The organism is Bacteroides sp. B1-V-101 (assembly GCF_023656585.1).
Lineage (GTDB): Bacteria > Bacteroidota > Bacteroidia > Bacteroidales > Bacteroidaceae > Bacteroides > Bacteroides thetaiotaomicron.
In genome coordinates, this window is sequence record NZ_JAMOKH010000047.1 from 1 (window position 1) to 46,727 (window position 46,727).

Consider the following 46,727-nt stretch of genomic DNA (forward strand, 5'->3'; position numbering starts at 1 on the left):
CGCAGGCTTCCTTCAGATTCCACCTCACGATGGACACCCTTGCCGTTGGCTATATACTTCCCGTTGTCAGGGCGCTTTAGGGACTTACACCCGTTAGAATATGTTCGTGCTGGGCGAACTAAAGAAAGGGAATTCCCTATTTCAGAGAATCCCCTTTCCTATTTTTTTATTATCTACTACTCGATTAGAAATTGTAGTGGAAACCAATAGACAGATCTTCGCTAGTCAACATCAGACCGAAAGAATCTCCGGAAGTGTTCACATTCTTACGATATCCCAAGAAACCATACTTGGCGATAAAAGAGAAATGATCGTTCAGTTTAACAGCGATACCCGGTCTCAAACCGATCTGACCTGCTTTAGTGGTATCACCATCTTTGATTTTCACGAAACCAATAGCAGCAGTTCCGTCCAGGAACAGACGTACAGCATCATTCTGATAGTAAGACCAACGGATGTACGGAGCAACAGTAACTGTATTTGCAGTCACTTGTTTCACATATTCGTGTGAATAGTTCAGTTCAGCACCCAATGCCCATGTTTCATTAAAATTGTAGCCGATTTCCGGAGCAACTTTAAAAGAAGTAGTGTTGCCTGTGCTGTTACGCCATACGTTCAATGATCCGCCTACGTAAATGTCCTGTGCTTTTACAGCGATAGTTGCTAACATTACAACTACCAATAATAAACCCTTTTTCATCTTCTTTCTTTTTAAGTTATAAAATAAAAACATGTTTTGTTTTCGGGGGCAAAATTAAGCTACTTCTTCATCTTAAACAAATATTTAGTTAGTTTTTTATAATAATCACCAAACAAATCATTATTAATGGCTGATTATCAGGGCTGAACAAATACAATTAAAAATAACATCATCCAACAAAAAAGGCTGTAATCATTCTCTCACGAGACGATTACAGCCCAATTATCAGAAAGTTAACTTTCTAACCAGTTTATCTTTCTATCCTTCAATTGCTGCCTGCGCCGCTGCTAATCTTGCGATAGGTACCCGGAACGGAGAGCAACTAACGTAATTCAAACCTACTCTATGGCAGAACTTCACTGAAGACGGTTCACCACCATGTTCGCCACAGATACCGCATTTCAAATCCGGACGGATAGCACGGCCCTTTTCTGTAGCCATACGTACCAACTGACCTACACCGTTCTGATCGAGCACCTGGAACGGGTCTACTTTCAGAATCTTCTTTTCCAGATAGACCGGAAGGAAGGAAGCGATATCGTCACGAGAATATCCGAAGGTCATCTGAGTCAAGTCATTCGTACCGAATGAGAAGAATTCAGCAGATGAAGCGATACGATCAGCAGTCAGAGCTGCACGAGGAATTTCAATCATAGTACCTACTTTGAAATCAATGCTGTCGCCCACTTCTTCAAACAACTTGGCAGCCTCTTCACGAATCACCTTCTCTTGTTCCTTGAATTCATATAAAATACCGGTCAACGGAACCATGATTTCAGGATGAGTCTCTACTCCTTCTTTCTTCAGTTCAAGAGCAGCACCCAAGATAGCGCGTGTCTGCATCTGAGTGATTTCAGGATATGTATTTCCCAGACGGCAACCGCGGTGACCCAACATCGGATTGTGTTCACACAGCGATTCTACACGTTGCTGGATATATTGCAGGCTTACACCCATCGTATCAGCCATTTCCTGCTGTCCCTTCGTATCATGAGGAACAAACTCATGCAAAGGAGGATCGAGCAGACGAACAGTCACCGGACAACCGGCCATTGCTTTAAAAATACCCTTAAAGTCGGCTTGCTGATACGGAAGAATCTTAGCGAGTGCTTTACGACGTCCTTCTGCATTTTCTGCCAGAATCATTTCACGCATTGCCTTGATCTTTTCACCTTCGAAGAACATATGTTCCGTACGGCAAAGACCGATACCTACTGCACCAAAGTTACGTGCTACTTCCGCATCGTGAGGAGTATCCGCATTGGTACGTACTTGCAGACGGGTATATTTATCTGAGAGTTTCATCAAATCGGCAAAGTCTCCGGAAAGTTCGGCAGCCTGAGTTTCTACCTTACCATTATATACTTCGCCTGTACTACCGTTCAAAGAAATATAATCGCCTTCTTTCAAAACAATGCCGTCAATTTCTACTGTACGAGTCTTATAGTCGATATTCAATGCTCCTGCACCGGATACACAGCATTTACCCATACCACGAGCTACCACAGCAGCATGAGAAGTCATACCACCACGAGCTGTCAGGATACCTTCGGCAACTGCCATACCGGCCAAGTCTTCCGGAGAAGTCTCGATACGTACCATTACCACTTTCTTTCCGGCAGCATGCCATTCGGCAGCATCATCAGCGAAGAATACAATCTGACCGGTTGCAGCACCCGGAGAAGCCGGAAGACCGCGAGTCAGCACTTTCGCCTGTTTCAAAGCAGATTTATCGAATACCGGGTGAAGAAGTTCATCCAGTTTGTTAGGTTCTACACGCATCAAAGCAGTCTTTTCATCAATCATGCCCTGACGGAGCAAGTCCATTGCGATTTTCACCATAGCCGCACCGGTACGTTTACCGTTACGAGTCTGCAGGAACCATAACTTACCTTCCTGCACGGTGAATTCCATGTCTTGCATATCTTTATAGTGGTTCTCCAATTTAGTCTGCAATGCATCCAGTTCCTTATAGATTTCCGGCATAGCTTCTTCCATTGAAGGGAATTTCGCAGCACGAATATCTTCAGTTACACCTGCCAGTACAGCCCAGCGCTGAGAACCAACCTTCGTAATCTGTTGTGGAGTACGGATACCGGCTACCACATCTTCACCTTGTGCGTTGATCAGGTATTCACCGTTGAAAAGGTCTTCACCTGTACCGGCATCACGAGAGAAACAAACACCCGTTGCAGAAGTGTCACCCATATTACCGAATACCATAGCCTGTACGTTTACAGCTGTTCCCCATTCATCGGGTATACCTTCCATCTTACGATAAAGGATAGCACGTTCGTTCATCCATGAATCAAATACGGCACAGATAGCTCCCCAAAGTTGTTCGTAAGCACAAGTCGGGAAATCTTTTCCGGTCTGTTCTTTCACAGCGGCCTTGAACTTCTTCACAAGTTCTTGCAGGTCTGCTACCTCCAGTTCGTTATCAAGCTTTACTCCTTTTGATTCTTTTACTTCTTCAATGATTGCTTCGAACGGATCGATATCTTCCTTGTTCGTCGGCTTCATGCCCAGAACAACGTCACCGTACATCTGTACAAAACGACGATAAGAGTCCCATGCAAAACGGGCATTACCAGTCTTGCGGATGATACCTTCCACCACCTCGTCATTCAGACCCAGGTTCAGAATAGTATCCATCATACCCGGCATAGACGCACGGGCACCTGAACGTACAGAAACCAACAATGGATTTTCGATATCACCGAATTTAGATTTCATCAATTCTTCTACACGGGCAATGGCCTTTACTACTTCATCTTTCAGCAACTCAACCACTTTATCACGTCCCAACGTATTATACTCCGTACAAACTTCTGTAGTTATTGTGAATCCGGGAGGAACGGGAATTCCAATTAAATTCATCTCGGCAAGATTGGCACCTTTACCACCTAACAAATTCTTCATGTCGGCCTTTCCTTCTGCCTGACCATTTCCAAAGGTATAAACTCTTTTTTTATCCATAATATTGTGTTTAAAGTTACATTATGATTTTTTTCTGTTCGCAAATCTAAGTATATTTCGCAAACCAGAAAACTTTTTGAGAAAAAACTTTCTATTAAAATGCAATTTCGACATTACAATCTGGAATATTTTCATAGACACGAAAGTTTTCCAAAAAAAATACCTACTTTTGCATCATAATTATTAGATTGGTGTAAAAGTGGCAAGAAAGAGAAAAGAACTTCCCCTGCTGGAGAAGGTAACAATAACGGATGTGGCTGCCGAAGGAAAAGCCATCGCAAAAGTAAACGACCTGGTGATTTTTGTTCCTTATGTAGTGCCAGGTGATGTTGTAGACCTGCAGATCAAGCGCAAAAAGAACAAATACGCCGAAGCCGAAGCTGTGAAATTCCACGAGCTGTCGCCCGTACGTGCCGTTCCTTTCTGCCAACACTACGGCGTATGCGGCGGTTGCAAATGGCAGGTACTCCCCTATTCGGAACAAATCAGGTATAAGCAGAAACAAGTAGAAGACAATCTGAGACGCATCGGAAAGATCGAACTTCCGGAAATTTCACCGATTCTGGGTTCTGCCAAAACAGAGTTCTACCGGAATAAACTGGAGTTCACTTTTTCGAACAAACGCTGGCTCACGAACGATGAAGTTCGGCAGGATGTGAAGTATGATCAGATGAATGCTGTAGGTTTTCATATTCCCGGAGCTTTCGACAAAGTGCTGGCTATTGAAAAATGCTGGTTACAGGACGACATCTCCAATCGTATTCGTAATGCTGTACGCGATTATGCTTACGAGCATGATTACTCCTTCATCAATCTGCGTACTCAGGAAGGTATGTTACGGAATATGATTATCCGCACTTCATCAACAGGAGAGCTGATGGTCATTGTCATCTGCAAGATTACGGAAGACCATGAAATGGAACTATTCAAGCAACTGCTGCAGTTCATTGCCGATTCATTCCCCGAAATCACTTCTCTCCTATACATTATTAATAATAAGTGCAACGATACGATCAATGATCTGGATGTACATGTATTCAAGGGAAAAGACCATATGTTTGAAGAAATGGAAGGACTGCGTTTCAAAGTCGGTCCGAAATCATTCTATCAGACCAACTCCGAACAGGCATACAATTTATATAAGATAGCCCGCGAATTTGCCGGGCTGACCGGAAAGGAACTGGTATACGACCTATATACCGGAACGGGAACCATTGCCAATTTTGTATCCCGCCAGGCCCGTCAGGTGATTGGTATCGAGTATGTACCGGAAGCTATCGAAGACGCAAAGGTAAATGCCGAGATTAATGAGATTAAGAATGCCTTGTTCTATGCCGGAGATATGAAAGATATGCTGACTCAGGAATTTATCAATCAGCATGGACGTCCGGATGTGATTATCACCGACCCCCCACGTGCAGGTATGCATCAGGATGTGGTTGATGTTATTCTGTTTGCCGAACCGAAGCGGATTGTGTATGTAAGCTGCAACCCGGCTACGCAAGCACGCGACTTACAACTGCTTGACGGCAAATATAAAGTGAAAGCTGTGCAACCTGTAGATATGTTCCCGCATACGCATCATGTGGAAAATGTAGTGTTGCTGGAGCTTCGATAATACGTTAGTTGAATTGTTCGCAAAAGAAAAAAGAAATGGAAAAAAGACCGAGAAGAACTCCTGCAGAAAAAGCACGTGCCCAATATACGAACTATGCAGTCAAAGAGCCCATGGAACTAATGGAGTTTCTGGCTGCCAAAATGCCGGACGCAAGCCGCACGAAACTGAAGTCATTACTGAGCAAACGGGTGGTATTGGTAGATAACGTAATCACCACTCAGTTCAACTTTCCGCTGCAACCCGGAATGAAAGTACAAATCAGCAAGGAAAAAGGAAAGAAGGAATTTCATAACAGACTGCTGAAAATTGTATATGAGGACGCTTATATCATTGTAGTGGAAAAAATGCAAGGACTCTTATCTGTCAATACCGAGCGACAAAAAGAGCGCACCGCTTATACGATTCTGAATGAATATGTACAGCGCTCGGGCAGACAGCACCGTGTGTTTATCGTACATCGTCTGGACAGGGATACATCAGGATTAATGATGTTCGCAAAAGACGAAAAAACACAACGGACATTACGTGACAACTGGCATGAAATAGTGACTGACCGCCGTTATGTAGCTGTTGTTGAGGGAACAATGGAGAAGGATTATGACACTGTGGTTTCCTGGCTGACGGATAAAACTCTTTATGTAAGCTCCAGCGATTATGATGATGGTGGTTCAAAATCCATCACACACTACAAGACAATCAAACGTGCTAACGGTTATTCACTGTTAGAACTTGATCTGGAAACAGGACGTAAGAATCAGATCCGTGTACATATGCAGAATTTAGGACATCCTATTATAGGTGACGGAAGATATGGAGGCGAAGAATCGCTTAACCCAATCGGAAGACTGGCACTCCACGCCTTCAAACTTTGTTTCTATCATCCGGTGACGGGAGATTTAATGGAGTTTGAGACACCTTATCCGGGAGAGTTTAAGAAGTTGTTCCTGAAGAAATAAAAAAGGATATATAATAAAGGAGAGGTTGATTAGCTCAACCTCTCCTTTATTATATCGTCTCCTCTTATCTGTTTATTCCCTTCTTCAAAGAAAGACTCAATACATCAATCGTTATTGCATATATAATTCCACATCTCCAAAGTAGAATCCATCAATATATAAAGTTCCCGTCATACGTCCATGACTAACATATACATTACGTAATTCGCGTGGAGCAGCAACATTACCATAATCAATATAAAGAGCTCCGTTTCCCACCCTCCATTGTAGTCTTAATGGTTTTCCATAATAATCTCCATTATCATAGTAGCATAGCTGATCCTCTCCAAATCCATCAGCGCCTAAGTAGATGCCACTTTCCAAAGGATCATGAAAACGATCATCAGATTCAAATCCTAAATCACCAACCCACGTACGTCCAACGATTCTATCAAATATAGTTTCATCATCTTCGCACGAAGTAAAGCCGACCAATAAAGTCAGCAACATAAGAACACCTACGTATTTTTCAAATTCTTCATAATTTTCTAGTTTATTGCGTTTATTATTGCAAAATTAGCGTTTTTATTTTACTATACGCCTTAAGACGCAAGTTTTTTGTACCTTTGCCCCACTAACAGTAAAATTTACACATGAAACTTCTTTGGCTTGATTTAAATAGCTCCTATGCGCACTCATCGCTGGCATTGCCTGCATTACATGCTCAAATAGCAGATGACACTACCATTGAGTGGTGTACAGTATCGGCAACCATCAACGAAAATACCGGAATGGTAGTCAACCAAATCTATCACCATCAACCGGATATTATTGCTGCTACCAACTGGCTATTTAATCACGAGCAACTGTTGCATATTGTTTCACGTGCCAAAGCTTTGCTACCTCATTGCTGCATCGTACTCGGCGGTCCGGAGTTTTTAGGAAATAACGAAGCCTTCTTAAGAAAGAACAAATTTGTCAACGGAGTGTTTCGGGGAGAAGGCGAAGAAGTATTCCCTATTTGGTTAAAAGTATGGAATCACCCTGTGAATGAGTGGAATCAGATATCCGGATTATGCTATCTGGACGAATCAGACCAATATAAAGACAACGGTATTGCCCGTGTCATGAACTTCTCTCAACTTGTCTCACCGGAGAAAAGTCGTTTTTTTAATTGGAGCAAGCCTTTCGTACAACTGGAAACTACCCGAGGATGTTTCAACACATGCGCTTTCTGCGTCAGCGGAGGTGAAAAACCGGTTCGCACCATTTCATTGGAGGCAATCCGCGAACGATTGAATGTTATCCATCAGCATGGCATCAAAAATGTGCGTGTACTCGACCGCACTTTCAACTATAATAATAAGCGAGCCAAAGAACTTCTTCACCTCTTCCGTGAATATGCCTCGGACATCTGTTTCCATTTGGAAATTCATCCGGCACTTCTCTCCGAAGAATTAAAAGAAGAACTCGCTATTTTACCTAATGGTTTGCTACACCTCGAAGCAGGTATTCAAAGCCTTCGTGAACCCGTATTAGAGAAAAGCCGACGTATCGGAAAATTATCTGATGCCCTTCAAGGTCTGAAATATCTTTGTTCCCTTAAGAACATGGAGACACACGCAGACTTGATAGCCGGTCTTCCTCTCTATCATCTATCCGAAATATTTGAAGACGTTCGTACACTTGCCGAATATGGTGCAGGGGAAATACAACTGGAATCATTAAAATTACTTCCCGGCACGGAAATGCGAAGAAGGGCGGAAGAGTTAGGCATTCAATACTCTCCTCTCCCTCCCTACGAAGTTTTGCAAACTAAAGAAATTTCCGTAGAAGAATTGCAGACCGCCCACTATCTGTCCCGTCTTTTAGACGGATTCTATAATACACCTACATGGCGAAGCCTGACTCGTACCCTCATTTTGGAAAATCCGCATTTTCTGCATGAGTTACTTGACCATTTAGTACAGACTGATGTCATCGACACTCCTTTGAGCCTAGAAAAAAGAGGACTTATCCTCTATAATTTCTGCAAGAATCATTATCCCGATTACATGACACAAGTCAGTATTGCATGGATAGAAGCCGGTATGTCGTTAAAGAAAATCCCCGCTGAAAAAGTAAAGACAAAACGCCAAGTTCCTCCTGATAATTGGGAAATTATATATGGTTCATATCGTGAGAACCTACGGTTATGTTTTCTTCCTATTGATGAAGAAGGACATGGCTATTGGTTCGGATTTGAATCGGAGATTCAGAAGATAGAACCGGTATTCAAAGCAAAACGATTATCTTAAATACAAACATCACAGAATGATAACAAGAACTATGAGTCCTGGAATGCTCAGAAAAGAAGTGCAAACAAATATATTCGAAGACATTGTCCCCTATCTCAAAAGAAATTATGATAACAAAATACGGAGATATTATCAGCCGTCAAGAACGTATATACATATTTAAGACATTTGTCTCTATAGACTTATTAAGAAAAGATCAAGTTTTTGCAAAATTGTATAGTGATATGAAAGAAAAAAAACTTCTGAATTATATTGTGTGCCTGAATGATCCGGAATCATATTTGCTCAAGCTATGCGGTTCTCTTTTAACCTCAAAATTATAAATACACCTATACAAAAAAAGAAAAGTATTCTCATATTATGTAAAATAGCCATTATTTATTCATTACACAAAGCAGCATTTTCACTTTTTCACCGTCCATAGAATAAACTATACTAGCACACTATATGGACGTTTACAAATATCAGTTAGGTACTCTTTGTCTATTATTACTCCCTTTATCCGTAGCAGGACAAGAGTGGAGCAAACAAGATTCATTGAGGCTACAGCAAACATTAAATTCTGAGCAAGAAATCAGAATCAATAAAGAATTCGTAAAGAAGACAGAACAGAACATGCTATATCATACAAAATCCTTTGTTGACTTTGATCCAACATTACCGACTCTTAAATCAACAATCATATCTCTGAAATTACCTTTTCACACTCATAACATCTTTCGACAGACTAATTCTACCTTCTTACCCACTTATTCACGGCTCAAAATAAACAAAAATTTCACTCTGCATAGTAAAAGTAACTTTAGTGAAAGTTCAAACCATTTTCATATCCAAACTCAAATGGATTATAAGCTCTCTAAAAAATGGTTTCTTAACATATATGGTGAACAAAATCTGGACACCCGAAGATATCGCGGACTTTCTTCTGAAGCAATACCAACCACACTAGGCAGCGACATTGTTTTAAAAGTAGGTAAAGGCTGGAAATTGAAAACCGGCGTACAATATCAATATAACACCATACAAAAGAGATGGGAATGGGTGCCTCAGATCAGTATTTCTTATGAATGGTAAAAAAGGAATCACATGATAAACGATTTCATTTTCCATTTATTCTCGTACCTTTGTAGTACGATTAAAAAACATCCTATAATAATGAAGAACTTTATCAAGGGATTCCGGTTTACTCCCTCCAATTACCCGGCTGAAGTAGAAGCGAAAATACAGAAATACAGAAAACAAGGTTACAAACTCCCACCGCGCAAAGTACTGCGTACTCCCGAACAACTGGAAGGAATCCGTGAGAGTGCCAAAATCAACACTGCCCTGTTGGATTATATTTCGGAGCATATCCGTGAAGGGATCTCTACCGAAGAAATCGACGTCATGGTATATGACTTCACTACAAAACACGGTGCCATCCCCGCTCCTCTCAACTACGAAGGATTTCCTAAAAGTGTCTGCACCAGTATCAATGATGTGGTATGCCACGGTATTCCCAGCAAAACAGAGATACTGCAAAGCGGAGATATCATCAATGTAGATGTTTCTACCATTTACAAAGGATATTTCTCCGACGCATCCCGTATGTTTATGATCGGTGATGTAAGTCCCGAAATGCACAAACTGGTTCAAGTGACTAAAGAGTGTATGGAAATAGGTATAGCCGCCGCACAGCCTTGGAAACAATTGGGAGATGTAGGCGCCGCCATTCAGGAACACGCAGAAAAGAACGGATTCAGCGTGGTTCGCGATCTTTGCGGACATGGTGTAGGAATGCAGTTTCACGAAGCACCGGATGTGGAACATTTCGGACGTCGGGGAACGGGAATGATGATCGTTCCGGGCATGACCTTTACCATTGAACCGATGATAAATATGGGTACTTATGAAGTATTCGTTGACGAAGCTGACGGATGGACGGTATGCACAGATGACGGACTGCCTTCTGCCCAATGGGAGAATATGATTCTGATTACTGAAACCGGAAACGAAATTCTGACTTATTGATGGAGCTGATTCTACTCATTGTTATTGCCGCATTAGCAGTAATCTCGATTGTACTATCACTGGCAAAAGGAAATAATCATGCGCAAGCGGAACAATTGCAGACAGTCTTGCGCCAGCAAATGCAAGAGAACCGTGAAGAACTAAACCGCAGTATCCGGGAACTTCGTATGGAAATGACCCAAACGCTAAATCAGAATATGCAGCAACTACAAGACGTACTGCATAAGAACATGATGACGAACGGAGAACTGCAACGCCAGAAGTTCGACACGATGGCACGCCAGCAAGAGGTCTTGATAAAATCGACCGAGAAGCGACTGGATGATATGCGACTAATGGTGGAAGAGAAATTGCAGAAGACACTGAATGAACGCATTGGTCAGTCCTTTGAAATCGTCCGCTCACAACTGGAAAATGTACAGAAGGGACTGGGAGAAATGAAATCTCTCGCACAAGACGTCGGCGGACTGAAAAAAGTATTGAGTAACGTAAAAATGCGCGGTACATTCGGTGAAGTTCAGTTAGGAGCATTGCTGGAACAGATGATGAGTCCGGAACAATATGACGCCAATGTAAAAACCAAGAAAAGCGGAACTGAATTTGTGGAATTTGCCATTAAGTTACCGGGTAAGGATGATGCGAACAGCACTGTATACCTGCCTATCGATGCTAAATTCCCGAAAGATGTATATGAACAATATTACGATGCTTTCGAAGCAGGAGATACTGCATTGATGGAATCATCCGGCAAGCAGCTGGAAACGACTATCAAGAAAATGGCGAAAGATATTCACGATAAATATGTAGACCCGCCTTTCACCACAGACTTTGCCATTATGTTCCTGCCTTTTGAAAGTATTTACGCAGAGGTAATCCGAAGAACAAGCTTGGTAGAGACGCTACAAAAAGAATATAAGATTGTTGTGACGGGACCGACTACCCTTGGTGCTATATTGAACAGCCTTCAGATGGGATTCCGCACGCTGGCTATTCAAAAACGTACCGGAGAAGTGTGGACCGTTTTGGGAGCAGTTAAAACCGAATTCAGCAAATTCGGAGGACTACTCGAAAAGGTACAGAAGAACCTGCAAAGTGCCGGTGACCAACTGGAAGAAGTGATGGGGAAAAGAACCCGCGCTATTGAACGGAAACTACGCCAAGTAGAACAATTGCCCCATGAGGAAAGTCAGAGAATTCTGCCGATAACAGATGACGGGGATGATGAATAAAATAAAAATTATAGACCTTTTAAGATGGTGTCGCTATCCGGTTGGGATAGTGTCACCATGTTGATTGGATGGTGTCACTATGCTGATTGGATAGTGTCACTATGCTGGCTATATAGTGACACTATTTATAAACTAATTAGTTATCAGTTGAATAATTAATCTTCAATGCACTACATTCCCTCAGCACCTGCTTGGTATCCGTCACGTATCCCATCTTACACCCTTTCTCTATCTTGAGGCCAATAACCAAACTTTCCGGATCAGCTTGCTTTGCACGTGCAGCAGTGACTTTCTGTTTCAATTCCGTTAAAGTAAAATCTTTCATTACTTCCTTCCCTTCCGAAGTGTGAATTGTTACCACAATCCCACTGATTTTCTCCTCCATTGACAGCTCTTTCAATCCATAATTTCTCGCAGCACCTTCCGACAGTAGAACAGGAAACAATCGGTCCAACGCTTCTTCACTTTTATCTGTCGATGTAATAGACAAATCAGCACGAATTTGCTCAAATGCTCCTTTTACTTCTTTGAGTATAGTAGTGAGTGCAGCAATTTCACTTCCGCGATCAACCTGAAAAGAAATAACTTGGTATTCTTTCCTCTTACTTTCTTCCCAGGATTTCATCAAATTCTTCACAATAGTAGACTTCAACTCATCCACTGAACATACATCATTATCGAACATCACCCTATTTTGTTTATTAACAAAAAGGGAGTGAACCTGTCTTGCTTTAATCTTAGAGGGTGGATACGCTCCATTAACCAGCTTGCTGTATCTCTCTCCCCCTTCTTTGAAAAAAAACATCAAAGATGAATAATCATCCGCTTCTTTCTGCTGAAGTTCAGACTGAATCTGTCGCGGAACTTCTTTCACTTCCGGCTGTGCAAACACATAAAGCGCTCCAGCCATCACAGGCACGGCAAGCAACAGCTTTAATCGTGCCCAACGATTGGTTCTTTCTTTTAACATCATAGTGATACGTTTTTTAAGTTTAGAGTGATTAAAGCCATTAGCCATAGAGTAGAGCCTTGTACCAACAGCTTTTTTCACCAGTAATAATTGATATTTAGTTGCATCGATGCCTGTATTAATTACGCCATTATCGGCTTCAAATTCATGTACTTCCTGCAACTCCCGTTTTAGTAGCCAAACGACAGGATTAAACCAATAAACAAGCAGGAATATCTGCATAAACAATAAGTCCAAAGTATGATGATTTCGTAAATGCATCGTTTCGTGGAGGAGTATTTCTTCGGACTGTTGAGAGTAGTCAGCTGCTGAAATAACAATATATTTACCCCAGCTAAATGAAGCAGTTGGCTGCTGAGGAATCACTAATACATAGTTTCCAAACTGTTTTTTCTCTGACGTACGAATCAACTGAATCAAACGACAAGTGGACAAAGACAACCAGATCAGTGTCACCAAAGCCCCCACTCCATATATAAAAGCTAAAGTCACAGGAATCCAATTCAAAGAGTTTATTTCCGGATTCTTTTCAGATATAAGAATAGGATCTTCCATCTGTTCCGGATTTAGAATGACAGACTCCGTACTTTGCAATATCTCGTGAATGGCATACAACGGAGTATGCAAAAAAGTCTCCTCGGTAGTTGTCAGCTCTATAAGTGGAAGCAAAGTACATCCTAACAACCCAACCAACAAAGTGATGCGGTTGAAACGGAAAAAAGTACTCCGGCTCATCAGCAGCTTAAAGAAAATATAAAAGACCACTAAGCAACATCCGGATTTCAGCAGATAGAATAAAAAAGCTCCCATTGTGTTTTCAGATTAAAAGTTGTTTGTCCATAGAATAAAAATCGTATCTGTCCGATAGACCAGAGAGAGATTACTTCTTCTTTTTACTTTGCTCTATATACTCTATCAGCGATTTTAGTTCATCAACAGACATCCCTTCTTCTTCAATAAAAGAAGACACTACATTGATATAGGAATTATTATAATACTGAGAAACCACCTCTTTGAGTGCCGAACTCTTATACTCCTTTTCCGAAACAAGAGCATAATATTGATAAGTATTTCCGTAGGCTTTATACCCCACAAAACCTTTCTCCTCCAGCCCTCGAACAAGGGTAGAAACTGTGTTATAATGCGGTTTTGGTTCATCATAGAATGATAGAAGTTCACGAACAAACATAGGTCCATGTTCCCAAAATATACGCATAATTTCTTCCTCTTTGACGGTCAATCGTCTCATCTGTTTCATAGTCTACATATTTATTGTTCTTCCAATGGCACAAATATAATACTATTTTTCAAACAAACAACTAACACTATTAGTTAATCTACTAAATAAAACAGTTGTTTAACTAATATTATTAGTAGATATCATTTTCACCTTATATTATATATACAATAAAAAGGCATATCGCCTGATGAATATCCGATATGCCTGAACGACTGATCTCTAATTATTATTTCCGCTTTCGGACAGGTAATACTATCCTGAGTACAATGTATCCTAATAATCCGGAAAGAATAGTCCCCGATAGCACTCCGAACTTAGCCTGATTCAACAGAACAGGATAATTTGCACCAAAAGAAAGATTGGCAATGAAAAGCGACACCGTAAAACCGATCCCTCCCAACAGAGCTATACCGGAAAGATTCTTCCAAGTCATACCCGGCGGCATTGGAGTAAGTCTTATCTTTATAGCCAACCAGGTAAAGAAATAAATTCCCGCAAATTTACCAAACAGCAACCCTGCTGCCACTGCCATCCCTACACTTCCTACCAGCTCACCGCCACCACTAAAGACAACGCCTGCATTGACAAAGGCAAACAACGGAAGAATCAGATAATTGACAGCTCCATGCAAATTATCCTCCAAAGACTGCAGAGGACTGATAACACGGTCGGAAGCAGATTCGACCTCTTTCAGTTTGGCAATCTGCTCATTAGTCAATACGATACTTCCCGATTCCACCACCGGGAAACCTGCAATTGTATGACGAATATGCTCGATATATTTTCCAACATCCAGACGGGGTTTCGCCGGAATAACAAACGCCAGAATAACTCCCGAAATGGTACTATGAATACCGGATTGCAAAAATAAATACCATATAACGACACCGATCACTAAAAAGAAAATCTTATTGGTAGTCCCACGCTTTCCTATAAAATAAAGTAAAACGTAAAGCAATGCGGCTATCAGAATATACCCATACGACACATGCGAACTATAAAAAAGAGCAATTACAAGGATACCTCCGATATCATCAACTACCGCAAAAGCCGTCAGAAATATCTTCAGGCTCAACGGCACACGGCTTCCCAACAGACTTAATACCCCTAACGAAAAAGCAATATCCGTTGCCATTGGAATGGCCAATCCCTGACTTCCCGCACTGCCCGGAGGACAGATTGACATATAAACAATCACCGGAAACAGCATACCGCCACAGGCAGCAATAAAGGGAAGCGCCGCCTTGCGGAAGGAAGAAAGCTCACCAACCAACAACTCCCGTTTGATCTCCAATCCTACCAGCAAGAAAAAGATGGTCATCAACCCGTCATTGATGAACTCGATCATCCGCAGATTCTCTCCGCCATGCGAAAGCAGATTAAAATTACCGATCTGCAAATGAAGTTCATGCAAAAGGAACTCCTGATAAACCGGAGCAACCGGAGAATTGGCTATGATAGCAGCCGCTATTGCCGCTACAAACAAAAGGATACTCGCCGCAATATTCATTGACGAGAAATTTCGCATTGTACGCAAAATTGTCATAATGAAAGGTGTTTATAGTATTTGATCCGCAATATATGGATTTTTTTAATCATTATAGCTCCTTAAAGCCAAGTTTTTCACCCAAAGGACAAATATTCCTGTCAGAATAAGATTCAACACCAATGTAAGTACGGAAATGACCAGTGCCGGACCGCCGAGATTATAACCCAATGCAATAAATATAATTCCGGCACCTACCTCACCGCGGGTAAACATACCAATGGAAAGTGCCAGTCGCTCACTCAACTTCCGGTCACGATAGAAGAACATCGGACAAAGTTTGCCTATATTCGATAAGAAAGAGACTATGACAACATGGAACAAAATCATTCCCCAGGACATCATCTCCTGCGAACCTGTCACCGAATGCGTTCCTGTATGAGTTTCCGCAAAGTTAACTCCGATAAAATGAGGCATACTCATACCTACCAAGAACATAAACAGGAAGGAGATTCCAGTAGAGACTTTTCGTTCTACAGGAGTATCATGCTCTTTATGCTTCATGATCATACCCAATACAAATGCCGGCAACAGGACTTCGATATGGATACTTCCTTCTTCTCCGTACAGTTCTTTACTGCCGAGATAAAGTATCTGCGTAGCCAGAAATATGATAACGGAATAGAAGAGAATAGCTTTCCAATCCTGCCGCCAGTTATACTTATTCAGTTGTTTCCATCCAATGGACAATAGCATAAATACGATAACCACCACAATAATCAGCTGCCAACGCAAACCAATCATCATGATCTGAAGAGGGATCATCAAAAGAATGGTATCCAAGTCATCAAAAATAGCCAGGACCTGAATCTTCTTATATATCCAACTGGACTTTAGCCCGATAGCCGCCAACATCGTAAACAAGATACCGGCCGACGTAGGTGCGGCAAAACGACTTAGCAGCAGATTCTCTTTCCAAGCCTCCCAACTGTTCCAGTAATCAGGCGGAAGAAGCACGAATACATAATAGATAGCAATCATGAACCAAGGCAGGGCAGCTGTAGCCATCGCTATAAAATAATCCTCGGCATAACTTTTCCAGCGGACTTTGTCGAGCACAAACTCCCGACCCACATTAATCATTATAAAACTAAGACATACATAAAGTAGTATATTCGACAGGACCTTAACAGCTCCATATCCTTCTCCCGCTATCATCGGGAGGAATTGTGAAATGACGAGCCCCAACATCAGGAAGCCCGAAAAAGACAGAACTTTTCTCATATTTATAGTTGTTTGTTTCAAAAAAGGTGATTGCCAAGGAAAGCTCTGCAGACAGAAGACAATCACCTGGTGTATTAAAAAACTAACCGCAAGCCGATTTGTTCAGAATAACTCTCTGAAAAATCGCTTGCGGTTCATTTTTTAGTCCAGCTTCAGTACGGCGAGGAAGGCTTTCTGCGGCACTTCCACATTACCGATTTGTTTCATTCGTTTTTTACCTTTTTTCTGCTTTTCAAGCAGTTTACGTTTACGGCTTACGTCACCACCATAACACTTCGCAGTTACATCCTTGCGAACTGCCTTAATAGTTTCACGAGCTATAATCTTAGCCCCGATAGCTGCCTGAATAGCGATTTCAAACTGCTGGCGAGGGATTAATTCTTTCAGTTTCTCACACATCCGGCGTCCCATATCATACGCGTTATCGAAGTGAATCAGCGTAGAAAGCGCATCGACCGGCTCACCGTTCAACATGATGTCCAGTTTCACCAACTTGGAAGGACGGAAACCATTGGGATGATAGTCGAACGACGCATATCCTTTCGAAATACTCTTCAGCCGATCATAGAAGTCGATCACGATTTCTCCCAAAGGCATGTTATAATATATTTCCACACGATTACCGGAAATATACTCTTGTTTCAAGAGTTCTCCACGTTTCCCCAGACAGAGGGTCATAATCGGGCCGATATAATCGGTAGTCGTAATAATAGACGCTTTGATATAAGGTTCTTCAATATGGTCGATCAACGTCGGATCAGGCATACCACCAGGGTTATGCACTTCTTTCATATTACCTTGTTTATCATATATATTATAAGATACGTTAGGCACGGTAGTAATCACATTCATGTCGAATTCACGATCCAGACGTTCCTGTACAATCTCCATGTGAAGCAATCCGAGGAAACCGCAACGGAAACCGAAGCCCAGTGCCAATGAAGATTCCGGCTGGAAAGTCAGCGAAGCGTCATTCAACTGCAATTTTTCCAGAGAAGCACGCAGATCCTCAAAATCTTCCGCCTCAATCGGATAGACTCCGGCAAAAACCATTGGCTTCACTTCTTCAAAACCCGCAATCGCTTTATCGCACGGACGGGCAACGTGAGTAATGGTATCTCCCACTTTCACCTCTTTCGAGGTCTTGATACCCGATATAATGTAACCTACATCGCCCGTACGAAGTTCGTTACGTGGAACCAGTTCCATTTTCAGTACACCTACTTCATCGGCATCATATTCTTTTCCAGTATTAAAGAACTTTACTTTATCTCCTTTGCGGATCACTCCGTTTTCGATCTTAAAGTAAGCGATAATGCCACGGAAGGAGTTGAATACAGAGTCAAAAATCAATGCCTGCAACGGAGCTTCCTCATCACCTTCGGGGTGTGGAATGCGTTCGATAACAGCTGCGAGGATTTCCTCCACGCCCATTCCGGTCTTACCGGAGGCACGGATAATCTCATCACGCTTGCAGCCCAGCAGTTCTACGATTTCGTCCTCTACCTCTTCGGGCATGGCACTTGCCATATCACATTTATTGATAATGGGGATAATTTCGAGATCATGTTCGATAGCCATATACAGATTGGAGATGGTCTGTGCCTGCACTCCCTGCGATGCGTCTACGATAAGCAGTGCGCCTTCGCAAGCAGCAATGGAACGGGATACCTCATACGAAAAGTCCACGTGTCCCGGAGTGTCAATCAGGTTAAGGGTATACTTTTCACCCTTGTAGTTGTACTCCATCTGGATAGCATGGCTCTTGATGGTGATACCTCTCTCCTTCTCCAAATCCATATCATCAAGCATCTGCCCGTTAGTCACCTGAATAGTGTTGGTAAACTCCAGCAAGCGGTCTGCCAGGGTTGATTTACCGTGGTCAATGTGGGCAATAATGCAGAAATTTCGTATATTCTTCATTCTGAATTCTTATTATTTTGTCTTTTTGGTGTGCAAAGATACGTAAATGGCGGAATATAAAAAAATGCGTTGATAACATTATAATCATGTACCAACGCATTTTTTTATTGCTTAAGTGAGTTACTCGCTTAGATCAATTTGATGAAGAGTTCACCTTCTACTTCTTCAGCAGAAACTTTATCTTCTCTCAATAACCAGCCAAGGCCGAGGAACAAATCTTTGTCAACCAATTTAGTTGCTTTTTTCAGTTGCTTGGCAGTCATTCCTTCTGTTTCATTCAGTGCATTCCAGATATTACCTGCGATTACACCTGCTTTTTCTTTCAACATTTGCTTTTGAAATTATAGTTAGACATGCTTTAAAAATCATCCGGCCCGAAAGCTTTCAGATTTTATTTCGGGGACAAAGATAGTTATTTTTATGTTATATAACACTTTATTGAATCTTTTTTTGCTGATTTTGTAATAAAAAAGCATTTTATCCCCTTATTTAGGGTGTTTTTCGAGGTATTCTACCCAAATTCTTGCCGCTTCTTCCACCATTTTAGCACACGGACGTTTGCTATAATATTGAGTATTACGTTCTTCGGGAACAGTCGAAATCGGCTCTTTTTTCTTTAATCCCAACAATTCTCCGCAAATCAACGACCCGTTGCGTTTTTTAAATTCGGCAGCCAATTCCTGCACTACCGCATAGTTTGCAGCTTTTCCTTCACGATCTGTCGCTTCGGTAGCTCCGGTTTCCAGTCCGGCTATCAGAAACAGTCCGCAAGCAGCCCCGCATGTCTCACGCATCCGCCCGATTCCTCCGCCAAAAGAGGCTGACATACGCACTGCCTGCTCTTGTGTGAAACCATACATATCGGCAAATGCAGCTACTACAGATTGCGAGCAGTTATATCCACTCTTAAAAAGTTCTACAGCTTTTTGTATTCTATCTTCCATGCTATTTTCTGTTTTTATTCTATTTCCAAAGCCATTGGACAATGATCTGAATGTACGGCATCGTTCAGTATGCTGGCACTTTTCAGCATCGGACGTACCGGCTCACTGGTCATGCAATAGTCAATCCGCCAGCCTTTATTCTTGGCACGCGAATTAAAACGATAGCTCCACCACGTATACTCCTGTTTCTCCGGATAGAGCAGACGGAAAGAATCAATAAATCCTGCAGAAAGGAAACGAGTCATCCATTCCCGTTCTTCGGGCAGGAAACCGCTGTTCGTGGCATTCCGGACGGGATCATGAATATCAATCGGCTCATGACAGATATTATAGTCACCGCAAAGGATAAGGTTCGGACGAGTCTTGCGCAGCTCTGTCACATATTTCTGAAAGTCTTCCAGCCACACCATTTTAAATGCCTGCCGTTCGTCTCCGCTCGTTCCCGAAGGATGATAAACACTGACTACGGACAAGTCGCCAAAATCCGCACGGATAAAACGTCCTTCATTGTCATAAGCTTCTATCCCCATACCATATTCCACATGATCGGGTTCCTGCTTAGTGAGGATCGCCACACCGCTATATCCCTTCTTCTGTGCAGAATAAAGATAAGCCTTGTAACCCAAAGCTTCAAACACTTCTGCCGGATATTGGTCCGGCTGTAGTTTTGTCTCTTGCAGACAAAGAATATCCGGATTCTCCTGCACCAGCCATTCCGGCAAACCTTTAGAAACGGCAGCACGAAGCCCGTTCACATTATAAGTAATAATCTTCATCATTTTATAGTTTATAGATTTATGTTCGTTTTATGAAAACAGCAGCATTATATTCAATACCGAAACAATGACTGCAATAGCATATAATACAAAAGTACTCCAACGGCTATTGACATAATTCCCCATTACTTTTCGGGATGAAGTCAGTCCTACTTGCAGGAATACCGTGAAAGGCAACTGGATACTCAATATCATCTGCGAAATCAGTAATCCCTTGAATGGATCGCCAATAAAGAAAATCAGTAACAGCGCAATTCCCAACGAGAGGATCACCCCTACCTGCGAGTGACTGTCTTTGATATGATATGATTCTCCGAAGATACCTGCAAAGATAGAACCTGCCGCCATTCCGCTTGTTATAGTGGACGAAATACCTGCCATCAACAGAGCCAAAGCGAATACGATTGCTGCATTACTTCCCAATAAAGGTTCAAGCAGTGATTTGGCTTGCTGCAATTCTTCCACCTGAATGCCGCTTTTAAAGAAAGTAGCAGCAGCCAGCAGAATCATAGCACTGTTAATTGCCCAGCCGACGATCATCGAGAAAAGCGTATCGAACAACTCGTATTTCAAAACTTTCTTAATAGACGAATCGTCTTTCTTATTATACTCATGACTCTGTATTACCTCCGAATGCAAGAACAGATTATGAGGCATCACAACCGCTCCCAGCACACTCATAATAATCAGCATACTCCCCTTCGGGAAAGCAGGCGTCACCCAGCCCATCGTCGCAGCCGGCCAGTCTATTTCTACCAGAAACAATTCATAAATAAATGAAAGACCGATCACCGAGACAAAGGCAATAATAGAACGTTCTATCTTTTTATAGGAGTTGGTAAAGAGCATGATGGAGACAAAGAGAGTGGTCAGCACCGCCCCCCACATAATAGGCATATCAAACAGCATCTCCAATGCGATGGCTCCTCCCAGAATCTCAGCCAATGAAGTAGAAATGGACGCCAATACCGCCGTACCCAAAATAGGACGGGATACCCATTTAGGAGTATATTTCGTAGCGGCTTCCGAAAGGCAAAGCCCCGTAACAATCCCCAAGTGAGCAACATTATGCTGGAGGACAATCAACATGATAGTGGATAAGGTGACCACCCAAAGAAGTGAATAGCCGAACTCGGAACCTGCGGCAAAATTTGATGCCCAGTTGCCCGGATCAATAAATCCGACAGTTACCAAAAGCCCGGGACCAATATATTTAAAAACATCCAGTCCGCCCAGATAGCGTTTATGATCTTTCCGTTTTAAGTCTTGAAAAATATTCTTCATCATTGCATAATAGTTTATTCAGCACAAATATACTTATAAATAACGACCGAAGGTCGATTTTGGTTCAAAATACCGACAAATAGGGAAAGGTACGGCACAATAAAAAAGCCTCCGGCAAAATGAATTGCCAGAGGCCAGTGTATATTTTATAAAGGGAGACTTCCGTTAATATCCCATTTCATGCAGTGCATGGCACAACTGATCGGGACAGGACGTCGGTCTGCCACTGCAACGTACTCCTTCAAGTTTCTTGATAACCTCTTCTACCTTCATTCCCTTTACCAGACGTGAAAGTCCCTGAAGATTTCCGTTACATCCTCCCCAAAAGGCAACTTCCTTCACAACTCCATCTTCTACATTCAGTTCAATGTTTGTGCTGCAAGTACCCTGGGTTCTATAAACATATTCCATAATCCGCTTACTCCTCGTTTCCGCCTTCTTCCGGCTTCATGTTTGTATAAACAGTCTGCACGTCATCAAATTCTTCAAGACGTTCTATCATCTTGTCCAAAGTCTCGCGTTGTTCCGGAGTCACGTCTTTCAGATCGTTCGGGATGTAAGTGAAGTCACCACCGACATCTTCGAAACCACATTCTTCAAGATGTTTCTGAATAGCGGCATAGCTCTTAGGATCACCGTAGATAGTGATTGTTCCTTCTTCGTCATCCTGTTCGTACTCATCTTCTACGTCATAATCGATCAGATCAAGAATCAGTTCTTCCATATCCATGCCGTCCTTTATCTTGAAAGTGAACATACATTTATGGTCGAAAAGGAAAGCCAATGATCCCATTGTTCCGAGGTTACCACCGAATTTGTTGAATACAGAGCGTACATCAGCTACCGTACGAGTCGTATTATCAGTCAGCGTATCTACAAAGACAGCAATTCCGTGAGGACCGTATCCTTCGTAAGTCATGCTCTTGTAGTCGCTCTGGTCCTTACCCATCGCATTCTTAATCGCACGTTCGATATTGTCCTTCGGCATATTCTCACGCTTACAAGTAGCGATGACCGAACGCAGTGTTGGGTTATTTTCCGGTTCCGGACCACCCGCCTTCACGGCAATAGCGATCTGTTTACCCAGTCTTGTAAATGTTTTAGCCATGTGGCCCCATCTTTTCAGCTTTGCGGCTTTTCTATATTCAAATGCTCTTCCCATTGGTTTGTATTAATTTTGAATTGTGAATTTTAAATTTATCTCAATTTTGCATTCAGCTTGTCTTCCAGATTCTTCACCAGTTTAGACATGATCTTATCGATCATCTTATCGTTCAGCGTCTGAGTTTCATCCTGAAGCAGGAAGCTGACCGCATAGGATTTCTTGCCTGCTTCGATGTTCTTACCTTCGTATACATCGAAGAGTTCGACTTCTTTCAGCAGTTTCTTTTCTGTATCGTAAGCGATTTTTTCGATTTCGGCAAACTGTACGTTCTTGTCGAGCAACAATGCCAAGTCACGCTTCACAGCAGGGAATTTGGAGATTTCCTTGTAGCTGATCTTCACTGAACGGATAGCCTTCATCAGTTCTTTCCAGTTCAAGTCGGCATAATACACCTCATTATCTATATCGAATGCTTTCAGCAGTTTCTTCGTCACAACACCGAAAGAGGCAAGACGCTTACCACCCTTGGTATGAACAGAAAGTGCGGTAGCGAAAATATCGTCAGTCAGATTGCCAACTACCAGGTTGTGCAAATCCAGTCCCAAACGTTTCAATATATTCTCTACATAAGCCTTCAATTCGTATACCGAACTGTTTTCATCCGGGTGTGCCCATGAGTTGGCAACTTTCTTTCCAGTCACCCACAAACCCAAGTGATAGTCTTCCGAATAGGTAGCCAGTACTTTTTCTGGATTCTTCTTGTCCGCATCGAAGTAATAGCAGTTACCGAATTCGAAGAATTTCAAATCGGCATTCTTGCGGTTTGCATTGTGAGCGATACTTTCCAGTCCACCGAACAGCAATGTCTGACGCATGCAGTTCAGATCGGCACTCAGTGGATTCAGCAGCATCACCAGATGATTGGATGGATAGTTCTCCAGACCGTCGTAGTAAGCGGCACGAGTCAGAGAATTATTCAGTATTTCATTGAAGCCACAGCCAACCAGCTGTTCAGCAACCAGATTCTGCAATTTGTTTGATTTATCATGTTCTCCCTTAGTAGTCAGACTGGAGTTCAGCGTAGTCGGGATTTCTACATTATTATATCCGTAGATACGTAGAATATCTTCGATCACATCGCAATCACGCTGTACGTCTACACGATAAGGAGGAACGGCCAATGTCAGTCCGTCAACTGTCTCATTCATGATTTTCATTTCCAGACTGGTAACAATGCTCTTTATCGTTTCCACGGGAATTACTTTACCAATCAGCGAATTTACTTTCTCATAAGAAAGTTCTACCATGAAGTCTTGTGGAGCTGCAACGCAAACATCCTTAATTTCGGATGAGATAGTGCCACCGGCCAGTTCTTTCACCATCAGAGCAGCCAGTTTCAGACAATAGATTACTCCGTTCGGATCGATGCCACGTTCGAAACGGAAAGAAGCATCCGTATTCAGACCGTGACGACGGGCAGTCTTACGCACCCATGTAGGATGGAAATAAGCACTTTCGATAAATACATCTGTCGTAGCTTCCGTAGAACCGGAATCCAGTCCGCCGAATACACCGGCAATACACATCGCTTCTTCTTTGTTGCAGATCATCAGATCGCGTTCGTTCAACTTGCGTTCCACTTCATCCAATGTGACGAACGGAGTGCCTTCCGGCAATGTCTTGACAATTACTTCATTGCCTTTTATCTTTCCGGCATCGAAGCAATGCAATGGCTGACCGAAAGCATGAACGATATAATTAGTGATATCCACTACATTATTAATAGGACGTACACCGATCAGGCGCAATTTATTCTGCAACCATTCGGGGCTTTCCTTCACAGTAACGCCTTTCACCGTAACGCCGGCATAGTGAGGACAGGCTTCGCTGTTTTCAACCACTACTTCGATATCCAAATCATGATTTTCCACCTTAAATCCATCTACAGATGGACGTTGCAAAGTAGCCTGCTTGCCATTCTGAATCAGGTAAGCATACAAGTCGCGGGCCACACCATAGTGTGAGCAAGCGTCTGCACGGTTAGGAGTAATATCTACTTCGAGTACGTAGTCACTCTTGATATTATAATAGTCTTTGGCGAGAGTACCCGGAACAGCTTCAGCCGGCAACACGATGATTCCTGCATGATCGGTACCGATACCGATTTCGTCTTCTGCACAAATCATCCCTGTAGATTCTACACCACGGATTTTTGACTTCTTGATAGTAAAGCATTCATCGCCGTCATAAAGTTTGGTACCCAAAGTGGCAACCACTACTTTCTGTCCGGCAGCTACATTCGGAGCACCGCATACAATCTGTACAGGTTCGCCGTCTCCCAGATTGACGGTAGTGATATGCAGATGGTCGGAATTCGGATGTTCTTCGCAAGTCAGCACTTCACCGATTACGAGTCCTTCCAAACCACCCTTAATGGTTTGCACTTCTTCTACACCACCTGTTTCCAAGCCGATTGAGGTCAGCGCAGCAGCCGTTTCATCGGGGGTCAAATCAAAGTTGACATACTCTTTCAGCCAGTTATAAGAGATATTCATATAATTAAATTTTTATTGTTTCTCAAAAAGTTTCGCAAAGTTAATAAGATTTTTCGGTTGACATAGAACGATTTGAGAGAAAAATGTCAAGAGAAGCTAAACTAACAAGGACCTGACTGTATTATTCTCCAATAAATTCATGGTTGGTGACAAAGTGGCAAAAAAATAAAGGGGTATTCTTTGTCATTTTTGCCACCTATCCCTATCAGAATACAACCTGACTATACTCTATATAAAATAATCGACCGCTCGATTGGAGTAAATCAAGCGGTCGTTTCGATCTCTTCAACCGTATCTTTTCATCTAATGGAGCGGTCGTTTCGATTCAATCGAGCGGTCATTTGTCTCTAATTGACCGTATCTTTCGAATTGAAAGAATTCAGAGGGATAAATCCATCCAATAAGCCTCTCATTTCTTTGCGCATAGTATTTATAGCCTTAGAAGGCACTTTCGGCTCTTTATTGAGTACCACATTAGCCATATTTATCATTTTTTCCTCATCATAAAAAGACGGAACAGCATATAACTTAGCTAATAAATAGTAAGGGTAAAGTCTTCCCGGTAATAAATGAATAGAACGTATAAATAATTTTTCAGCTTTATCATACTCCCCTTTATTTTGATAATTCAAGCCCATTATATTCAAGATCATAGGGTCACAACTTAATCTAGTAGTTTCTTTCAGTATCTCTAGTGATACATCATATTGTTTCAATTTATATAATGTATGTCCATATTCGTACATAAAAATAGCTCTATTATTTAATTTAGGATAAAGTTTTTCATATCGCTTCGTCGCTTCTCTATATGCTCCCGCTCGATATAATATATGACAACCTGTCCATTCTTTACATTCTCTTGATACGTCCCTCTTCAGCCAATATGCGCCAGCACTTCCTATTATCAATGCAAATATTAATAATCCAATTTTAGATTGTCCTATTAAGCATACAGCCAATAAAAATGCCAATGTGATAATAAATGTCGGTAACTGCATGGGATAAGAGGCAAGTCCAAAAACTAAAAGAGAAATTATTGCCCCACAAATTCCTATATTTTTTTGTTTTACACCTTCCCTTATGCACAAAATAATAATTATAGAAATGGCAATTAAAACTGGAATACCCCATTCTATAGCAACTTGCAAATATTCATTAAAAGCATACTCCGGACTTCCAGCGACAAGTTCCTCTTGTTTTGAGTATTCGCCTTTAGAGAAATAGGTTTCTTGTGCCATACCATAAGCCATAGGAAAATTATTTATACCATATCCACTAAACGGTTTTTCAACAATTGCCAAACAGCTTATTTTCCACATAAACAGTCGACCATAAGCTGAATCTTTCTTTAGTTGAAAAACGATAATACTTCCCAACACCAAAGCAACAAAACAAACAGAAGCAACAGCTATAACTTTTCCTTTTTTTTGCTGGTATACTATTCTTAATTTAGTGAGCCATGAAAAATGCACTCCACATACATATATGATAGATATAAATACTGCTATCCATGCAGTACGACTTATTCCTGCTGGCAAAACACAGAATATCAGCATCATGGTGGCTAATGCCAAGTAATATTGTAGTAGTTCAAATATTGACTTTGACACTTTAATTCTCAAACGCAAATATTCATATAAGCAAAGCGGACAAATCATGGCTAAATATCCTGAATATGGACCAGGATTAAAAAATGTACCAGTCATTGAGTACAATGCATGATTGGAAGCATTCAACCCATATAGTTGTCCTAATCCCCAAACGGACTCTACTCCTCCTGCCACAATCAATACCCAAATTACGATATCAGGAAAGTATGACTTCCCATGAATGTGAAAACAACTAGTACAAATAGTGATAAAACAGAATAAAATACCCATTTTAGAGAACCAACTCCACTGCCCTGCTAACTCTGGTAGCAATTCTATTTGAGGAACAAACACTATTGCTAAAACTAATATAGTAGCTATAGTCAAAAGTGAAATACACAAATATTTTACAATAGCCATTCTCGCATCTTTAATCATTTTGCATACTTTTTTTCTTATAGTATCCACTTAAAATCGCGTTACTCAGATGAATAATTTCATGTCTGAATAACACGATTCTAACTACATACCAGTAATATCAAAAGAATTAGAAATCATAAATAAATAGAACGGGATTCGCTTCATCATCCATCGCATTTATTTTTTTTGAAAAATCTACATTCCATTTTGCTGCATCAGGATTATATTTTAATCGATCTTCCAGCATTTGTTTCATTCTACTAACAGACTCAACAGTTGCCAATTTATTAGTATTTCCTATAATTTGAAAATCGCTTCCCCCCATACCCGATTCAGTATTGAGAAGGAAAGAATATCGAGTCATTTCTTGTTTTTGCTTATCACAAACAAAGACTCCAAGATTAGTCGTAAATAATAAGAATCTGGGACTTTCTACAAACTCCTTGACAGATATAATATACTTATTTTCCCGACAATAGTCCAAAAATTCAAATGATTTCATTTTCCCATCTAACAATTCTTTCGGCAATGTATGCTCTTTAAAATCCAATAGATATTTAGGATAAACCTTACCATCTTTAGCCTCAAATATTGTATTATCAAAATCTCTTGCAATAAGAACCGAAGAACCTTGCGTCATTGTACTTCCTTGGCAAAAATGACTAATTGTACTTGCATCATTATTTTTGAATGATTCTCCACGCTCCAATGCACTTTCCATATAATTTAATTGCCGATCATAAATGTCTATTTCCTTATTCTTATTAATGCCTGTATCATCATGCAGATAAATATACTTACCATCCATTCCTATATGGGAATAATATTTATCCCCTAATTGTTTTTCTCTTAATAGTTCACCGTGATATGAATAATATTGCACTTTAGAGGGACGTGTACATAATACCAAAAGTTCCTTATTGGTATTATCCACACAGATATCGCCTAAATCAATGTATTCTTTTGGACCAGCTCCCACATTCTGAATCGAATTTATGTACCTCCCTTTTGAATCATAAATAATTATGCTTTGAAAATTCTGATCCAGAATAAAAAGAGTATCATCCGCCATATATATGCGACTTACATATCCGATTAATGCAGAACTATCTGTCTCTAACGGTAACATAATTGCCGATTTGAAAAAGATAGTATCTTCCAATGCCCCAGCACTTTCTTTGAAAGTCAACGTTTTCATATCATAATTATTATCTTCTGTGTGAGTGCTTTTGCAACAAATGAAGAATATGATACATAGTGTAAATATAGAAAACTTCATATGATTATGGTCTTTTGTTATTTTAGAATCTGTCCTTTCTTTCACTTTCCTTTACTTCTCCAAGAAATTCACTTGCACCACAGTATTTCCCTTTAAAGCAAGAAACATCACCGTGTCCATTACAGTCAACTTGAGTGATTGCCATCTTATACCCCATGTACATCTTTTCTCCACCTATTTCTTTATGTAAATCTTCATATTCATATTCATAATATTGTAATTCTTTTCTCTCCATATACTTTGATCCACTATCACTTTCACCTTTAAAAGGATCTTCCGGAAAGTCTTCTGAAGATCCTTCTCCATAAGCAGGGCCATTTATCAGCTCTTTAACTTGTAATAAAGCATTATAACTAAATATATTTTCGTTACTTTTTACCTGAAATTGATATACATTAAGAAAAGAAAATAATCCTATTGCCAATATAACAATCCCTTTTATTACATTTAAATTCATATTACTTATTTTTTATAGTTTATAATAGATAGTCTAAAATTCATAGATGACCAAAATAGCATTATGCCTGTTATCTATCTTTGGCAATAGCTTTGAGGATTGTGCACTGATCCGTTTATAGAAAGAAGACTCTTTTACCGGTTGAATTTTTGAGTCCTTTACAAATGTAAGTGGCCAATACATAGCCAACCTATTATTTGTATTTCCTACAATTTGCATTTTGTTCTCAATATCATATCCTGTTATGGAATCTATAATGTAGTTATATTTAGTAATATCTCCAGTCTGTTTATTACACACACAAAATCCTACATTCGTATTAAAAAGCATAAGCTTATCATTCTCAATTACATCTGTAATAAAAGATATATAATTATGTTCCCTACATATCCTCATAAACTCAGAAGGTCTCATTTTTTGTTCCAACAAAATGTCTGGCAATGCATTATCTTCAAAATCCAATGTATATTCTAGAGACACTTTTCCATTTTCGGCACAGTATATTTTGTTATCAAAACACCTGGTAATATGAATAATTGTATCTTGAGTCATCATATTGCCCTTAGTAAACGAAAAATTACTAAATATCTCATGTCCCTTAAATTGCCGACTGACTTCTAAAGCTTCCTGTTTCTTCTCTAGATTCATATCATAGATCATAATTTCTTTCTCGCCTTTCATCACATTATAATCTTGCAAATAAATAAACTCTCCATCAGTGACAATAGATTCAAAATAAGTGGGTAATGCTTTTTCCCTCAAGAACTCTCCTTGATAAGAATAATACATTATTTTAGAAGGTTCAGAAGCTAACACCAGTAGTTCCTGACGCACTTTATCAATACAAATATCTGCTAGTTTCCTATATTCCTGAGAGCTATTTTCGATTCCCATAATCGTTTTTTTAGCATGTCCTTCTTTATCATATAGACTTACACATTGAAAGTTCTTTTCAAGTAAAAAGAATGTATTTCTATCAAAATAGATACGGTCAATCTTTGCCGCATATTTTTTAGTATCCATCTCCAATGGAATAATTGTGACCGACTTGAAGAGTAAACTATCCTGCATTCTCGTTTTCGACTCTTTTAAAACAAACTGATGTTCTTCTTTACCAGTTTCTTTACTTTTACACTCCATACTTTGGCAACATACGGATGTTGCCAACAATCCTCCAAAAAGAATAAATGATCTAATTTTCATATTCATACATTTATTATTATGTATCAAGAATTGGTATGTTTTTGATCTTCTGTTACTATTCTATTAAGAACTCTATCTCCCAAATAGACATTTGTAATACATGGCACTTCTCCTATTCCATAACAATTTACGCTTGTCGTAGGACATACATACTCAAGAAAGTAATTGCCACTTGGCAGATAAAAGTAAGTATACGAATTCGTTACCTCACGTACCTTTGCTCCATTTCCAGAACCGCTTTCCCACCAAGGATCTACAGGAAAATTTTCCGGAAAATCTTCAGCCTCGGCAAGCGTTTCTAATGGCATTGTTTGTAGCAATACATTATAAATAGATAGTTTCTCGCCATTCTTGACTTGAACTTTACAAAGATTAAGTATGGCAAATAAAACGACCACACCTAAAAAAGATAAACACGTAAATTTTGTTTTCATACTAGTAAATACTTCTAATTTATACTTGAAAATTATTAATTATTCGATTTTGCTTAATATCCTACTCCATCTTAATTTTCCTGATTCGTCATTCGATTTCCATATCAAAACAGCCTTTCCAACAATATATGATTCAGGCAATAGCCCCCAATAACGAGAATCCTGCGAACTGCCAACATTATCACCTGCCACAAAGTAATAGTTCTCCCGAAAACAATACCACTTTATAATACTATCATTCATATAAACTGTATCCTTTTTCAATATTAGTTTTGATCTTTGTTCCCAGTTTATCAATTCATGATAAAGCGAAACTGTTGTATCGTTTAATTCTATTGATTGACCTTTGCCAGGTATAGGAATAGGCCCCATCTCTTTGATTGTCCAGCGCATTTTTTCACACTGTGGATATGCGCACAATATTGATTGAGGAAATAGACTATCAGGAAGTAGTGAAATTTGTATTTGCGCTAATCGATTCCCTAATATATCTTGACATCCTTTTATATTATATACCCCTCTATGAATTTCCAAGGTATCTCCAGGCAAAGCTATGCACCTTTTCACATAGTACTTATGTATATCAAACTGTATACTATCCCATTTGCCTTCTGGATAAGGGAAGTTGAATACCAAAACATCATTCCTTTTAAATGTACCATAGCCTATAGCTCGATTTATGGTAATATCTTCTTTATTAAAAGCAGCAAATATGTTAAATAAACGTGCTCCTTTTATCATTTTATTCACTAGAATATAATCACCCGAAATTAGTGTGGGTTCCATAGAATTTGAAGGGATTCTAAATGAAGCGAAACAAAATATACCCATCATTAATACAATTACACAAAGTACACAAATGCACATTACGCAAATCTTTATTTTTTCCAACACCATATCTTAATCCTTTCCAACACCAAAGGTCACTTATTTAATCCAACCTAGAACCTAAATAAAATATCGTTTCTCACTTAATTGAGCGATTAACTCTTAAGATCAATGCGAATTGCCCGTAATATCCTATTATATCTCATAGCGTTTTTCAACGCTTTCATCACAGCTATAAAGTTAGTAGATTGAAAACCAACGCCAACAAATTACAGCGGACAATTTCGGACATGCTGTTTTTTTATTAAATAATGCATCTTTCAGTAACCAATAATAAAGATTTATAGCACATTATCCATTAACATTAATGGATATCAATCGTAAAATACTGCTTCCCGTTCCTGTAAACAAAGACCTGTTCTTCCCGTCCCTTCGTACGATCTCTCAGCCATAGCAACGCATTTTTGGGAACAGAATAATAAAGTTTCCTATCATTACCGGCTTTTTGAATTCCTAAAGACTCCCATCCATTTACTCCATTCTGGTAAAACAATTCATAACTATCTCCAGGCCAAACAAAATTATCATCGTTACGTGGAGCGAAAACAATCTTACTGATAGAATTTTTTTTATCAAGCTTGTATATAACAGAAGATGAAGCATCCTCAGGATCGGCCAAAAAAAAAGTAAGTATATTGCCATCAGTTATACCCTCCATATAAGGCGCATACGATACATCATTCATTCGATGCAAAGGTATTTTCATATTGCATAGAGTATCTTCATATACTGCAAGTTCCGCTAATTCCATTCGTTTACCCACTGGAGGAGAATAACGAATGTACGTATACTTTTTATGCACATTCAGCGGATTCAATCGATAATAATTGGTAGTAAGCGTATCCTTAAATTCATACAACAAATCTGCATGTTTAAAAGTCAAGTCGTTCGAAGCCTCTATCCTGGCTCCTATAATCGCCCGGTACAACCATACAGATATTGTGGGTTTAATAGACATTTTCCTCGTCAGAATTACTTTCTCCCAATCATTCATATCCGGCTTGAGTATCTCTGCTTTTCCCTTTCTATAAATAAATGGATATCCTACCGGACACTGTTGCCATCCATCACACTGAAATAATTGATAAATAATGTTAGGTTCCAAATTACAAAAGGTAACCAAATGCCCGTCTCTTTCTGCCATATCAATAAGCACCCATCCATTGGGGCTGAAAACACCCACATAAAGATATCGCTCCTTCGTCTTCACAGGAACAGTAAGTTTATTTTTAACAAAATAGTTCACAGTTACATCCTTTAAATATCGGTTTCTAAAAAAAGACGGAATCCTTGTATCTGTCAGATCTGTAGCAGGATTCAAAGTTTCCTGTACACCAAAGCAATAGCGATAGGCCTTACCCTTCCTTCTACCATCCGATCGTGGCTCCCGTGTCGGTTCTAGTTCTTCGGAATCAAATACTATAAAACGTCCGGTCGTATCCCGCAATGTATTCCATGAATGAAAATGCTGATAGTCCGGAGCATACCTAAAGAACTCAGTAGCCACTGGGATTCCGCATGCACGCATAGCATACAATGTGAAATCACATGCATCTCTACAATAGCCTGCAGGACGGCGAAACAAAAGTGTTCCATCTATATGTGGAATGGTAATATCTGTAAAATAGTGGAAACCTTTTTTGTGCAGTTCTTTGCAAAGTACACGACAAGCCTCTACCACATCTTCCCCTTGATAGACAGAATCCAACAATAAAGCATAATAATCATGATATAATTTCCTCCACGATGACAATGGTTCATTATCTATACGATATGGCAATATAAGTTCGCAAAAATCATCAAATTTCAAATTCCTGTTCCAAGATTTTTCTTTCCAAACATCAAATGCAAGATCTATATTCTCAATTAGGTAATCAGCGGTGATAACTTGTGCATCATATACCTTAGGCAAAGAATAAAAAGAGACATTGCTCCATTCTCTGATCAGCCCTCTAGGAAGACTATCTTGTGTAATCAAATGACAGACAGAGTCTAGTTGCCATCCTTTATAAGAATACCAATGTGGCATATTCCGTATTAAAAAACGGGCTGCTTCCAGCTTTTCAGGATCACCACGATAGTATATTAACACTTTTTCCAATTCTGTCCGATTATCTCCGGCAAAACTTAACGCCTGTTCCAAGCGTCTGTCACCAAATGAACAGGAGATGATTATAAAAAAAACAAGTACGAACAATATAGCTAAACTTAAATTTCTCATAGTATCTTTCTGTTTTATTCTATTTGAATTGTTTACTTTCCTAATATTCTAAATACTAGTTGTCTTGTCTTATTTCCGGCTCATTGCTGATAACATTTTAAACATATTCTCAGATCTATTTTACATAGTATCAATAATAGCCGAGTCCTATTCTCCATTAATCACATAGCCATCATGCAAATAGATAATTTTTCTGTTAGTTGCTATGTATATGACGTAAGGGTAGTTGATTGAGAATTAATAGCAATAGAAGATTACGGACATTTTCGGACATGCCTATTTATAGCAAACCCACATATCCTTTCCGATATATTTTTACCCTTTTCATCGATTTTTCTTATATTCAAAGTACAATCAATAATAAGTTATTAAAGAATGAGTTGATAGGAGTTCGTATTTCTTTTTACGACAACTTCTATTCCAATCTCACGAAACACTTGACGTAAACGGGTAATTGTTTTATGCATCCGTTCAGTAGTACCTGTTTTATCCGGCCACAAATTTTCTAAAATTACATCATACTCCAATATATAATCCTTTTTATTCAGAAAAAGTTCCAGTAAATGGCTGGATTGAGCCCAGATAGCCTTTTTAATTCCTTCTTTTTCTATGATATGCTGTTCTGCGTAGAATATGATATTTTCACCTAACACATAAGTACGTTTAGAAGTTACACTTTTCTTTTGTGCCAGCATTGGTAGTTTTATGATTTCCTCTCGCAACGTTTTCATCAACCTACTCCGTACTGCCAAAAAGATTTTATACATACAGCCAACTCCAGCAACATATAGCAAAAGATAACAAATTAACTCAAAACACATTATACTCCATATTGAATAATGAAGATAACCTATAACTTCTATTTCACTGGCATAACCAATATAAACTGTCAATATCTTATTAGATGAACTACACCATTCACTTTGAAATGTATTCTGCGATTGTACTTTACCATCCAGACCTGTCACCGAAATATATAATGCAGATGGAATAGAAATACCGGATTCTTGTAAACATCCCCTCCAAATAGCATTAAAAGAGTCCGGCTGGAGTGGATCTCTAAAAATATTAATGGAATGGATAAGACGCATTTCCACTTCACTTTCTACATTCAATCTATTCCTCTCAGGGTCCATTCGATATGCATATCTTCTTCCCTTCTCGTCTTTCCAAAAAACAGAATCAGGCAAATGATGAGCAGACTTAGCGGCATGAGAATAATACAAAAAATTTCCTTCAACGTACCTATCCTCCAGTTCGTATTCTACAGCTTCCAAAAAAGCATTTTTTGCTTTCGCTTTGAGTCCTGCAAGCTTTATTTCATAAGTGTATTTACAAACAGAAAAGCATATTCCTCCTAAAATACAAACAATTACGGATAATAATTTATACTTAAATGTTTCAGTGTGTTTTATTTTTGATGTATTAGTCATAGTAGCAATAAGTATCTTTTTTAGATTAAGGTTATCAAAAGTAACCTTTTTTTATAATATATCAAAGCAAACACTTCATTTCATAAAAAATATTATGATGTAAAAGATAGTGCCAGCATCCTATTAAAAATCTATAGTGACACTATCTTACTAAAAAAGTGACAGTATATGCACAGAATAATATCATTATCATGTACATATACTGTCACTATATTTAAGTAACAAATTTGTTAAATAGATTCAATCCAAACGAACGTTTTTTAAAAAGGCAACGGCCCTTCCGTTGCACCGAACGGATTATTTCCCTGCGGAACAAAGTCTGGTTCCGGCGGAGGCGGAGGCATAGCACCGGCATTCAGTTTAGACCCCAGCATGGCACCTGTAGGTTCACCCGGCATCGGTATAACCATATCATCTTCCGGATTAGAGAATCGTGTAAACTCACCTTTGAATCGGAGCAAGACTTCACCTACCGCACCATTACGATGCTTGGCTATCACAATTTCTGCCATACCGCGCAGGTCGTTACCACGATCATCCTGATAAATCTTATAATATTCCGGACGGTGAATAAAGCACACCATATCGGCATCCTGCTCGATGGCTCCGGATTCACGAAGGTCACTCAACTGAGGGCGTTTACCGTCAATACCTTCACGACTCTCCACACCACGATTCAACTGCGACAAGGCTATAATGGGAATGTTCAACTCCTTCGCCAATCCTTTCAACGAACGGGATATCGTACTAACCTCTTCCTGACGACTACCGAATGCCATACCACTCGCATTCATCAACTGAAGGTAGTCAATAATAATGATTCTCACCCCATGTTCACGCACCAGACGACGTGCTTTGGTCCGGAGTTCAAACACAGACAAAGACGGAGTATCGTCCACATAAAGCGGAGCATCCAGCAGATCTTTCAGTTTGTAGTCCAACTGTTGCCACTCATAGCTTGCCAATTGTCCACTTTTGATCTTCTCACTCGGAATCTCACAAACATTGGTGATAAGACGGTTGACCAACTGGACATTACTCATTTCAAGAGAGAACAACGCTACCGGATTCCGATAATCAACGGCAATATTCTTAGCCATGGAAAGTACGAAAGCTGTCTTACCCATGGCAGGACGGGCAGCGATTATAATAAGGTCGGAGTTCTGCCAACCGGAGGTCATCTTGTCCAACTTCGTAAATCCACTTTCAAGACCACTCAGACCGTCCGTTCGTGCAGCCGCTTTCTGAATCAGCTTATACGCTTCGTCAATTACCGGATTAATCTGCGTATAGTCTTTCTTCATATTCTGCTGGGAAATCTCAAACAACTTGCCTTCCGCCTCCTGCATCAAGTCGTCCACATCCAGTGTCTCATCAAAAGCCTTGCTTTGAATATTACTGGTAAACGTTATCAATTCGCGCGCCAACGATTTTTGTGCAATAATACGGGCGTGATATTCGATATGTGCGGAAGAAGCAACCTTACTGCTCAACTGAGTAATATAGAACGGTCCACCGACCTCTTCCAACTCACCTCTTTTGCTTAACTGCTCTTTGACTGTCAGAATGTCCACCGGCTTCTGATTAACGGCAAGATCAGTAATGGCAGCATAAATCAACTGATGACGATGCTCATAAAATGACTCCGGGCGAAGAATCTCACTCACCAGCGAATAAGCATCCTTCTCAATCATTAAAGCACCCAACACCGCCTCTTCCAGCTCCGGTGCCTGAGGTTGGATACGACCATAATCATTGACCGGTTGTACTTTAGTTGATTTTGTGTTACGGGAATTTCTTCTTTGTTCAGCCATCTGCTTATATACAATTTTATGATTTACAATTTATGATCCCCGGCTTTTATACATAGTAAAATCCGAAAGGGATGACAAAGATAGAATATAATAATGAAGAAAAGATAAGGAAAAATGAAGATTTTAGTAACTTTGTCACCAATAGCATAAATTCGTAACCCATAATTTAAAATTCAAAAATAATAATTCAGAACGAATATGATCACTTTCCCAAACGCAAAAATAAACCTGGGACTCTCTATTACTGAGAAGCGTCCGGACGGATATCACAACCTCGAAACCGTATTCTACCCCGTCGCTCTCGAAGATGCGCTGGAAATCCGAACCAGCCCCGAAGCGGACAAAAAGTTCTCCCTGCATCAGTACGGAATGGAGATATCAGGTAATCCGAAAGACAATTTAGTGGTGAAAGCATATCTGCTATTAGATAAAGAGTTTCACCTCTCTCCTATCGAGATCCATCTGTACAAACACATTCCTTCCGGTGCCGGACTGGGAGGAGGCTCATCAGACGCAGCGTTCATGCTGAAATTACTCAACGAACACTTTCAGCTGAATTTATCCGAAGATCACCTGGAAATATATGCCGCAACTTTGGGAGCAGACTGCGCTTTCTTTATCAGAAACACCCCGACCTTTGCCGAAGGAATCGGTAACATATTCTCCCCCATTCCACTATCCTTAAAAGGATATCAGATTCTGATCATCAAACCGGATGTATTCGTATCAACACGGGAAGCTTTCGCCAATATTCACCCTCATCATCCCGAATACTCGATCAAAGAAGCGATCAAACGCCCGGTAAATGAATGGAAAGAGATATTAATCAATGATTTTGAAGACAGCGTATTCCCCCAGCATCCGGTGATCGGAGAAATTAAAGCCGAGCTATACAGGCAAGGGGCTGTTTATGCCTCTATGAGCGGCTCCGGTTCTTCCGTATATGGATTGTTCGAGCCGGAAGGAACTTTACCTGAAACCGATTGGGGAACTAACGTATTCTGTTTTAAAGGCAGGCTGTAAAGGAGTAACAAAAAACGGTACCACGACTCCCGTCGTAGTACCGTCACAACACAAACACAAAATAAAACACGACAAAACTACTATGCAATCATACCTGTCTATGCCGGAGAGGCATAAGTACCATTTACTCATATTCACATACTCACAAACAGATCAAGCTGATTAGCATCTAATAAACAAATCGCATGAACGATTTGTTTAAACTTTTATGTTAATTAAAACAAATATCTTTTTACTGAATGCCTCTTTCACGGAGTTTCAGCTGCCAATTCCATGCAGAGCGTAAAGTATCTTCTAATGTTTCTACCGCTTTCCAACCCAGTTCCTGGTTGGCAAAATCGGGGTTAGCCCATACCTTTTCAATATCCCCTGCGCGACGGCCTACAATCTGATAATTCAGTTTAACGCCGGTAGCTTTTTCAAAGCCATTAATCAGTTCCAATACTGAAACACCGCGTCCTGTACCGATATTGAATACTTCTACTTTTTCTTTCTGTTTTTGCTCCAAAATACGGCGGATTGCAATCACGTGTGCTTTAGCCAAGTCAACAACATTGATAAAGTCACGGATACAAGAACCGTCAGGAGTATCATAATCGTCACCGAATACACTTAGTTTTTCACGGATACCCATCGCTGTCTGAGTCAGATAAGGAATCAGGTTTTGAGGAACACCGTTCGGAAGTTCACCCAGCAATGCTGTAGGATGTGCGCCAATCGGATTGAAATAACGCAGCAAAATAGCATTGATCGGGGCACCGGAAGCTATTGTATCACGGATAATTTCTTCATTAATCTGTTTTGTATTTCCATAAGGTGATTCCGCTTTCTTGATCGGAGCCTTTTCCGTTACAGGCAACTCATCCGGTTGACCATATACTGTACAGGAAGAAGAGAACACAATGCCTTCTACTCCATGCTTAGGCATTAACTCCAGAAGGTTGATTAAAGAAACCAGGTTGTTACGGTAATAAAGCAACGGCTTCTCTACCGACTCTCCTACTGCTTTGCTTGCTGCGAAATGAATAATCGCTTTAATTCCTTTATATTTGGCAAATACGGCATCAAGGCCAGCAAAATCAAGACAATCCAGTTTTTCAAAAGCTGGGCGGATACCGGATACTTTCTCTATATTGTCAACAACGTCAGCACTCGAATTTGATAAATTATCGATAATGATTACTTCGTATCCACTGTTTTGTAGTTCTACAACGGTATGAGACCCAATATAGCCTGTTCCTCCCGTTACTAAAATTCTTTCTTTCATATAATTTTAAAATATGGTTAGTTTTTCGGTTTTCAGTTTGTTTGAGGTACAAATGTATGGAAATAAAATGGAAATGCAATAAACTATCGCAATTTTATTCACAGGAAGATACTTACGGGACGATTTGAGGGCGTTTTGGTATGATAAAAAACATATTCGGTATGAAGCAGATATAAAGAAAAAGGCCGGAAACAAACTGCCTGTATGTTGCCATACGACAGAGTTTCCAGCCTCTTTATCTAATTATCAACTTAGTCTTTTACACGACGCCAGAGAAGCCCATGAATGCCATTGCCAGCAAACCTGCAGTAATCAAAGCAATCGGAGTCCCCTGCATTCCTTTCGGAATCTTCACCAAGGTCATCTGCTCACGCAATCCGGCAAACAATACCAGTGCCAGACCGAAGCCAAGAGCAGTAGAGAATGCGTATACAACACCTGTCAGCAGATCAAAGTCTTTCTGGATTACCAGGATTGCCACACCGAGAATACAGCAGTTCGTTGTAATCAACGGCAGAAACACACCCAGTGCCTGATACAAAGAAGGAGAAACTTTCTTCAGAATAATTTCTACCATCTGCACCAGTCCGGCAATAACCAGAATAAAAGTGATTGTCTGTAAGTACCCCAATCCGAAAGCATCCAACACAAACTTCTGAATCAGGAATGTGACGATGGTAGCGATAGTCAGCACGAAAGCAACTGCCGCACTCATACCCATCGCTGTTTCCACCTTCTTGGAAACACCCAGGAACGGACAGATTCCCAGGAACTGCGACAACACAATGTTGTTTACAAAGATTGCCGAGATAAATATCAATATATATTCCATATTCTTTTCTTATTTAATAGAGTTAGGCTTTCTTCAGACTATTAATAATGGAAATCAGATAACCTAAAGCGATAAAGGCACCCGGAGCCAGAACAAAGATCAGCATTCCGTATTCTTCCGGCAGAATGGTCAGATTAAATATCTTACCTGTTCCGAGGAATTCACGTACGGCACCCAACAGAGTCAGGGCAATGGTAAAACCAAATCCCATACCGATACCATCAAACATAGAAGCCAGCGGATTGTTCTTCGCTGCGAAAGCTTCCGCACGTCCCAGTACGATACAGTTTACTACGATCAGCGGAATGAAAAGACCGAGAGTAGCATACAGATCGGGCACGTATGCTTGCATTATCATCTGCAACAGTGTCACGAATGACGCGATCACCACGATAAATGAAGGGATGCGTACCATATCCGGAATCAGATTCTTGATAGATGAAATTACCACGTTCGAGCAAATCAGGACGAACATAGTGGCTAGTCCCATACCCATACCATTGATTGCCGATGATGTCGTACCCAATGTAGGACACATACCGAGCAGGAGCACAAAAATAGGATTCTCTTTGATAATCCCGTTCATCATTACTTTAAAATTATTCATAACTGTCTCCTCCTTTCTTAGTTATTAGTGTCATTAGCAGCTGCTTCACCTTCCGGTGCAACAGCCGGTTCATTTTTCTGGGAAGCTCCGGAATTCGTATCCACCTCACCGCCTTTATATGCCTGATAAGCAGCATTCACCGCATTCAGGAAAGCACGTGAAGTGATAGTAGAAGCCGTGATAGCATCTACCTGTCCATTCATGTCTTTGGTCACAGCCAATGGAGTCTCTCCCGGATTCATGCCCAAAATAGACTTTGCACTTTCTTCGTGAGATACCGGTTTTTCGTTCTTTGCAGGATCATAAGCTCCAAACCATTTGTCCGCTTTCGAACCCAATCCCGGAGTTTCAGCGTGCGCCAATAAAGAGTAGTTATAAATCTTGCCTTCAGCATCAAAGCCCACCAGCACTTTCAGTTCACCGCCAAATCCCATTGACTTGGCTTCAACGGCAGAACCTACCCACTTTTCGCCATTCTTGGCCGGATAGATAATGAAATCCACGATTTTCTTTCCGTCTTTCTCGCTGAAAACAGTATCGCTTTCGGCTACCGGATTATTGGTATATTCAGGAAGCACCTTTTTCAAGGCCTCGTTCAGCGTCTTTGCATTCGCTTCGGCAATCGGGCCTTTTGTCAGTTCGTTCACATAAGCCAGCAACGCTACGGAAACGGCTGTAACGCCCGTAAGTACCAGCAACATATTCTTTAAAGATGATTGTAACTTTTTCATTTCTTCTTCGCTACCTCCCCAAAGCGTTTAGGTTTACAATAGGTGTTAATCAGCGGAGTGAACGCATTCATAATCAGGATGGCGAATGACATACCTTCGGGATATGCACCGAACAGACGGATAACCACCGTCAGCAGACCGATACAAACACCGTAAATCAGCATACCTTTCTTGCTCATCGGAGAAGTCACATAGTCGGTTGCCATAAAGACAGCTCCCAGCATCAGACCTCCGGAGAGTAGTTGCAATATCGGAGAAACATACTTTTCGGGATCCACCATGTGCATAATGCCTGCAAATACAAATACAGTCACAATGATAGAAACCGGAATATGCCAGGTGATGATCTTTTTCCAGAGCATGTATACCAGTCCGAGCAACAGTGCCAGCGCACTTACTTCACCGATACATCCGCCGTTCTGTCCGATAAACAGAGTCAGCGCATCAGGTATCTGGCTCAAAGCACTTGCATCGCCGTGAATAGCCTGTTTCATCAATGCCAGTGGAGTAGCACCGGTGGTAGCGTCCATATAAGATGTCAGCTGACCTACTACCGGCCATGTTGTCATCTGCACCGGGAAAGAAAGCAACAGGAATACACGTCCCGCCAATGCCGGGTTGAATGGGTTGCAGCCCAGACCACCGAAAGACATCTTGCCTACACCAATTGCGAACAGTGCACCCAGAATGATAATCCAGATAGGCAGATTGGAAGGTAGATTGAATGCCAGCAACACACCTGTAATGACAGCAGAACCGTCACAGATGGTTGTAGCAGGTTTCTTCATTAAGAATTTAACGATCGCCCATTCGAAGAATAAACAGGCTGCTACCGAAGTAGCCGTGACAATCAGAGCCCCCAGGCCGAAAAAATAAAGCGACACCAGAAAAGCCGGAATCAGTGCGATCAGCACGCCATACATATTTTTCTGTACGCTGTCTCCGCCATGCACGTGGGGTGATAGTGATACGATTAATTTATTTTCCATACTTCGTTATTTTTTAGCTTGACGTGCACGAATCATGCCTCCTACTTTACCCTTACCCAAGCGGCAGTAATCAAGCAGCGGACGGTTGGCAGGACAAGTGAACTGACAGGAACCGCACTCGATACAATCCATGATTCTTTCTTTTTCCATTGTTTCAAAATCTCCGTTTTCGGACAAAGCTCCGAGCAAGTACGGCTCCAATCCCATCGGACAAGCGCTCACACACTTTGCGCAACGGATACAGGTTTGTGCTTCACCACGTTTGGCTTCCTTCTGATTCATAATCAGGATGCCGGAACTGCCTTTTGCGGTAGGAACTTCGATATTCACCAGAGCCTTACCCATCATCGGACCGCCACCGATCACTTTTCCCGTATCCTCCGGCAGACCGCCACAAGCATCAATCAGCTGTTTCATCGGTGTACCGATACGCGCCAGGAAGTTGGAAGGTTTGGCCACAGACTTACCAGTTACGGTAATCACACGTTCAAACAACGGTTTATTTTTCTGAACAGCTTCATAAACAGCAAATGCCGTACCCACATTCTGCACAACTGCCCCAGTAGAGATAGGCAGCGCACCACTTGCCACCTGGCGTTTGGTAATCGCATCAATCAACTGTTTCTCACCGCCCTGAGGATATTTCACTTTCAAAGGAACAACTTCAATGCCTGCATAACTGGAAGCGACTTTCGTCATCAGTTCAATAGCATCCGGCTTGTTATTCTCAATTCCGATAAATGCCTTATTTACCTTCACGGCTTTCATCAGAATGGAGACACCTACCATGACTTCTTCCGCGTGTTCCAGCATCAGCTGATGGTCGGCAGTCAGATACGGTTCACATTCCACCGCATTGATAATCACACATTCTGCCTTGAACGAAGGCGGCGGACAAAGTTTCACCTGTGTAGGGAAACAAGCACCACCCAAACCTACGATACCGGCATCGGCAATCTTCTTCACGATTTCTTCGGACGAAAGCTCACATTCTTTGACCAGTGTCTTGCTACGGTCAATGGCTTCTTCCCATTCATCGCCTTCTACATCAATAAAGATAGCAGGTTTTGCATAACCGCTCGCATCGACTATTGTATCAATCTTCGCCACTTTTCCACTGACAGAAGAGTGAATTGCTGCCGAAACGAAGCCGGCAGGTTCGGCAATCTTCGTGCCTACCTTCACCATATCACCTTTTGCAACTATCGGTTTGGCAGGTGCGCCAATGTGCTGCCCCAACAGAATAACTGCCTTTGCAGGAACTTCCGCTGTGATGATAGGTTGATGTGCCGACAATTTATTTTCGTGTGGATGAACTCCACCAATTGAAAATGTCTTTAACATACAATTCTGTATTTTATTCTGTTATTATTCTGTTACCTTCGGAGCTTCTGCAGCAACTGTTTTCGGTGCTTCTTCCGCCTTCGGTTTACGTGGAGGGAAGTTCAGCTCGATAATTGTGTTCTGCGGACAAACTTCCACGCACTTACGACATGATTTACACTTGTTCGGATCGATGTAAGCCAGGTTGTTCTCCAGCGTAATGGCTTCGAACGGACAAGTCTTGACACACTTACCACAGCCGATACAGCTCACTGTACAAGCCTTACGTGCTACGGCTCCCTTGTCTTTGTTCACACAAGAGATGTACACACGGCGTGATTTCTTGCCTTGCGGACGAATCTCGATGATCGCCTTCGGACAAGCCTTTACACAAGCGCCACAAGCTGTACATTTGGCTTCATCCACTTCCGGAAGTCCCGTTTCAGGATTCATGTGGATAGCATCGAACTGGCAGGCAGCCACACAGTCGCCACATCCGAGGCATCCGTAGCTACAACCCGTTTCTCCACCATACAATGAAGCGGCAATAGCGCAACTCTTCGCACCGTCGTATTGATTAATACGCGGACGGTTGGCACAGCTTCCGTTACATCTTACTACTGCTACCATCGGTTCAGCTTCAGTAGCTGCCAGTCCGAGAATATCAGCAATTTGTGCCATGACAGGCTGACCGCCTACAGGGCAGAATTTACCATCCAGCGAACCGGCTTTGACGCAAGCATCGGCAAATCCGCTACAACCAGGATAGCCACATCCACCACAGTTTGCCTGGGGCAACACTTCCCCCACCTGGGCAATCCGCGGGTCTTCATACACGGCAAATTTCTTGGAAGCTACATAAAGAATAGCGGCCAGCACGAGCGCTATAGCTCCCAATGAAATCACTGCAATCAGAATCAAATTCATAATGTTTTAGTTATTTATTGGTTTTATAGTAAATGAAAAATGTTGTTTCATTCGCGTTTTATTGAGCCACAATACGAAATAATAAGGAATAAGAACTGCCAGAGAAAGAAGAGCCGCATACAGTTCATTCCCTATCAATGCCATCCATGCGAACAGGGAAACAATCAGAAGTACAAAAGGAATTATGAATGCAAGGGTTACAGCCATCATGCCCATCGACGTTTCGCCGATCACCATCACCCGCTCTCCTACCTGATAGGAAGCAGCTGTAACATCCGTTATATCTATGATTTTGTCTTTACTATCCGCCGAAGAACAGTGGCCTTTTGCGCTACAAGCCGCACAAGCCGACGTCTGAACGATTCTCACCGACAGATGAGAACCCTGTATGTTTTCCACAATACCTAGATGCTTTATAGTATTATTCGTCATTTTGCAAACTCAACATTACAAATCGCGGCAAATTTAATCATTATTTGTGAACTACGAAGCATTCCCTCATTTTTTTCTACATAATAAAATGTTATTTTTTGTGTTTTCGTTATCGCACACGAAAAAGTAACGCCAACTATTTGATATTTTAGCATACAACAAAGCAGGCGGGAAAGTTCTTCCCACCTGCCTGTCTTATCTAACCAATTACTTTATTTACTGAATGCTGCTTACAATGATGCAGCCTGTACTCCCAGTACTCCGGCAATCGCACCGGCTACAGCAATGATTACTTTCAAAACTACACTCCAAGTTTTCTTCATAGATTTTTCCTCCTTTCTTTTTTAAGCTTTTCAGATTATACAGTCGGATCCGGGGCTTCCTCGTCTCCTCCTCCTTCATTTCCACCACCGCCATTTTCACCATCATCCGGATCATTCGGAGTCACAGAGGCGTTCAACTTCTTCAGATATTCATCCAGACTGATCAAATCCAGTTTTTCATCTGCACGGGTAGCCGTCTTCGTGATACGCAGTTCCTTATTCGCCTGAAAGAAAATGCGTACGCTATCCACACTTTTAGCATTGACATCTTTCGCTGCATCCGCTCCTTTCGAACAAGCAGTCAGCATAAATACCCCCAAGCCTTCGATATTCACAGACTTACCTTCCAGAAGTTGCTCTTTCATTTTCTCCACAAAATTCTGAATCACACTCTTGATATCACCGATAGATAAAGAAGAATAGCCCTGCATTTTCTGCGCAATATATTTCAGATTGACAGACTGACCTAAAGTGATCAGATGCGGATAATATTTCTTGGGAGAATTGGGAACACGCGGGTCAGATGGTCGCGTAACAACTTTGTAAATTACACTCATAATACGTTTTTTTAAAGATTCAAATTCAAGTTATTTTATTCACGTTTTGTTGATCAACAATGCAAAGGTGAGGCTTTTATTTCAGATAACAAAAAGAAAAGCCCCTTGCGGGGCTCTTTTTCTGAGAAAAGTTATAATTCATAGATATTCAGATATTTATCTTTTTGTATCTTGACCATATCCATAGCCGTAACCATAACGTTTACCATAGCCGTAGTGTTTGCCATACTTACCGTAGCCGTAATAATAACCGTATTTTCGCTTCTTCAGGTCTACGCCGTTGATGACGGTACAAAGATTAGGTAGCTTCTTCTCAAAAGACAGTTCATTGATCAATGTATATTCCGCCTTATGAGTGTAGTCAGCACGGCATACGTAAACTGACAAGTCTGCTACACGACCTATTAATAAGGTATCTGTCACCATGCCGATAGGAGCAGTATCAAGGATGACATAATCGAAGTTCTTCTTCAAGGTTTCTATCGCTCTGTCCAGGCCGTTACGGGCTAACAGTTCCGTTGGATTAGGAGGAACAGTACCACCCGGAAGAATAAACAGATTCTTATTTACATCAGAAGGCTGAACAAGTTCCATCAAATCCGTTTCAGGATTGGAAAGATACTGAGTAATACCTCTCTCCTTA

General features: G+C 40.9%; 42 protein-coding genes. 7 read left to right on the plus strand and 35 right to left on the minus strand.

Annotation, left to right across the window (positions count from 1 at the left end; genetic code table 11):
• Positions 1–184: 184 nt before the first annotated feature.
• Together NBH01_RS22940 and ppdK are read right to left on the minus strand one after the other, a co-directional pair.
• Positions 185–700 (minus strand): outer membrane beta-barrel protein, encoded by a 516-nt coding sequence (locus NBH01_RS22940; RefSeq protein WP_055218188.1) that lies wholly within the window; start codon positions 698–700, stop codon positions 185–187.
• Between the two features lie 258 nt (positions 701–958).
• A complete protein-coding gene (gene ppdK / locus NBH01_RS22945) occupies positions 959–3,679 on the minus strand; it encodes a pyruvate, phosphate dikinase (protein WP_008761269.1) in 2,721 nt (906 codons plus the stop codon).
• Positions 3,680–3,878: 199 nt separating this feature from the next.
• Between ppdK and rlmD the strand changes: the two genes are divergently transcribed.
• Together rlmD and NBH01_RS22955 are read left to right on the plus strand one after the other, a co-directional pair.
• A complete protein-coding gene (rlmD, locus tag NBH01_RS22950; RefSeq protein ID WP_008765522.1) occupies positions 3,879–5,297 on the plus strand; it encodes a 23S rRNA (uracil(1939)-C(5))-methyltransferase RlmD in 1,419 nt (472 codons plus the stop codon).
• A gap of 35 nt (positions 5,298–5,332) precedes the next feature.
• A complete protein-coding gene (locus tag NBH01_RS22955) occupies positions 5,333–6,253 on the plus strand; it encodes an RluA family pseudouridine synthase (RefSeq protein WP_008761267.1) in 921 nt (306 codons plus the stop codon).
• Between the two features lie 111 nt (positions 6,254–6,364).
• Here NBH01_RS22955 and NBH01_RS22960 read toward each other — a convergent pair whose 3' ends face one another.
• Entirely contained in the window at positions 6,365–6,742 is a 378-nt protein-coding gene (locus NBH01_RS22960) for a hypothetical protein (protein ID WP_250700325.1), read from the minus strand.
• A 143-nt stretch (positions 6,743–6,885) separates the two neighbouring features.
• Here NBH01_RS22960 and NBH01_RS22965 point away from each other — a divergent pair, with 143 nt between their 5' ends.
• From NBH01_RS22965 to NBH01_RS22980, 4 genes are all read left to right on the plus strand, one after another.
• Positions 6,886–8,529, plus strand: a complete 1,644-nt coding sequence (locus NBH01_RS22965) for a B12-binding domain-containing radical SAM protein (protein ID WP_195381249.1) — start codon at positions 6,886–6,888, stop codon at positions 8,527–8,529.
• 447 nt (positions 8,530–8,976) lie between these two features.
• Positions 8,977–9,603, plus strand: a complete 627-nt coding sequence (locus tag NBH01_RS22970) for a DUF4858 domain-containing protein (protein WP_195381248.1) — start codon at positions 8,977–8,979, stop codon at positions 9,601–9,603.
• A gap of 81 nt (positions 9,604–9,684) precedes the next feature.
• Positions 9,685–10,539 (plus strand): type I methionyl aminopeptidase, encoded by an 855-nt coding sequence (map, locus tag NBH01_RS22975; RefSeq protein ID WP_195381247.1) that lies wholly within the window; start codon positions 9,685–9,687, stop codon positions 10,537–10,539.
• A complete protein-coding gene (locus NBH01_RS22980; RefSeq protein WP_234141724.1) occupies positions 10,539–11,768 on the plus strand; it encodes a DNA recombination protein RmuC in 1,230 nt (409 codons plus the stop codon). The genes map and NBH01_RS22980 overlap by 1 nt, the downstream gene beginning before the upstream one ends.
• Before the next feature lie 136 nt (positions 11,769–11,904).
• On the opposite strand, the gene NBH01_RS22985 is transcribed toward NBH01_RS22980, so the two are convergent.
• The 21 genes from NBH01_RS22985 to dnaB form a co-directional block, all read right to left on the minus strand.
• Positions 11,905–13,548, minus strand: a complete 1,644-nt coding sequence (locus tag NBH01_RS22985) for a M56 family metallopeptidase (protein ID WP_055298167.1) — start codon at positions 13,546–13,548, stop codon at positions 11,905–11,907.
• Between the two features lie 70 nt (positions 13,549–13,618).
• Entirely contained in the window at positions 13,619–13,987 is a 369-nt protein-coding gene (locus tag NBH01_RS22990) for a BlaI/MecI/CopY family transcriptional regulator (protein ID WP_055298570.1), read from the minus strand.
• Positions 13,988–14,204: 217 nt separating this feature from the next.
• Entirely contained in the window at positions 14,205–15,524 is a 1,320-nt protein-coding gene (nhaA, locus tag NBH01_RS22995) for a Na+/H+ antiporter NhaA (RefSeq protein ID WP_054959458.1), read from the minus strand.
• Positions 15,525–15,569: 45 nt separating this feature from the next.
• On the minus strand, positions 15,570–16,748 hold the full coding sequence (locus tag NBH01_RS23000; protein WP_118306894.1) for a cation:proton antiporter family protein: 1,179 nt from the start codon (positions 16,746–16,748) through the stop codon (positions 15,570–15,572).
• 141 nt (positions 16,749–16,889) lie between these two features.
• On the minus strand, positions 16,890–18,671 hold the full coding sequence (gene lepA / locus NBH01_RS23005; RefSeq protein ID WP_055218225.1) for a translation elongation factor 4: 1,782 nt from the start codon (positions 18,669–18,671) through the stop codon (positions 16,890–16,892).
• Positions 18,672–18,799: 128 nt separating this feature from the next.
• Complete coding sequence (locus tag NBH01_RS23010) at positions 18,800–19,000, minus strand: winged helix-turn-helix domain-containing protein (RefSeq protein ID WP_008761257.1); 201 nt, start codon at positions 18,998–19,000, stop codon at positions 18,800–18,802.
• 156 nt (positions 19,001–19,156) lie between these two features.
• Entirely contained in the window at positions 19,157–19,615 is a 459-nt protein-coding gene (locus NBH01_RS23015; protein WP_008765511.1) for a C-GCAxxG-C-C family protein, read from the minus strand.
• A 14-nt stretch (positions 19,616–19,629) separates the two neighbouring features.
• On the minus strand, positions 19,630–20,391 hold the full coding sequence (locus NBH01_RS23020; RefSeq protein ID WP_016267370.1) for an exodeoxyribonuclease III: 762 nt from the start codon (positions 20,389–20,391) through the stop codon (positions 19,630–19,632).
• A 30-nt stretch (positions 20,392–20,421) separates the two neighbouring features.
• Entirely contained in the window at positions 20,422–21,675 is a 1,254-nt protein-coding gene (locus NBH01_RS23025; protein ID WP_032813770.1) for an Nramp family divalent metal transporter, read from the minus strand.
• 165 nt (positions 21,676–21,840) lie between these two features.
• Positions 21,841–22,086 carry a TIGR03905 family TSCPD domain-containing protein gene (locus NBH01_RS23030; protein WP_008761253.1) on the minus strand — a complete coding sequence of 82 codons (246 nt, stop codon included), beginning with the start codon at positions 22,084–22,086 and terminating at the stop codon, positions 21,841–21,843.
• Between the two features lie 7 nt (positions 22,087–22,093).
• Positions 22,094–22,837 carry a YebC/PmpR family DNA-binding transcriptional regulator gene (locus NBH01_RS23035; RefSeq protein WP_016267368.1) on the minus strand — a complete coding sequence of 248 codons (744 nt, stop codon included), beginning with the start codon at positions 22,835–22,837 and terminating at the stop codon, positions 22,094–22,096.
• A 35-nt stretch (positions 22,838–22,872) separates the two neighbouring features.
• Complete coding sequence (gene pheT / locus NBH01_RS23040) at positions 22,873–25,335, minus strand: phenylalanine--tRNA ligase subunit beta (RefSeq protein WP_048692290.1); 2,463 nt, start codon at positions 25,333–25,335, stop codon at positions 22,873–22,875.
• Positions 25,336–25,682: 347 nt separating this feature from the next.
• Positions 25,683–27,362, minus strand: a complete 1,680-nt coding sequence (locus tag NBH01_RS23045) for an O-antigen ligase family protein (protein WP_225694322.1) — start codon at positions 27,360–27,362, stop codon at positions 25,683–25,685.
• A 109-nt stretch (positions 27,363–27,471) separates the two neighbouring features.
• On the minus strand, positions 27,472–28,542 hold the full coding sequence (locus tag NBH01_RS23050) for a DUF4934 domain-containing protein (protein WP_234141722.1): 1,071 nt from the start codon (positions 28,540–28,542) through the stop codon (positions 27,472–27,474).
• Positions 28,543–28,645: 103 nt separating this feature from the next.
• Positions 28,646–29,080 carry a hypothetical protein gene (locus tag NBH01_RS23055; protein WP_234141721.1) on the minus strand — a complete coding sequence of 145 codons (435 nt, stop codon included), beginning with the start codon at positions 29,078–29,080 and terminating at the stop codon, positions 28,646–28,648.
• A gap of 33 nt (positions 29,081–29,113) precedes the next feature.
• Positions 29,114–30,289: a DUF4934 domain-containing protein gene (locus tag NBH01_RS23060; RefSeq protein ID WP_250700326.1), complete on the minus strand. Its 1,176-nt coding sequence runs from the start codon at positions 30,287–30,289 to the stop codon at positions 29,114–29,116.
• A gap of 17 nt (positions 30,290–30,306) precedes the next feature.
• Positions 30,307–30,717, minus strand: coding sequence for a hypothetical protein (locus NBH01_RS23065; protein WP_055218236.1), 411 nt, complete (start codon positions 30,715–30,717; stop codon positions 30,307–30,309).
• Between the two features lie 39 nt (positions 30,718–30,756).
• Positions 30,757–31,614, minus strand: coding sequence for a signal peptidase I (gene lepB / locus NBH01_RS23070; protein ID WP_055218238.1), 858 nt, complete (start codon positions 31,612–31,614; stop codon positions 30,757–30,759).
• A 295-nt stretch (positions 31,615–31,909) separates the two neighbouring features.
• The gene (locus NBH01_RS23075) at positions 31,910–33,826 is read right to left on the minus strand and encodes a hypothetical protein (protein ID WP_250700327.1); all 1,917 of its coding nucleotides are present in this window, start codon (positions 33,824–33,826) and stop codon (positions 31,910–31,912) included.
• Positions 33,827–34,194: 368 nt separating this feature from the next.
• Positions 34,195–35,259 (minus strand): winged helix-turn-helix domain-containing protein, encoded by a 1,065-nt coding sequence (locus NBH01_RS23080; protein ID WP_234141717.1) that lies wholly within the window; start codon positions 35,257–35,259, stop codon positions 34,195–34,197.
• 260 nt (positions 35,260–35,519) lie between these two features.
• Positions 35,520–37,073: a replicative DNA helicase gene (dnaB, locus tag NBH01_RS23085; protein WP_225694285.1), complete on the minus strand. Its 1,554-nt coding sequence runs from the start codon at positions 37,071–37,073 to the stop codon at positions 35,520–35,522.
• Between the two features lie 198 nt (positions 37,074–37,271).
• On the opposite strand from dnaB, the gene ispE reads away from it, so the two are divergent.
• Complete coding sequence (gene ispE / locus NBH01_RS23090; protein WP_250700328.1) at positions 37,272–38,096, plus strand: 4-(cytidine 5'-diphospho)-2-C-methyl-D-erythritol kinase; 825 nt, start codon at positions 37,272–37,274, stop codon at positions 38,094–38,096.
• 232 nt (positions 38,097–38,328) lie between these two features.
• Here ispE and galE read toward each other — a convergent pair whose 3' ends face one another.
• The 11 genes from galE to NBH01_RS23145 all read right to left on the minus strand — a co-directional run.
• Positions 38,329–39,363 carry a UDP-glucose 4-epimerase GalE gene (galE, locus tag NBH01_RS23095; RefSeq protein ID WP_048694868.1) on the minus strand — a complete coding sequence of 345 codons (1,035 nt, stop codon included), beginning with the start codon at positions 39,361–39,363 and terminating at the stop codon, positions 38,329–38,331.
• 259 nt (positions 39,364–39,622) lie between these two features.
• Positions 39,623–40,195, minus strand: a complete 573-nt coding sequence (gene rsxA / locus NBH01_RS23100) for an electron transport complex subunit RsxA (protein ID WP_008761247.1) — start codon at positions 40,193–40,195, stop codon at positions 39,623–39,625.
• Positions 40,196–40,217: 22 nt separating this feature from the next.
• Entirely contained in the window at positions 40,218–40,802 is a 585-nt protein-coding gene (gene rsxE / locus NBH01_RS23105) for an electron transport complex subunit RsxE (RefSeq protein WP_250700329.1), read from the minus strand.
• 17 nt (positions 40,803–40,819) lie between these two features.
• Positions 40,820–41,533: an RnfABCDGE type electron transport complex subunit G gene (locus tag NBH01_RS23110; protein ID WP_032813361.1), complete on the minus strand. Its 714-nt coding sequence runs from the start codon at positions 41,531–41,533 to the stop codon at positions 40,820–40,822.
• Positions 41,530–42,522, minus strand: coding sequence for an RnfABCDGE type electron transport complex subunit D (locus NBH01_RS23115; RefSeq protein ID WP_008761244.1), 993 nt, complete (start codon positions 42,520–42,522; stop codon positions 41,530–41,532). Before NBH01_RS23115 ends, NBH01_RS23110 begins: the two co-directional genes overlap by 4 nt.
• A gap of 6 nt (positions 42,523–42,528) precedes the next feature.
• On the minus strand, positions 42,529–43,866 hold the full coding sequence (gene rsxC / locus NBH01_RS23120; RefSeq protein WP_250700330.1) for an electron transport complex subunit RsxC: 1,338 nt from the start codon (positions 43,864–43,866) through the stop codon (positions 42,529–42,531).
• A gap of 24 nt (positions 43,867–43,890) precedes the next feature.
• Complete coding sequence (locus tag NBH01_RS23125) at positions 43,891–44,772, minus strand: Fe-S cluster domain-containing protein (RefSeq protein ID WP_008761242.1); 882 nt, start codon at positions 44,770–44,772, stop codon at positions 43,891–43,893.
• Positions 44,773–44,778: 6 nt separating this feature from the next.
• Positions 44,779–45,204 (minus strand): SoxR reducing system RseC family protein, encoded by a 426-nt coding sequence (locus NBH01_RS23130; RefSeq protein ID WP_008765125.1) that lies wholly within the window; start codon positions 45,202–45,204, stop codon positions 44,779–44,781.
• Between the two features lie 230 nt (positions 45,205–45,434).
• Entirely contained in the window at positions 45,435–45,527 is a 93-nt protein-coding gene (locus NBH01_RS23135) for a smalltalk protein (protein WP_008765124.1), read from the minus strand.
• Positions 45,528–45,562: 35 nt separating this feature from the next.
• The gene (locus NBH01_RS23140; protein ID WP_008761240.1) at positions 45,563–46,084 is read right to left on the minus strand and encodes an HU family DNA-binding protein; all 522 of its coding nucleotides are present in this window, start codon (positions 46,082–46,084) and stop codon (positions 45,563–45,565) included.
• Positions 46,085–46,240: 156 nt separating this feature from the next.
• Positions 46,241–46,727 (minus strand): tyrosine-protein kinase family protein (locus NBH01_RS23145; protein WP_502801505.1); only part of this gene is annotated, 487 nt, incomplete at its 5' end.

Coding starts and splice junctions, on each gene's coding strand:
- NBH01_RS22985 (WP_055298167.1), bottom strand. CDS start 13,548: ATGGGAGCTTTTTTATTCTATCTGCTGAAATCCGGATGTTGCTTAGTG.
- pheT (WP_048692290.1), bottom strand. CDS start 25,335: ATGAATATCTCTTATAACTGGCTGAAAGAGTATGTCAACTTTGATTTG.
- NBH01_RS23035 (WP_016267368.1), bottom strand. CDS start 22,837: ATGGGAAGAGCATTTGAATATAGAAAAGCCGCAAAGCTGAAAAGATGG.
- NBH01_RS23025 (WP_032813770.1), bottom strand. CDS start 21,675: ATGAAGAATATTTTTCAAGACTTAAAACGGAAAGATCATAAACGCTAT.
- NBH01_RS23000 (WP_118306894.1), bottom strand. CDS start 16,748: ATGAGAAAAGTTCTGTCTTTTTCGGGCTTCCTGATGTTGGGGCTCGTC.
- NBH01_RS22970 (WP_195381248.1), top strand. CDS start 8,977: ATGGACGTTTACAAATATCAGTTAGGTACTCTTTGTCTATTATTACTC.
- NBH01_RS23020 (WP_016267370.1), bottom strand. CDS start 20,391: ATGAAGATTATTACTTATAATGTGAACGGGCTTCGTGCTGCCGTTTCT.
- ispE (WP_250700328.1), top strand. CDS start 37,272: ATGATCACTTTCCCAAACGCAAAAATAAACCTGGGACTCTCTATTACT.
- nhaA (WP_054959458.1), bottom strand. CDS start 15,524: ATGACAATTTTGCGTACAATGCGAAATTTCTCGTCAATGAATATTGCG.
- dnaB (WP_225694285.1), bottom strand. CDS start 37,073: ATGGCTGAACAAAGAAGAAATTCCCGTAACACAAAATCAACTAAAGTA.
- NBH01_RS23075 (WP_250700327.1), bottom strand. CDS start 33,826: ATGAGAAATTTAAGTTTAGCTATATTGTTCGTACTTGTTTTTTTTATA.
- NBH01_RS23140 (WP_008761240.1), bottom strand. CDS start 46,084: ATGAGTGTAATTTACAAAGTTGTTACGCGACCATCTGACCCGCGTGTT.
- rsxE (WP_250700329.1), bottom strand. CDS start 40,802: ATGAATAATTTTAAAGTAATGATGAACGGGATTATCAAAGAGAATCCT.
- NBH01_RS23060 (WP_250700326.1), bottom strand. CDS start 30,289: ATGAATATGAAAATTAGATCATTTATTCTTTTTGGAGGATTGTTGGCA.
- map (WP_195381247.1), top strand. CDS start 9,685: ATGAAGAACTTTATCAAGGGATTCCGGTTTACTCCCTCCAATTACCCG.
- NBH01_RS22980 (WP_234141724.1), top strand. CDS start 10,539: ATGGAGCTGATTCTACTCATTGTTATTGCCGCATTAGCAGTAATCTCG.
- NBH01_RS22940 (WP_055218188.1), bottom strand. CDS start 700: ATGAAAAAGGGTTTATTATTGGTAGTTGTAATGTTAGCAACTATCGCT.
- NBH01_RS23055 (WP_234141721.1), bottom strand. CDS start 29,080: ATGAATTTAAATGTAATAAAAGGGATTGTTATATTGGCAATAGGATTA.
- rsxC (WP_250700330.1), bottom strand. CDS start 43,866: ATGTTAAAGACATTTTCAATTGGTGGAGTTCATCCACACGAAAATAAA.
- NBH01_RS23030 (WP_008761253.1), bottom strand. CDS start 22,086: ATGGAATATGTTTATAGAACCCAGGGTACTTGCAGCACAAACATTGAA.
- NBH01_RS23015 (WP_008765511.1), bottom strand. CDS start 19,615: ATGGAAGATAGAATACAAAAAGCTGTAGAACTTTTTAAGAGTGGATAT.
- NBH01_RS23110 (WP_032813361.1), bottom strand. CDS start 41,533: ATGAAAAAGTTACAATCATCTTTAAAGAATATGTTGCTGGTACTTACG.
- NBH01_RS23130 (WP_008765125.1), bottom strand. CDS start 45,204: ATGACGAATAATACTATAAAGCATCTAGGTATTGTGGAAAACATACAG.
- ppdK (WP_008761269.1), bottom strand. CDS start 3,679: ATGGATAAAAAAAGAGTTTATACCTTTGGAAATGGTCAGGCAGAAGGA.
- NBH01_RS23010 (WP_008761257.1), bottom strand. CDS start 19,000: ATGTTGAAAGAAAAAGCAGGTGTAATCGCAGGTAATATCTGGAATGCA.
- NBH01_RS22990 (WP_055298570.1), bottom strand. CDS start 13,987: ATGAGACGATTGACCGTCAAAGAGGAAGAAATTATGCGTATATTTTGG.
- galE (WP_048694868.1), bottom strand. CDS start 39,363: ATGAAAGAAAGAATTTTAGTAACGGGAGGAACAGGCTATATTGGGTCT.
- NBH01_RS22960 (WP_250700325.1), bottom strand. CDS start 6,742: ATGTTGCTGACTTTATTGGTCGGCTTTACTTCGTGCGAAGATGATGAA.
- NBH01_RS23135 (WP_008765124.1), bottom strand. CDS start 45,527: ATGAAGAAAACTTGGAGTGTAGTTTTGAAAGTAATCATTGCTGTAGCC.
- NBH01_RS23125 (WP_008761242.1), bottom strand. CDS start 44,772: ATGAATTTGATTCTGATTGCAGTGATTTCATTGGGAGCTATAGCGCTC.
- NBH01_RS23045 (WP_225694322.1), bottom strand. CDS start 27,362: ATGATTAAAGATGCGAGAATGGCTATTGTAAAATATTTGTGTATTTCA.
- lepB (WP_055218238.1), bottom strand. CDS start 31,614: ATGGTGTTGGAAAAAATAAAGATTTGCGTAATGTGCATTTGTGTACTT.
- NBH01_RS23050 (WP_234141722.1), bottom strand. CDS start 28,542: ATGAAAACGTTGACTTTCAAAGAAAGTGCTGGGGCATTGGAAGATACT.
- NBH01_RS23115 (WP_008761244.1), bottom strand. CDS start 42,522: ATGGAAAATAAATTAATCGTATCACTATCACCCCACGTGCATGGCGGA.
- NBH01_RS22955 (WP_008761267.1), top strand. CDS start 5,333: ATGGAAAAAAGACCGAGAAGAACTCCTGCAGAAAAAGCACGTGCCCAA.
- NBH01_RS23080 (WP_234141717.1), bottom strand. CDS start 35,259: ATGACTAATACATCAAAAATAAAACACACTGAAACATTTAAGTATAAA.
- rsxA (WP_008761247.1), bottom strand. CDS start 40,195: ATGGAATATATATTGATATTTATCTCGGCAATCTTTGTAAACAACATT.
- lepA (WP_055218225.1), bottom strand. CDS start 18,671: ATGAAGAATATACGAAATTTCTGCATTATTGCCCACATTGACCACGGT.
- NBH01_RS22965 (WP_195381249.1), top strand. CDS start 6,886: ATGAAACTTCTTTGGCTTGATTTAAATAGCTCCTATGCGCACTCATCG.
- NBH01_RS23065 (WP_055218236.1), bottom strand. CDS start 30,717: ATGAAAACAAAATTTACGTGTTTATCTTTTTTAGGTGTGGTCGTTTTA.